Raw genomic sequence first — 56,856 nt, forward strand, 5'->3', positions numbered from 1 at the left:
CACGACGCTGCGCCCGGCTTCGGTCAGGCGGTGGGCCAGTGCGCAGCCGGCGGACCCGGCGCCTACGATGACGTAATCGGCCTGCATATCAGAAAGGTGCCTCGATCTGGGACATGCGGACATAGACGGATTTGAGCTGGGAATAATGCTCGATCGCCGCCTTGGCGTTCTCACGTCCGACCCCCGAGAGTTTCGAGCCGCCAAAAGGCACTTCGACCGGGGCGTCGTTGTAGGAATTGATGAAGCAACTGCCGGCCTGCAACTGGCGGATCACCCGGTGGGCGCGGGTGATGTTGGTGGTGAAGACCCCGGCCGAGAGGCCGAATTCAGTTGCATTGCCACGGGCCACGGCCTCGGCCTCGTCGTCGAATTTCAACACCGAGAGCACCGGACCGAAAATCTCTTCGCGGGCAATGGTCATCTCGTCGGTGACATCGGCAAACAGCGTCGGGGCCACCCAGAAACCGGGGCCCTCCAGGGCGGCGCCGCCAGTGACGAGACGCGCGCCTTCGGCTTTGCCGGCCTCGATGTATCCCAGCACCTTGTCGCGCTGTTCGGCGCTCACCAGCGGGCCGAAATTGACCTCCGGATCCAGCGGGTCGCCGGTCTTCACGCCATGCAGCCGTTCGGCCATGCGGGCAACGAAGGCGTCGTAGATGCCAGCCTGCACGAAAACCCGGGTGCCGTTGGAACAGACCTGGCCCGAGGAATAGAAGTTGGCCAGGATCGCGCCCGAGACCGCATCCTCGAGATCGGCGTCGTCGAAGATCAGCAGCGGCGACTTGCCGCCCAGCTCCATGGTGACATTCTTGATGCCCTCGGCGGCGGCGGCATAGACCTTGCGGCCGGTGGGCACCGAGCCGGTGAGCGAGACCTTGGCGATGCGCGGATCGGCGATCAGTTTCGCGCCCACGTCGCCGCGCCCCTGGATGACGTTGAACAGGCCCGGAGGCGCGCCGGCCTCGACCAGTATCTCGGCCACCTTCAGAGCGCAGAGCGTGGTGGTTTCGGAGGGTTTGAACACCATGGCATTGCCACAGGCCAGCGCCGGCGCGGCCTTCCAGCAGGCGATCTGGGTGGGGTAGTTCCAGGCCCCGATCCCGGCGCAGACGCCCAGCGGCTCGCGCATCGTATAGGCCCAGTCCTCGCCCAGCGGGATATGCTCGCCGGTGAGGCTGGCGGCGAGGCCGCCGAAATATTCCAGCGCATCGGCGCCCGATGTGGCATCGACCAGCGAGGTTTCCTGATAGGGTTTGCCGGTGTCCAGGGTTTCGAGCTGGCTCAGCTCGTGGTTGCGGGCGCGCATGATGTCGGCGGCGCGGCGCAGCACCCGGCCGCGTTCGGTGCCCGAACGCGCGGCCCAGTCCTGCTGGGCATGCAGGGCGGCGGCGATCGCCTGTTCGACGATGCCATCGGTGGCGGCATGGACGCTGGCGATCTGTTCGCCGGTGAAGGGATAGATCACTGCGATCTCGTCGCCCGAGGTGTCTTCGATGTAATAGCCGCCGACGAAATGGCTGGCCTTGGGCTGGGGGGCGGGCAGGGTCATTGCGCGCTTCCTTTCAGTTCCAACTGGATATGTGTCATCGCCAGATCGGCGGCATGACGGTGTTCGGTCTCGCGCGGGGCGAGGCCCTCGCGCAGGTAGAGCCCGTCGATCATCGCCGCGATTCGTTCGGCGGCGGCGGCGGGGTCGGCGACCAGCGGGCGCAGGGCGTGGCGCAGGTTGGCGCGCAGGCGGCGTTGATAGACCGACAGGAGCCGCGCGGCCTCGCCCGAGGACAGCGCCAGCGCATAGAAGTTCATCCAGGCCGAGACCACCTCGCGGCGGAAATGCCCGGGTGCGAATCCGGCCAGAACGATGGCCTCGAGCCGCGCCTGCCGGCCCTGAGCCCCGCGCAGCGCCTCGCGCACGTCGGCGCCATAAACGCTGAGGATATGCCGCATGGTCGACAGGAACAGCTGTTCCTTGCCGCCGAAATAATGATGCGCCAGTGCCGGCGACACGCCGGCGCGGCGCGCGATGGCAGAGACCGTGATGTCGAGCGTGCCTTTGGCGCCGATCTCGGCAATAGTCGCCTGTATCAGCGCTTCACGACGGATCGGCTCCATTCCGACCTTGGGCATGAGATCCTCCGGATTGAAGTCTGGGATTTATATGTTATTGATTGACTGGTCAGTCAACAAAAATCAGGGAGATGAATCACATGAAACTCAGGATCACGGCCTCCGCGCTGGCGATCGGCCTAGCCACGCCTGCCTTTGCCGAATGTGACGAAGTGAACTTTGCAGATGTCGGCTGGACCGACATCACCGCCACCACCGCCGCCACCACCACGGTGCTGGACGCGTTGGGCTATGAGACCGATATCAAGGTGCTGTCGGTGCCGGTCACCTATACCTCGCTGGCCAACGGCGATATCGATATTTTCCTCGGCAACTGGATGCCGACGATGGAAGGTGACATCGCGCCCTACCGCGAAGCCGGCACCGTCGATACCGTGCGCGCCAACCTGGAAGGCGCGAAATACACATTGGCGGTGAACAAGGCCGCGTCCGATCTGGGGATCGCCGATTTCGCCGATATCGCGGCCCACAAAGAGGCGCTCGACGGCGAAATCTATGGCATCGAGCCGGGCAATGACGGCAACCGGCTGATTTTGTCGATGATCGAGGAAAATGCCTTTGGCCTCGAAGGTTTCGAAGTGGTCGAAAGCTCTGAGCAGGGCATGCTGGCCCAGGTCGCCCGGGCCGACCGGCGGGACGAACCGGTGGTCTTCCTCGGCTGGGAACCGCATCCGATGAACGCCAATTACGAGATGTCCTATCTCACCGGCGGCGACGATTACTTTGGTCCCAACCTCGGCGGTGCCACGGTCTTTACCAACACCTCCGCCGGCTATGTCGAGCAATGCCCCAACGTCGGCAAGCTGCTGCAAAACCTCGAGTTCACGCTGGCGATGGAAAACGAGATCATGGCGGCGATCCTCGACGACGGCGAAAGCCCGTCGGATGCGGCCAGGGCCTGGCTCTCGGCAAACATGGGGGTGCTTGATGGCTGGCTCGACGGCGTCACCACCAAGGACGGCGGCGATGCGATGGCCGCGGTAAAGGCCGCGCTGGAGTGAGTTCGGCCGCTGCGGACATGTTCGCCCCTGCCTGCGGGCAGGGGCGCTTGCGCGGCGCGTCAGCCCTCTTCGGGCATCAGCGCGTTGTCCAGATCATTGGCGCGCATCGCCGCCGGGCGGCTGGCCAGCCGCTTGGCGTAATCGGCAAAGCCTGGGCGTTCGGGCAGGGTGCCGAACTGCATCCCCCACTGGATCTGCGCCCCCACGTAGACATCGGCCGCCGTGAACCGCGCGCCGCAGACAAAGGGCCGCCCGTAGGCCAGCATCGCCGCAAGCGCATCGGCCACGGTATCGAGACTGCCATAGCCCGATCGTCCGCGTGCCTGCGGATCGTCGGGCAGGGCAAAGCCGAACGACGTATTGGTGACCGCCTGCTCGCCGGGACCGGCGGCCAGAAAAAGCCAGCGAAAGAAATCGGCGCGCTCGTCGGGCTCGGGCGCCAGCCCGGCCTCGGGAAAGGCAAAGGCGAGATAGGTGCAGATCGCCGCGGCCTCGGTCACCACCTGGCCGTCATGCACGATGGCCGGCACCTTGCCCATGGGATTGAGCGCCAGATACTCCGGCGATTTCATCTCGGGGCCGTAAGCCAGCACCTTGGTCTCGTAGGTCGCGCCGACCTCTTCGAGCATCCAGCGGGCAATCCGGCCGCGCGACATCGGGTTGGTGTAGAACACAAGCGCCATGAACAATCTCCCTCGGGTTTGGAGGAAAGAGTGACAGCAGACACTAAAATCGGCAACCGGGAGGCCCGCGCATGGAGTGGCTGACCGACAACAAGATCCCCGTGGGAAAATCCGCCGCCTGGATCTTTGATCTGATGCAGGACTACGGCGCCTGGTTCTTCGACGCCCTGTCGGATGCCATGGACGCGATGATCGAGGCCATCCTCTGGGTGCTGCAAAGCCCGCATCCGCTGCTGGTCATCGCCGCCTTCGCGGCGCTGACCTACGGGTTGCAACGCAGCTGGAAGGTCACGCTCTTCGTGGTGCTGGGCTTTCTCTTCATCCTCAACCAGGGCTATTGGGAGGAAACCACCGAGAGCCTGACGCTGGTGCTGTCGGCCTGCGTGGTCTGCATGGGGGTGGGTGTGCCGATCGGCATCGCCGTGGCGCACCGGCCCAGGCTCTATGCCTGGATGCGGCCGGTGCTCGACCTGATGCAGACCTTGCCGACCTTCGTCTATCTGATCCCTGCGATCGTGTTCTTCGGCATCGGCATGGTGCCCGGCCTGATTGCCACGGTGATCTTTGTCGTGCCGGCGCCGATCCGGCTCACCCATCTGGGCGTGACCTCGACCCCCGATGCGCTGCTCGAGGCGGCGGATGCATTCGGCGCCACCGGCTGGCAGAAGCTGCTGAAGGTGGAACTGCCCTATGCCTTTCCGCAGATCATGGCCGGTCTGAACCAGACCATCATGCTGTCGCTGTCGATGGTGGTGATCGCCGCGCTGGTGGGCGCCGACGGGCTTGGCGTGCCGGTGGTGCGCGCACTCAACCAGGTGAATACCTCGCTGGGCTTCGAGAGCGGCTTTGTCATCGTCGTCGTTGCCATCATGCTGGACCGGATGCTGAGGGTGGACCGCAAATGACCACACGCAAGAACGCCGTCGAATTCGACAATGTCTCCATCGTCTTCGGCAATCATCCCGAAGAGGCGCTGCCGTTGATGGACAAGGGCCGCGACCGCGCCGAGATCCAGCAGGAAACCAGCCAGGTTCTGGGCGTGCACAACTGCCGCATCGACGTCCGGGAGGGCGAGATCCTCGTGCTCATGGGGCTCTCGGGCTCGGGCAAGTCGACCCTCTTGCGCGCGGTCAACGGGCTCAACCCGGTGGTGCGCGGCCAGGTCCGCCTGCGCTGCGGCGATGAAATGGTGAATGTCACCCACGCCGATGCAAAGAGCCTGCGCGACCTGCGCCTGCGCCATGTCGCCATGGTGTTCCAGCAGTTCGGCCTGCTGCCCTGGCGCACGGTGCGCGACAACGTGGTGCTGGGGCTGGAGCTTGGCGGCATGGACCGCAAGGCGCGCAATGCCCAGGCCGAGGAAGAGCTGGCGCTGGTTGGCCTCGCCGACTGGTCCGACCGCAAGGTCGGCGAGCTCTCGGGTGGCATGCAGCAGCGGGTGGGCCTGGCGCGGGCCTTTGCCACCAAGGCGCCGGTGCTTCTGATGGACGAGCCGTTCTCGGCGCTCGATCCGTTGATCCGCACGCGGTTGCAGGATGAGCTGCTCGACCTGCAACAGCGCCTCGGCCGCACCATCATCTTTGTCAGCCACGATCTCGACGAGGCCTTCAAGATCGGCGACCGCATCGCCATCATGGAGGGCGGGCGGATCGTGCAATGCGGCACCCCGCGCGAGATCTTCTCCAACCCGGCCACCGATTACGTGGCCGATTTCGTGGCGCATATGAACCCGCTCGGCGTGCTCTGCGCCCGCGACATGATGCAGCCCGGCGCGGGCGGGGGACCGGAGGTCGCGCCGGAGACGCCGATCAACGATCTGGTGCAGATGTTCTCGGATCAGGTGGACGAAATCACCGTGACCCGCGACGGCCAGGCGCTGGGCGTGGTGACCCGCGACACCCTGCTGCACCGCCTGGCGCAGACCATGCCGGGGTGATTGACGCGCCGCCGTCCCGGCCTCCGCGCCGGGACCTTTTGCCTTTGACGTCGGGGCCCCGGATCAAGTTCGGGGCGCACCAGCCTCCCTCGGTCTCGGCCCCGCCAAGTCATGCCGAGAGCGCCACCTCCGATGCGGCGACCTTGGGCCATGTGATCAGCAACACCGCCACGCCGGTCACTGCTTGGGCGGCCAGGCTCTCGGCCAGCCGGTCCAGCGTGCAGGTGAACCGGCGCTCGCCGGGTTTCGAGACCTCGACCGCCACCGTCACCTCCGCCGCGCCGGGCAGACCGCGGGCGCGCAGCCCGTCGACGATCCGTGTCGCCTGCCGCACCGCCATGTAAAGCGCCAGCGTGGTGCCCGGCCGGGCGTGGCGGGCGCAGTCGGGCAGGGGATCCTCGTCGCGGCAGGTGCCGGTGGTCAGCACCAGCGTATCCGACACCCCGCGCGTGGTCAGCGACCGGCCGGCGCTTGCCGCTGCGGCGCAGGCGGCGGTGATGCCGGGCACGATCTCCACCGCGATGCCGGCCGCCTCCGCAGCCTCCAGTTCCTCGGTGGCGCGGCCGAAGATGCCGGGATCGCCCGATTTCAGGCGCACCACCCGCTGGCCGCGCTGCGCCGCCGCAACGATCACCGCGTTGATCCGTTCCTGCGGCCAAGCATGGGCGCCGACCACCTTGCCGACAAAGACCCGCTCGGCATCGCGCCGCGCCAGTTCCAGCACTTCGGCATCGACCAGACGGTCATAGAAAATCACATCCGCCTCCTGCAACCGCTGCACCGCGCGCAGGGTCAGCAGGTCGCGGGAGCCAGGGCCGGCGCCGACCAGCGCGATGCTCCCCTCGGGCGCATCGCCGGGCGCGCGTCCCTCGGCAATCGCTGCCTTCAGCGCCTGTGCCGCCGCGCGTTCGGCGCCCCGGGTCCAGGCCGCGCGCGGCGTGTCGGAAAACGCCCAGGCCCAGAAGGCGCGGCGCCGCGCGGGCGCGACGCGTTGCGCCACCGCGCCTCGCATCCGCCCCGCCAGAGCGGCCAGCCCGCCGAGGTTGGGGGCCAGCATCTGTTCCACCTGGGTCTTGATCTGTCGCGCCAGCACCGGGGCGGTGCCCTCGGTGCCGATCGCCACCACCACCGGGTCGCGATCGACCAGCGAGGGCGTCGTCAGGTCGCAGAGATCGGGCCGGTCGACCACATTGACCGGGCAGCCGCCGGCCTTGGCCAGCCCGTGCAGCGCCGCATCGAGCCCCGGGCAGCCGGTGGCGACAAAACCCATGGCCGCGCCTTCAAACAGCGCCGGGGTGATCGCCCCGGCGTGATGCACCGCACGGCCCTCGGCCACCAGCGCCGCCAACTCGGCGTCCAGTTCCGGTGCCGCCAGCACCAGCGTCGCGTCGGTCTTGAGCATCAGCCGCGCCTTCTGCGCCGCCTGTTCGCCGCCGCCGCAGATCACAACCCGGCGGCCGGTGGTGCGGATGAACATGGGAAAGCTTTTCATCTCGGTCTCCTCTCAGGCAGACATCCTCAGGCGGCCCGCGCGCGGTGGCGCCGGGCCCAGAGCGATTGCGCCAATTCTTCCGGCCGGTCATGGCCCAGCGTTTCCAATGCCAGCGCGGCGGTGCCCGTCACCACGGCCCGGGCGAAGGGATCGTCGCGGTCGCCGGCCCAGAGCGCGGCGAGATGCGCGGGGTCGGTGTCGCCGTCATCCAGCCGGCGGGTGTCGTCGGTCAGCGCGGGCGCCACGCCTTGCCAGGCTGCGCCGTCGCGCAGGCCAAAACAGGCGATCTGCTTGCCGGCGTGGCGTTCGAACTCGCCGCCGCCGCCCTTGATCACCGTCTGTCGCGTCAGGCCGAGGTGCTGCGCCGCCTCGGTCTGCAACCCGCGATAAGACGGGTGAAACACCCCCTGAACCGAGGCTGCCGCGCCGCCGGGGTTGAACATCCGGCAGACGGTGTTGACGCAGGAGCGCAGGCCCAGAACGTCGCGCAGCCGGAGCAGCGCAAACAGCCGGGGCGAGAGGGTTTCCAGCGGCAGATAGGCCACGCCCTGGGTGGTGAGGCTCTGCGCGCATTCGGCCGGATCGGCGATCAGGGGAATCCCCGCCGGGCCGAGCGCCTGCCGCACCGCGCCATCGGCGCCGTTATAGCCATGCATCAGCACCCGGTGCCCGGCCCGCGCCACCAGCCGCGCCGAGAGCAGAAACCAGGGAAGCCCGCGCGTCCGGCCTGCGGCATAGGAGGGCCAGTCGAGGTCGGGGCGGGGCAGGGGCGGCAGGGTGGCGCCGGCGGCGCGGGCAAAGCCCGCGATCTCTTCCGGCGTTTCGCCTTTCATCCGCATCAGCATCAGGAGCGCGCCGATCGCTTCCGGCGCCGCGCCACCGCGCAGCATCAGCGCCATTGCTTCCTGCGCCTCTTCCTGCGTCAGCGACCGCGACCGGCCGGGGCCGCGCCCGAGGATGCGGACATAGGGGGCCAGGCTCATTCCGCCGCCTCCGGGGTGGCGCAGCGCGCCAGAAGCTCGGCCAGCTCGGGCCGGCAGGAGCCGCAGTTGGTGCCGGCGCCAAGCGCCGCGCCGATTGCCTCGACGCTCATCAGCCCCTCGGTCTCGATGGCGGTGAGGATGGTGTTGACCCCGACTGAGAAGCAGGAGCAGAGCACCGGCCCGGGGTCGGGCTGATCGGCCGGCGGCGCGCCGGTGATCGCCTGCGGTGCCTCGGCTCCGGGCAGAGTGACGAGATAGTCGCGCAGCACCGCCACCGGCTCCGGGGCGACAAAGAGCGCGGCCAGCAAGCGGCCCTCGTCGTAGAACGCCAGCCGGGCGATGCCGCGCGCGCTGTCGATCACCGATTGCACCTCTGCCTCGGGCAGGCCGAAGAGCCTGCGAGCCTCGGCCTCCCAGTCGGCGACCGGCGTGGTGCCGGCCAGTTCGGCGCGATACCCCGAGGGCGTGCGGGCGCGCGCCCAATAGGCGCAATCGGGGGCGAGATCGCCGGCGGTGACGGCAAAGCCGTACCAGGCCGCCGCCAGTTTGGTGACGGCGCAGACCGCCGCCTTGCTTTCCGGCTGGCCCGAGACCGGATCGACCACCGGCGCCACCAGCGCGTCGATCCGGCCCGAGGGCGCGGTCTCGCCGGTCCAGTGCATCGGTGCAAAGACGTCGCCCTGCTGCACATCTGAGCTGATCCGGGCGCGCAGGATGGCGTTGCCCTGCGGGCTCTGCACCTGCACCAGGTCGCCCGGTTCAAGCGCGAGCGCGGCGGCGTCGCCGGGGTGAATGTCGAGGAAGGGCTCGGCCAGATGCGCCGAGAGCCGCGGCGACAGCGCGGTACGCGTCATCGTGTGCCATTGGTCGCGGATACGGCCGGTGTTGAGCCGGAAGGGATAACGTGGCGCGCGTTTCGCCTCTGGCGCGCGGTGGCGCAGCGGCAGCATCCTGCCCCGGCCGTCGGGGTGAAAGAATTGGCCGTCGGCAAAGAAACGTCCGCCTTCGCGCGCCTCGGTCAGCGGCCAGCGGCGGGGCGCCAGCATGTCGTAATCCGGGTCGTCGAGATCGCGCAGGGCCGAGATGTCGAAATCGCGGCCGAAGTAGCCGGCAATGCCGGAGAGTGCGGCGTATTCACGGAAGATCTCGGCAGGGGCCTGATAGTCGAAGGCGGCGCGAAAGCCCATGCGGCGGCCGACATCGGCCAGGATGTCCCAGTCGGGCCGCGCCTGGCCCGGCGCCGGCAGGACGCTGCGCTGCCGGCTGATGGTGCGGTCGGAATTGGTGACGGTGCCGCTTTTCTCGGCCCAGGCGGCGGCGGGCAGGAGCACATCGGCCAGCCGCGCGGTATCGGTCTCGGCGGTGATGTCGGAGACCACGGTGAAATCGCAGCCGGAAATGGCGTCGCGCACCGCGTCGGCATCGGGCATCGAGACCGCCGGGTTGGTATGGATGATCCAGAGCGCCTTGATCCGGCCGTCGCCCACCGCCTGAAACATGTCGACGGCCTTGAGCCCCTGGGTCTCGGGCATTGCTGGCGCCTGCCAGAATTCGCGCACGGCGGTGCGGTGGCTGGGGTTCTCGATATCGAGGTGGCAGGCCAGCATATTGGCCAGGCCGCCCACTTCCCGCCCACCCATGGCATTGGGCTGGCCGGTGACGGAAAACGGCCCCGCGCCCGGCTTGCCGATGCGCCCGGTTGCCAGATGACAATTGAGAATGGCATTGACCTTGTCGGCCCCGGACGAGGATTGGTTCACCCCCTGGCTGAAGACGGTAACCACCTTGTCATGCCGCATCCAGAGCTGGCAAAAGGCGGCGATCTCGGCCTCGCTCAGCCCGGTGACCGTGGGATCATCGGCATAGGCGGCCTCGAGCGCGGCGTCGAAACCATCGACATTGCGCAGGTAGGCTTTGTCAAAGGCGCCGCCCTCGTAGATCTCGACCAGAAGCCGGTTGAATAGCGCCACGTCGCTGCCAGAGGCGAGCGCCAGGTGCATGTCGGCGCCGTCGCAGCTGGCGGTGCGGCGCGGGTCGACGACGACGATCTTTGTCCCGCGTTTCGCCCGCGCGGCCAGCACCCGCTGATAGAGCACCGGATGGCACCAGGCGAGGTTGGAACCCACCAGAACCACGAGGTCGGCCGCGTCAAGATCCTCGTAGGAGCCGGGCACGGTATCGGTGCCGAAGGCGCGCTTGTGGCCGGCGACGGTCGAGGCCATGCAGAGCCGCGAATTGGTGTCGATATTGGCCGAGCCGATAAAGCCTTTCATCAGCTTGTTGGCGACGTAATAATCCTCGGTCAGCAATTGGCCCGAGACGTAGAAGGCCACCGAATCCGGCCCGTGCCGCGCGATGGTGTCGGAGAACTTTTTGGCGACCAGGTCGAGCGCGCTGTCCCAGCCCACCTCCTGCCCGCTGATGCGCGGGGCGAGCAGGCGACCGGCCCGGTCGAGCGTGTCCCCGAGCGCCGAGCCCTTGGAGCAGAGCCTGCCGCGATTGGCCGGGTGGTCCGGATCCCCCCTGACGTCCAGACCACCCGCGCCGTCCGGGCGCAGGATGACCCCGCATCCCACGCCGCAATAGGGGCAGGTAGACCGTGTTTCACTCACACCCGCCCCGTCCATCACGCCGCACTCCGATGCGCGAGTTTGGTGGTGTCGATCAGGATCCTCCCATCCTCGACCCGCACCGGATAGGTCGCGATGCGGCCCTCGTCGGCGCCCTGCGCCTGACCGGTGTTCAGATCGAACACCCAGTTGTGCAGCGGGCAGGTAACCGACTGGCCGTGCACGATGCCGTGGTTCAGCGGCCCGCCCTTGTGCGGGCAGCGGTCGGAGGTGGCAAAGACCTCGTCCGGCGCGGTGCGAAACAGCGCCACGCAACCGACCTTGGTCTTGATCACCCGGGCGCCGCGCAGCGGGATGTCGTTGATGTCTCCGATGTCGAGCCAGCTCATTCCGCGGCCTCCAGGGTAAGATCGGCAAGGGGTTGATATTGCTCGGACTTGCTCTCGGCCTCTTCGGCCCAGGGGTCCTTGCGATAGATCGTTTGCGATAGCTCGAAGCGCGCGATCAACGCCGCGCGTTCCTCGAGGTCGTCGACTACACGCTCTTTCACCCAGTCGAGACCCACCTTGGCGACCCATTTGTAGGGCCGGTCGAGGTATTTGGCGTTCTCGCGGTAGAGCTGCATGAAGGCGGTGGCGAGGTCGATCGCCTCCTGCTCGGTCCTGGCTTCGGCCAGCCGCTCGGTTTCCTTCACGTCCATGCCGGCGGCCCCGGCGACACCGATCTGATAGCCGCTGTCGACGCAGACCACGCCGATATCCTTGCAGGTCGCCTCGGCGCAGTTGCGCGGGCAGCCCGAGACCGCCAGCTTGACCTTGTGTGGTGTCCAGGAGCCCCAGAGCTTTTTCTCGAGCTGGATGCCCAGCCCGGTGCTGTCCTGCGTGCCGAAGCGGCAGTGATCCTTGCCGACGCAGGTCTTCACCGTGCGCAGGCCCTTGGCATAGGCATGGCCAGAAACCATGCCGGCGGCGTTGAGATCGGCCCAGATCGCGGGCAGGTCCTCGCCCTTGACCCCCAGCAGGTCGATCCGCTGGCCGCCGGTGACATGCACCGTGGGCACCTTGTACTTGTCCGCCGCATCGGCGATGGCGCGCAGCTCGTCCGGCGTGGTCATGCCGCCGAACATCCGCGGTACCACCGAGAAGGTGCCGTCTTTCTGGATGTTGGCGTGCTTGCGCTCGTTGATGAACCGGCTCTGCGGGTCGTCCTGATATTCCAGCGGCCAGTCGGCCAGCAGGTAATAGTTCACCGCCGGGCGGCAGACATGGCAACCGTTGGGCGTGGACCAGCCCAGCTCCTGCCAGACCGCGGCCTGGCTTTTCAGCTCTTGGCTCTTGATCAGCCGGCGCACGTCCTCGTGGCTGAGATCCGTGCAGCCGCAGATCGCTTGCGACGCCGGCATCTGGAAATCGTCGCCCAGCGTGACTTGCAACACCTGTTCCACCAGCCCGGTGCAGGTGCCGCAGGAGGCGCTGGCCTTGGTGGTGGCCTTGATTGCGCCGAGGTCTGTGGCCCCGCCTTCGATGGCAGATACGATGGTGCCCTTGCAGATGCCGTTGCAGCCACAGATTTCCGCATCAAGCGGCAATGCTGCAACGGCTGACAGAGGGTCCGCGGCGGCACCTCCCTGATAGGAGGGGCCAAAGATCAGCGTGTCGCGCATCTCTTCGATGTCCGTGCCGTCCTTGATCAGCCCGAAGAACCAGTTGCCGTCGGCGGTATCGCCATACATCACCGCGCCGATCAGCCTGTTGTCCTCGATCACCAGCCGCTTGTAGACGCCGCGCGCCGGATCGCGGAACACGATGTCCTCGCGACCTTCGCCCTCGGCGAAATCGCCGGCGGAGAACAGATCGCAGCCGGTGACCTTGAGCTTGGTCGACAGCTCCTTCGGGACGAAAGCGCCGTCTTCGCCCAGAAGCGCGGCTGCGACGACCTTGGCCTGATCGTAGAGCGGCGCGACAAGGCCGAAAAGCTGGCCGTCGAACTCCACGCATTCGCCCACGGCATAGACATCGGGGTCCGAGGTCTGCATCTGCGCGGAAACCTCGATGCCACGCCCCACGGTGAGGCCCGCATCATTGGCCAGCCGTGTTTCCGGGCGGATGCCCACGGCCATGACCACCAGATCGGCAGGCAGGGTTTCGCCGCTGTCGAGCAGAACCGCTTCGGCCTTGTCCTCGCCCAGAATGGCCTTGGTCGAGGCCTGGGTCTTGACGGTAATGCCGCGCCCCTCCAGATCCTTGCGCAGCAGATAGCCCGCGGCTTCGTCGAGTTGCCGCTCCATCAGGTGGCCCATCAGGTGCAGCACGGTCACATCCATGCCGCGCTGGGCGAGGCCGGCGGCCGCTTCCAGACCCAGCAGACCGCCGCCGATCACCACGGCGCTGCCGCCCTTGGAGGAGGCCTCGATCATCGCGTTGGTGTCATCGAGATCGCGGTAGGAGATCACCCCGGGCAGGTCCTTGCCGGGCACCGGAATGATGAAGGGCGCTGAGCCGGTGCCGATCAGCAGCTTGTCATAGGCGACCTCGCCGTTTTCGCCGATCACCACCTTGCGGGCGCGGTCGATGCCGACAACGCTTTCGCCGAACCGGCAGGTGACCTTGTTGCCATTGTACCAATCGTCGTCATGGGTGACGATCTCGGCATAGCTCTTTTCCCCCGACAACACCGGTGACAGCATGATGCGGTTGTAGTTGCCGCGTGCCTCTGCGTTGAACAGGGTGACTTCATAGGCGTCGGGGGCTTGTTCGAACAGATGCTCCAGCACCCGTCCCGAAGCCATGCCGGCGCCGATAACGACCAGTTTCTGCATGTCGTTTCCTTTCACGAATACCAGGCGACGATGTGTGACACCTCGCCCTTGGAATGGATCGGCAGGGCCACGAAATTCTCGTAGCCGGCGGCAATTCCGGCGACGCCTTGGTCGACCACCGGCAGGCCGGAGCCCAGCACCCGGCCGATCAGCCCCTGCCAGGCAGCGGCGCGGCGCGGCTCTTCCGCCTCGGCGGCCCAGAGCCGGCCCTCGCGGGCGCAGATGCCGTCGATCAGCACCGCCGCACCGTCCTTGCCGACGCGAGCCGCGCGGGCGTCCCAGATCTCGAAACGCCGGGCGATCGGCGTGCCCCGCGCCGACAGCAGCGTCAGCACGAAGGTCTCGCCGCTCGGCACCGGCACCGGCAGGCCGAGACCGGTGGTCAGCCCGGCCTGTCCGGCGCTTTCCGAGCGGACGAAGCCATAGCTCGAGCCCAGGTCGCGCATCAGGATCGGCGTATTGGCTGCCCAGACCGCCCCGGGCAGACCCTGGCCGCGCGGGAAATGCGTGTGTTTCGAGACAAATTCGAAATGTTTGGCGGCGCCGTAATAGCCGTCTTCGAGCATCAGCAGGTTGTCTTTCGACTGCCAGACCTCAAGCGCGCCGATCCTGTCCTCGCCGTCGCCGCAGAGCACCACGAGCACCGCCTTCAGCGCCTTGCCGTCAAACAGCGGCACCGCCACGGCGCTGGTCAGACCGGCCGCCCTGGCGGCATCGGCGCGTTTGAAGCTGGCCGGGTCCAATGTCTTGAAGACCACCGGGCGTTCCTCGGCCCAGGCCATGCCCGGCAGGCCTTCGCCCTTGGCAAAGCTGGTCTGGCCAGAAGCCGCCTTGAACTCGGTCAGATCGCCGTAGTTGCCGCCCGCCAGTTTCAGCACGCCCTCTTCGGGCACCCAGTATTCGGTGACCTCGATGAAGGTGCGCACCTCGGTGTCGGTCATCGCTTCCATCATGCGGCTTCCTTCTCATCGGGCTTGGCGGCCGGGGTGGCGGCCTTCGGCTTGGCGCCATGCTCGTATTCTTCGAGAAAGCTCAGCACCTGCTCGCGGTAGAGGTAGTAATCGGGATGTTCGAGCAGCGCCTTGCGGGTGCGCGGACGGGGCAGGTCGACGTTGACGATGCGGCCGATGGTGGCCTGGGGGCCGTTGGTCATCATCACCACGCGGTCGGCCAGCAGGATCGCCTCGTCCACGTCATGAGTGACGCAGATCGCGGTGACCTTGGTGCGCGACCACACTTCCATCAGCACCTCCTGCAATTCCCATCGCGTCAGGCTGTCGAGCATCCCGAAGGGCTCGTCGAGCAGAAGCAGTTTGGGCGAAAGCGCGAAGGCCCGGGCGATGCCGACACGTTGTTTCATGCCGTTCGACATGTCGGCGGCCGAGCGGTCCATGGCATCGGCCAGCCCCACCCGTTCAAGGTAGTACTCCACGACGTCCTGACGCTCGGCCTGGCTGGCCTTGGGATAGACCTTGTCGACGCCGATGGCGCAGTTTTCGCGTGCCGTCAACCAGGGAAAGAGGTTGGGCGACTGAAACACCACCGCGCGCTCCGGATCGGCGCCCTGAACGTGGTAGCCGTCAAGCCGGATTGCGCCCTTGGAGATGTCGTTGAGACCGGCGGCCATGGTCAGCACGGTGGACTTGCCGCAGCCGGAATGGCCGATCAGCGAGATGAATTCGCCCCGGTTCACCTTGAGGTCGAAATCCTCGACCACGGTAAGCGGGCCTTTCGGCGTCGGGTAGATCTTGTGCAGCTGCGAGAAGTCGAGGAAGCGCTCTTCGATCATGCCTTCCTGCGCCTGTTGCACCGCCTTCGGAACCGAGTGGATCGGCGTCACGTCGGGCAGGATGCGCGAGCCTTCGACCTTGGCTTCGATGCCCACATCCATCAGGTAGTTGGTGACCTTGGCGCGCAGGGCCTTGAACCCGTCGTGGTGGTTCATCTCGCCCCGGTCGCGCGGGCGGGGGATATCGACCGCGAATTCCTCGCCCAGCGAGCCATCGGGGTTGAGCGCGATGATCCGGTCGGCCAGCATGATCGCCTCGTCGACGTCATTTGTGATCAGCACGCAGGTCTTCTTGTCGGCCTCCCAGATCGCCTCGATCTCATCTGCCAGATTGGCGCGGGTCAGCGCGTCGAGCGCCGAGAGCGGCTCGTCCAGGAGCAGCACCTCGGGGTTCATCGCCAGCGCACGCGCCACGTTGACCCGCTGGCGCATGCCGCCCGAAAGCTCGGCCGGGCGGCGGTGGGTGGCGTGGCTGAGGCCCACCATCTTGACGTAATGCGCGACCTTTTCGGCCTTTTCCGCCTTGGGCATGCCGGGGAAGATGGTATCGACCGCCAGGCCGACGTTGCCCGCCACCGTCAGCCAGGGCATCAGCGAATAGCTCTGGAAGATCACGCCGCGTTCCGGCCCCGGCCCGGTGATCGGCTGGCCCTTGAAGGTGACCTTGCCGCGGGTCGGCTGTTCCAGCCCGGCCATCAGGTTGATCAGTGTCGTCTTGCCGGTGCCGGAGAAGCCCAGCAGCACGAGGAACTCGCCCTCCTGCACCTCGAGGTCGATGTTCTTCAACACCGAGGTGGCGGCAGTGCCTTCGCCGAAGCTCTTGGAGACATTGTCGAATTTCAGGATGCTCATCTGCTTGTCCTTTCTGTGCGACCCCGGAGGTCCGGGGCGCATGTCACCGGTTGTTCGAGAAGGTGAAGAGCGATTGCAGGGCGAACATCACGCGGTCGAGCAGGAAGCCGATCACGCCGATGGTCAGCACCGCGACCATGATTTTGGCGAGCGACGAGGAGCTGCCGTTCTGGAACTCGTCCCAGACGAACTTGCCGAGACCGGGGTTCTGCGCCAGCATCTCGGCGGCGATCAGCACCATCCAGCCGACGCCGAGCGACAGGCGCAGACCGGTGAAGATCAGCGGCAGGGCCGAGGGCAGGACCAGCTTGGTGATCTTGGTATAGGTGTTCATTTTCAACACCTTGGAGACGTTCACCAGATCCTTGTCGATGCTGGCCACACCCAGCGCGGTGTTGATCAGTGTCGGCCAGAGCGAACAGAGCGTCACGGTGATCGCCGAGATCAGGAACGATTTGGAGAACATGCCGTCGTTGGTGGCATAGACCGCCGAGACGATCATGGTGACGATCGGCAGCCAGGCCAGCGGCGAGACCGGCTTGAAGATCTGCACCAACGGGTTGATCGCGGCGTTGGCGGTGGGTGAGAGACCGGCGGCGATGCCCAGCGGCACGGCGACGGCGGTGGCGATCAGGAAACCGAAGAACACGGTCTGGATCGAGGTCCAGATCTGCTGGTAGTAGGACGGCGCACCGGTATAGGCGATGTCCTTGACCTCGTCAGCGCGGCCGGCCTCGACCAGCTTTTCGTTGCGCGCGGCAACCATGGTTTCGAACTTCTCGCGCTTGACGGCCTTGGCGGCGGCGTCCTCGTGCAGGTTGACCGCCTCTTCCCAGACCGCGGCCGGGCCGGGGACGGCGCCCAGCGACGTCTGCACCTTGGGCGCCAGCGTGGCCCAGAGCATCAGGAAGGCGATGATGGCGATCAGCGGCACGGCCAGCAGGCGCCAGATTTCCTTGACCTGCGCTTTCGGATTGTCCCCTGCCGCGGCCTTGAGCACCGGGGTGGCCCAGGAGAGGCCGAGCACCTGGAACCATTTGTCGGCGGCGTTGATGCGAGTGAAGAGTTTCGCGCGGCGGGCTTCGCGGGCCTCGGCGGCGGAGAATTCGGGGTCGACGGTGGTCATGGCGGGGTCCTCGGGAGATTGGGGGGAGGCCCCGGATCAAGTCCGGGGCGCGTGTCGCGGGATCATCGCGCCCCGGGCTTGACCCGGGGCCTCTGCCTGGATTGAGCTCAGCCCTTCACTTCGGTGCCGACAACGGTCTGCTCGCCTTTCAGCCCGATCGGCAGGCTGTCGAGGTAGGCGTTGGGGGCCTTGCCGTCATAGGCGATGCCGTCGATGATATCCTCGGCAGGGGTCGGCGCCTTGTAGCCGTCGCTGTCCCAGGGGAAATCGGCCGCATCGGCAAGACCTTCATCGACCAGCAGCCGCGCGGCCTCGAGATAGATGTCCGGCTTGTAGACCGACCTGGCAACCTCGTCGTACCAGCTGTCCGATTTCGGCTCGGCAATCTGGCCCCACCGGCGCATCTGGGTCAGATACCAGACCGCATCCGAATAGAAGGGGTAGGTGGCGTTGTAGCGGAAGAAAACGTTGAAGTCGGGGACGTCGCGCTTGTCGCCCTTTTCGTATTCGAAGGTGCCGGTCATCGAGGCGGCGATCACCTCGGCATCGGCGCCGACATATTCCGGACGGCTCAGCATTTCGACCGCTTCCATACGGTTGGCGTTGTCGTTTTCATCCAGCCATTGCGCGGCGCGGATCAGCGCCTTGGTGACGGCCAGCGTGGTGTTGGGGTAGTCCTCGGCAAACTCGGCGGTGATGCCGAAGACCTTCTCGGGATTGTTCTTCCACAGCTCGTAATCGGTGATCACCGGCACGCCGATGCCCTTGAACACCGCCTGCTGGTTCCACGGCTCGCCCACGCTGTAGCCATAGATCGTGCCGGCTTCGAGCGTGGCGGGCATCTGCGGCGGCGGGGTGACCGAGAGCAGCACATCGGCGCCGATCTGGCCCGAGATGTTTTCCTGGCTGTAATAGCCCGGATGCAGCCCGCCGGCCGCCAGCCAGTAGCGGATTTCGTAATTGTGGGTCGAGACCGGGAAAACCATGCCCATGTTGAAGGGCTTGCCATCGTTCTTGTAGCTCTCGACCACCGGGGCCAGCGCTTCTGCGCTGATCGGGTGGATCGGCTTGCCCTCGGCATCGGCGGGGATGTTGGGCTTCATCTGCTCCCAGATCTCGTTCGACACGGTGATGCCGTTGCCGTTCAGGTCCATCGAGAAGGGGGTGATGATATGCGCCTCGGTGCCGAAACCGATGGTCGCCGCCAGCGGCTGGCCGGCCAGCATATGCGCGCCATCGAGCTGGCCGCCGATCACGCCGTCGAGCAGAACCTTCCAGTTGGCCTGGGCTTCCAGCGTCACGAACAGGCCCTCGTCGAGGAAATAGCCCTGTTCATAGGCCACGGCGAGCGGCGCCATGTCGGTGAGCTTGATGAAGCCGAAGGTCAGTTCGTCTTTTTCAAGATCCAGCATCTGCGCGAAACCGGGAGTGACCAATGCGGTAGAGGCGGCAAGGCCGAAAATGAGGGTCTTCATGAGGTTCTGTCCTTTACTGAGGCCCGGGAAGAGAGGGATCGGGCAAAGAAAAAAGCCGCTGACGCACTTCGCCGGGGGCGAAGGGTCGAGCGGCTTTGCTCATCGGGTCCCGGACGTTCGGGAGAATTCCTGCAACGGACGCCATTGCCCGTCGATGCAAGCTTTATGCCAAATCAGCCTGCGGTGGCGCAAAGGAAAGGCGGCGGGAGGGCGGTGATTTTCTGCATTGCAGCGAGATCATCGCTGCAACTGCACAATAATTGGGCGTCAGGCCAGGTCGGGGTCAAAAATGCGGCCATCGAAGAACCGGTCGCGTCCGAGAATCAGCTGGCCGACGTCGGCCGGCACGGCGGTGGGTTCGGTCACGCCGCCCTCGATCCGCGACGAGGCGGTGGGCAGGCTGGCCGACAGCCCCGAGAGCGCGGCGCGGTGCAGATCGGTGCGAAACACCCGCGCGGCGGCGGATTTGGCGGCGGTCCGGTCGAGCCCGGTGCGCGCCGCCAGTTGCAGCCCGATCCATTCCGCCTGGCTGCGCCAGGGAAAGGTCGCGGCGGAGCGATGGAAGGTAAGGAAGTCGGGCACGCTGCGTTCCTCGCCGCGCCCCGAGAGCACGAGACGCCCGGACAGCGCCCGGTCGAGGATGTCGGCGGGCAGGTCGAGATAGCCGGGCCGTGCCAGGATCTCGGCGGCGAGGCTGGTCGAGGCCGGATCGCCCAGCCAGCGGCCGGCGCGCCAGACCGCGCGGATCAGCCGACCGCGCAGCATGGCCTCGGCCTCGGCCCAGTCGGCTCGCATGGCCAGCACCTTCTCCGGCGCAAAGGCCCAGATCGCCGAACCGGGCAGCAGCAGTTCGCCCATGCCGTCCTCGACCGCCTGAGAGCCCCAGGGTTCGCCGACGCAGAAGGCGTCGATCTCGCCGGCGCGGATCGCATCGCCCATCAGCGGCGGCGGTACGGTGCGCACAGAAACCGATTGCGGCGCCGGCAAGCCCAGCGCCGAGAGCCAGTAATAGACCAGCTCGGCATGCATCGAGAACGGGAAGGGCACGCCGATACGCAGGCCGGCCCCCGACGCGGCGATCAGCGCCAGTCCGGCGGCGCGGGCATCGTTGAAGGCAAAGTCATGGCCGGCGTCGCGCAGCCGGTCGGCCAATGCCCGGCTGATCCCGATGACATTGCCATTGACTGAGAGCACCGAGACCGCAGACAGCGGCGCGCCGGCACCGCCCAGGCCCAGCGCCGTGGCGATGGGAACGGGCGAGAGCATATGCGCCGCCTCGACCTTGCCAAAGCTCAGCATGTCGCGCAGCGACGACCAGGAGGGCGCACGGCGCAGATCGAGGGTGATGCCCTCTTCGGCGGCAAAGCCCATTTCCTGCGCCAGGACCAGCGGCGCCGCATCGACCAGCGGGATGAACCCGACCGAAAGCGTGGTTGCGCTCATCCCAGAAGCCCCGCTGCGGTCACCAGCGCCTGCGCCACATCGGCCACGCGCTTGCCCTGATCCATCGCGGCCTTGCGCAGGATGGCATAGGCCTCGTCCTCGCTGACGCCGCGAGCCTTCATCAGCATGCCCTTGGCGCGGTCGATCACCTTGCGTTCCTCGAGCGCGCGTTTGGTCTCGGCCAGCTCGGTGCGCATGCGCTGGAACATGCGGAACCGGGTGATGGCGGCGTCGAGCACCGGTTTGACGCGGCCGGGCTGCATGCCGTCGACCACATAGGCCGAGACGCCGGCCTCGATCGCCGCGGTCGAGAGGCCCTCGGCCGACCGGTCGACGAACATCGCCACCGCCCGATCCTGCGGCCCCGAGGCCAGCGCCAGTTCCTCGAGCATGTCGCGCGAGGGGTTCTCGATGTCGATCAGCACCACGTCGGGCTGGCGCGCCTGGATCTGCCGGGCGAGACTGGTGGGCTCGGCAATCACCTGGATGTCGAAATCGCCGGCGGCGCGCAGGCTGTCGACGATGAGCAGCGCGCGGTCGCGGTCGGGTTCGACGATGATGATCGAGAGTGGGCGGGACATGAGCGCAAATGGGGGGGCTGGTGGAGGTTTGTAAATGGGTGGCGCGGTATGCGAGGGGCGGCGGCCTGGCGTGTGCACAATTATTAATCAGAATGCCGGTTCTGTCTTCCCCGCGCGCAACAAGGCCGCAGGCCGCCGCGCGATCGCCGGCCCCCCGGGGGGCGGCGATTTGGCCCGCGCATCCCTGTTGATCGGAGGTACTACGGATTTGGCTGCCATAAGGCGCCGTGAGCAAGACTGTTGCATCGCCATCCCGCGGCTCGGCGATCGCATGGCGTGGGCATCGGTGCCCGCCTACCGCCCCACCGCCATCACCAGCAGCCCCGAGATGATCAGCGCCATTCCCAGCACGCGGGTCAGGCTCAGCGTCTCCCCCAGGACCAGCACCCCCGACGCGGCCACCATGACAAAGCTCATCGCCACGAAAGGATAGGCCAGCGACAGGTCGATCCGCCGGAGCGCAAAGAGCCAAAGAACGGTGCCCACCCCGTAGAACGCCAGCCCGCCCAGCACCCACGGCGAGAGCAGCAGCGACAGGCTCTTTTGCACCAGTCCGGCGGTCTCGGCAAAGCTCACCCGGCCGACGCCGGTCTTGAAACAGGTCTGGCCCAGTGCCGAAAGCGCGACGCTGGCGAAGATCAGGGCAAATCCCGCCGGGCTCATCGGATGACCCCGGAAAATTCGAGGTAGCGCGCGGCAAAGAAGACCGCGAGCACCGCAATCAGCGTGATCTGGCTGATCCGGTCGGTCAGGGCAAAGACCACCGGATCGTCGCCCACCTTGCCCCGGATTGCCCACATCCAGCTGCGGTAGATCCAGAACATCATCAGCGGCACCGCCAGCCAGAGAATGTCGCGGCCGCCATAGGTCTCTCTCGCGGTCGGGCTGTTGATGTATTGCGCCAGGGTCAGCAGGCTGACCGCCGCATTGGCGATGCCGAAGATCTGGATGCTGGCCAGCTCCGCGCCCCAGTAATTGCGATGCGGCAGCTTGGCGTCCTCGGTCACGGCATCAAGCTCGATGAACCGTTTCATGTAGGCCAGGCTGACAAAGAAAAAGAGCGAAAAGGACAACAGCCAGGGGCTCAGAATGATCCCGCCTGCCGCCGCCCCGGCGAGGATGCGCACGGTATAAAGCAGTGACAGCACGATCACGTCGATCGTCGAGAACCGCTTGAGCGCGAAAGAGTAGGCGGTGGTCAGGCCGAGATAGAGAAGAAGCACCAGGCCGAAGGGCAGGCCCACTGCGCCGAACCCCAGCGCAAGCGCGGCGACCAGCAGCGCCAGCGCCGCGCCGACCCCCTGGGCCGGGCGCAGCAGCCCGGCGGCAAAGGGCCGGAGCCGCTTGCGGACGTGGCGCCGGTCGGCCGGAATGTCGAGCAGATCGTTGATCAGATAGACCCCCGAGGCCATCAGCGACATGGCGGCAAAGGCCAGCCCGGCCAGCAGCAGCGCGCCGGGTTCGGTGTAGAGATGGGCAAAGAACAGCGGCAGAAAGACCAGTACGTTCTTGGCCCATTGATGCGGCCGCATCGCCGCCCACAGGCCACGCCAGACCGGTGGCGCCGGATCGGTGGTCAGCGACAGGCGCGGGCCCGCTGCCTGCATCTCGGCCCGGGCGGCGGCGTCGGGGCGGACGAAGCCGGCCTTCTGCGCCGCGCGCCAGATGGGGATGTCGGCGGCGCCGTCGCCCAGATATTCGAACGGACCGGCGCTGTCGCCGCGGATCGCCGCAAGCTTGGCCGCGCCCTTGAGGTTGTGGCCCGGCTCCGAGGCCAGCACCGCGTCGAACAGGCCGAGGTGCACCGCAATGGCCTCGGCCGCCTGGCGGTCGGCGGCGGTGGCCAAGACGATGCGGCGGCCCTGGGCGCGGGCGCTGCGCAGGTAGTCGAGCACCGTGTCGTCATAGGGCAGGAGCGCCGGGTGAAAGCCGTCGCGGTTCCAGACCGCATGCTTGATGCCGCTGACGCCATGCCGGTGCCAGGCGGCGAGGATCGGCCGCCAGTTGCCGGGCCGGGCCAGGGCGGCAACCAGCAGTTCCTGCGCCACGTCGGTGTGCACCAGCGTGCCGTCAAGATCGACATAGAGCGGCAGGGTCGCCGCCTGATGATGCGTCACATCCTCGGCCAAATATCCGTCCAAATTCCGCAACAATCCCGCTCCGTCGCCATTTTCCTCCGCCTGCGCAAGACAATGGTGCGCAAATGTGCGGATTTTCTGGCGCGCCGCGGGTTTGACTGTAAAAAGTTAAGATATGTCTGGCAAAAGTGATTTTGTGACACGCCTCTCGGTGGGTCTGGGCCTGTTTCTTCTGGCGTTCGCCTTGCGTGCCCTGGGCGCGGATTACGGCTATTTCCACGGCGATGAGCGGATCAATGATGCCGCCAAGGTGCTGGCCGGGCAGATCGTGCCGGGGCAGCATTTCTATCCGCCGCTGATCACCTATCTCAACGGGCTGGCCTTTGGCGGGCTGTTCGCGCTGGGGCTGCCGCTCGGCTGGTGGGGGTCGCCGGGCGAATTCCGGGCGCAGTATTTTTCCGATCCGACGGTCTTCTACCTCACCGCCCGCTATCTGACGGCGGTGATCGGCGCGCTGATCGCGCCCTTGTTCTTTGCCATCGGGCGGCGGGTCGGGCTCGGGCTCTGGCCGGCTCTGACCGTGGGACTGCTCGGGGTCTTCTTTCCGCTCGGGGTCTTCATGTCGCATATCGCCAAGGGCGACGTGGCGCTGGCCACGGCCACCGTCGCGGTCTTCTGGGCGCTGATCGCACGGCTTCAGGCGGCGCGGCCGGGGCGCTGGGACATCTGGCTCGGGGTGCTGGCGGTGCTGGTGGTGAGCTTCAAGCAATCGGGGGTCTTCGTGCTGCTGCCGCTGGCGCTCGGCCTGGCGGCGCTCCTGATCCGGGCCGAGGGCGTGGGTGCGATGGCGCGGAGCATGGGCCGGGCGCTGCTGACGGTTGTGCTGCTCTGGCCGGTGCTGAACATCGGCATCCTGCTGGATTTCGGGAATTTTCTCGCTTTTCAGAAAATCCAGACGGTGATGTCGCTGCGCACCGGGGGCGGCATCTGGCCGGGGCTGACCACGCTGGGGCTGCGGTCGCTGGGCCTGGTCTGGGGGATGACGCCGGTCTTTGCGGCCATGGCGCTGCTGACGCCCCCGGTGCTGATGCTGCCGGCCTGTGCGTTGCGGCAGAAACCGGCGTTGCTGCTGATCTGGGCCGCGCTGGCGATCGGCACGCTCACGCTGGCCCTGCTGGCCGGGCCGCGCCAGCCCGAGCACCTCTGGATTGCCAGCTTCGCTGGCTTCACCCTGCTTGGCGGCCTCGCGCTGGCCGGGCTGATCGGCGCGCCGGGCCGTGCCGGGCAGGCGGCGGCGGGCGCGCTGGCGCTGGGCGCGGGGCTGTCGCTGCTGGGCGCGGTGATCGCGGTGAGCGAGGCGCTGGCGCCGCCGATGTGGCAGGAGACCGACGCCTATATCGCCGAGCACCTGGCGGACGAGAAGATCATGACCATGGCGGTGACCCATCTGCCGCAGCGCCAGGCGGCGCAGCAGATGGAGATCGCCCGTTGGCAACGGCTGGCCGAAAAATACGACACGCCGCTGCCGGAGATGGCCGAGGAACGGCGGATCACCGAAGATGCGCGGGGGGCGGTGTTCTACATCGCCATGCCGACGGTGCTCTACGGCCTGGAAGGTGTGGACGAGGACGATCCGGACTTCCAGGCGCAGCCCCACGCCTGGCCGCCGCAGCGCGCGGAATGGCAGCTTGACCACTGGCGCGATCAGGGGTTCGACATCTTCGTGGTGAAAGATCCGGAGTTCATGCGGTCGCAGGTCGACTCGGCGCTGATGCGGGGGTTTTTCAGCGACCTGCATGCGCGTTGCGCCGTGGTGGCGACGTTTGAACCCAACAAGCCGCTTTTCCTCGAGCGGGAGATTGCGATTTATCGGTGTGGGCCGGGGTGAGGGGCGCCTGAATTTCGCTGTGCCTGCGCACATCGACCGGCTGGGGGGCCAGCCCCCCAGACCCCCCGAGGGTATTTTGGGCAAGAGGAAGGAGGAGCGGGGCGGTTTTGCCGGGGCTCAGCGGAGGCGCTGGGCTTTTTGCAGCGGGCCGAGGCTGTCGAGATAGTCCGAACGGTAGCCGTCCTCGTAGATCGGAAAGCGCGCCGGGCTGTCGCGAAAGCTCTTGAGGGGCTGGCCCATGTTGAGGATGCCGCGCTCGCGCTGGCGGCGGGCTTCGGCGAAATCCACTTCCAGCGGAATCATCTCTTCCTGCACGTTGCCGTCATGCAGCAGCCGCCCGGCCGGGTCGATGACCTGGGAATAGCCGTTGCCGCCGGCCAGCAGCCCGTTGATGTGAAAGACATACATCTGGAACATCGCGGCCGAGGCGCGGGCGCAGGCCAGATCGGCGTGGCGGTCGACAAAGGCGGCGTTGACCGGGTTGATCAGCACTTCGGCGCCCATCGAGGCCAGGGTGCGGGTCAGTTCCGGGAACCAGATGTCATAGCAGATCGACAGGCCGATGCGGCCGACACCGGGCACGTCGAACACACAGGGCGCGGTGCCGGCGGTGACCCCCTCTTCGTAGGGGGTGAAAGGGAACATCTTGTCATAGCGCGCGACCTCTTCGCCCGCCGGATTGAACACCGGGGCGGCATTGTAGATGCGGCCATTGCGCCGTTCGAAGTAGCTGCCGGGCTGGAGCCAGATCCGGTGCTGGCGCGCCATGTCGGCAAAGGCCTGGTCGAAGTCGCCGCCGGCGGCCTGGGCGCTGGGCAGGGCCGGGCCATGCGCGGCCAGCTCGGAAAAACACACCATCTCGACCCAGGGGTAGAGATGCATGAGCAGCGCCAGCCGCTTGCGCATCTCGGCGATGTTGTTCTGGGTGGTCACATGCATCTGGATGCCTGCGATTGCGAATTTACTCATCACGCCGTCCTTTGAAGGTCTGTCAGGAAGGTCGGCGCGGCAAGCAGCCGGCTGCCGAGATCGGAAAATTCCACGTCGAGCGTGGCGGGCGCAAAGGCCGGCATCTGCCAGTCCTGGCCGGTGCCGCAGCCCCAGAACAGCCGCGCGGTGCCCTGCACGGGCCGGTAGACGATGGAAAACACCGTGCCATAGCCCGCGCGGTACTTGGCCGAAAAGAACGGCGGCGTGAGAAAGCTGGATTGCAGCGTCGCCTCGTCGGGCGGATTTCGGGCGAACATGAGGCCGAGGCTCTGCGCCCGTTCGAGCGTCGCCGAGATCCGGCCGTGGCGGGGCCATTCTACGCCCAGCTGGTGATTGGTGGCCCAGGGCGTGAACTGCACCATCGGAGGGCGGTCGGGGCTGAGAAACACGGTGGCCGCCTGGCCCCGGCGATCGGTCAGGGTGACATTGTAGGACATGTGGCAGGGCACCGCGCGCAGCGCGTCGAGCCCGTCCTGCACATCGGTGCAGGTCTCGAGCACATAGCGGATCAGCAACGGAATGCCGAAGCCGCGGCCGGTGCCGACGCGGCCGCCGAAGCTGAGCGAGACGGCAAGCCCGTCCTGGTTCATCCCGTCCGAGAGGCCGGCCAGCCCCTCGACCATGCCCATCACCACCTTGCCGCGCCAGTTCGAGCGCAGCAGCGTGGCCTCGCTCAGCGCAGGGTCGAGATCGTAGTTGCGCATCAGGAACGGCCCGCGGGCATCCTGCGAAGCGGCCTGGGTGCAGCTCACCAGATAGCGCGGCGGGCACCAGAAGGTCAGGAATTCGCGCAGCACCGGATCATCGGGCAGGGTGGCCGACAGCCGGTCGATCAGCTTGGTCATCTCGGGCATGTGGCGGCGCAGGGCGCGCTCGGCCTCGCGGGTGGTCTCGGCGGTGGTGCCGCCGCGCGCCAGATACCAGTCGCGCCAGCCCGGCCAATGGGCGTGCAGCAGGCTTTCCCAGGTCTCGGCCGGCCGCTCCTCGGACAGGGCGGCGAAACGGCGGTGCAGGGCATAGACCGGTCTGGCCTGCGATGGATGGAGGGGGGCGAAAGGGGACATGCGGCGGATTTCCTGTCGGTATTTTCTACACTATGGGTCATGGTGTTGCAGTTTCAAGGGCAATATGCTACACCATGGTCCATGGTGGCGAAAATGCCCCAACGTGACTGTTCGAAAAACGGACAAGAGTCCGCCTGACGTGGAGACATCCCGAATGCCGAAGAAACCCGCTGTGACGCCGCGCGGCTATCGCACCTCGACTGCCGCTCTGGCGGTGTCGGACGTGCCCGCCGCGCTGGCTTTCTACCAGACTGCCTTTGACGCGACCGTTCAGGCTCGCGACACAGAGGACGCCCCCTGCTTTGCCGTCGTCAAGATCGGCACATCGATGCTGTTTGTCACCGCCGGCTGGCCGGGGCATGGCCATCAGCCGACACCGGGCGCGGCCTCGGTTGCGCAGCATATGTATGTCGCCGATGTCGACGCCGCCTTTGCCACGGCCATCGATGCCGGGGCGCAGGCGCTGGCCGCGCCGTCGCTGGCCTATTGGGGCGAGCGCTGTGCCACGATCTGCGATCCCTTCGGCCATGTCTGGACGCTGGCGACCCGGATCGAGGCGCTCGGCCCCGACGAGATCGCCGCGCGGGCAAAGGCGCTGCGCGACACGGCCGAGACCGCCCCGGCGCCGGTCGAAGTTGCGGATGTTGTCGGCTGACAAAGGCTTCGCGTTGCCAATCCGGTGATCCGCACCGTATCACGGGGTGGAAGCCTCAGCAGACAAGATCGCGACAGACATGCAGGAAACACCGGCGCCGACCTTCACGATCCGGCAGAACGATCTTGCCGATCTGGCGTCGCAAAAGCGGATCGGCGACTATCCCGTTGCCGTTCGCTCTGCCCGCGAGGTGCTGGGCGGCGGTTTTGCCGATCAGTCGAAGCATCCCAACACCTGGACCGTCTATTTCCTGGTGGATGATCAATGGGCGCTGGTGGAAAGCGCCCGGGGCCTGCGCCGCGAATGGGCCAGTCTCGACCGGCTGGAGAAATGGCTGCGCGGCATGGGCTTTCGGTTTTTCTACGTGCGCAACGATATCGACCCGGTCGAGATGGAATGGGATGGCCCGCTGGGCGGCCCGGCAATGAAATGAGCCGTCTCAGCCGCACCGAACTGCCCCGGCGCGCGGCGCGGCGCAGACGGGCCAATCGGCTGAGACATTGGCTGACTCCCGCGCCGTGGCGATTTTTCGGGCGGCTGCAAGAGACGGCGAGGCTGTGGATAAAAACACAAGGCTTGCGAATCCTGCTAGAGCTGGAGGACGCTTGGGTAATCAAAAAAGGGAATCACATGCCACCCGCCAAAAAACGCACCCGCAGGAAGAAACTCACCGGTCTCAGCGAGATCTTCAATTACCTTCGCAAGAACACGAAGCCGATCTATATCGTCACCCCGACGCCTTACTCTCTCCTGGGCCTCGATCAATGGGTCGGCGGGCTCGAGTTCATCAATTATTTCGACATTTTCGATGGCAGCCATCCCCGCGCCTTCGTGCCCACCAAGATCATGCATGACGAGTTCCAGTCGATGGAGGACGTGGGCAATTACCTGGTCAGCCATCCGCAGTTCGTCGCCAAGGCCAAGGCCAACCCCGGCGGCAAGGCGATCTTCGTGATGTTCAACGAGACCACCGAACAGCTTTGCGCCGATGCGGGGATTGAGGTCGCCCTGGCGCCTGCCGCGCTGCGCGAGCGGCTCGATAGCAAGATCGTCACCACCCAGCTTGGCAACGAGGCCGGGGTCGATAGCGCGCCGAACATCATGGGCGAGGCCGACAGCTACGAGGCGCTGATGGACCTGGCCAAGAAGGGCAAGCTGGGCTCGGACCTAGTGGTGCAGACGCCCTATGGCGACAGCGGCCGGACCACCTTCTTCATCAAGTCGCGCAAGGACTGGGACAAGTATTCCGCCAAGATCATCGACCAGAAGCTCAAGGTGATGAAGCGACTCAACCACCTGCCCGGAGCGATCGAGGGCTGCGCCACGCGGCTTGGCACCTTCGTCGGCCCGGTGATGACCGACATCACCGGTTTTGCCGAGGTCACGCCTTACAAGGGTGGCTGGTGCGGCAATGACGCCTCGCCGGCGCTCCTGCCCGAAGGCGTGCCGGACAAGGTGCGCGAGATGGCGCGCAAGTTCGGCGACCGGCTCTACAAGGAGGGCTACAAGGGCGTCTTCTGCCTCGACTTCCTGCTCGATACCGACACCAACGAGGTTTACCTGGGCGAGCTGAACCCGCGAGTTTCCGGTGTCACCCCGCCGACCAACCTGATCACCTCGACCTATGGCGGCTGCCCGCTGTTCCTGTTCCACCTGCTGGAATATCTCGACGTCGATTACGAGGTCGATGTCGAAGCGGTGCAATCGCGCTGGAACGACTACGACAACTGGACCCAGCTGGTGCTCAAGCAGACCGAGGACAAGGTCGAGCTGATCACCAAGGCGCCGCAGTCGGGCATCTGGAAGCTGACCGACGACGGCAGTGCGGAATTCGTCCGCCCGGCGCTCAACGTCCAGTCGCTGGGCGATGAGAACGAGGCCTTTTATCTGCGGGTCTATTCGGCGGGTGATTACTGCTATCACGGCGCCGATCTGGGCTGTGTTCTGGCGCGCGGCCGGATGCAGACCGACCGGCGCAATCTGACCCGGCGGGCCAAGCTCTGGAATTCGGGCATCAAGGCGCAGTTCGAGTCGATCCCGCTGCCGGCGGTGGAGCCGATCGCCATTCCCGACAACATTTCGGACGGCAAGTGGTTCTGACGCGGGCGTGCGCGTCGAAGGAATGACCATGCGGCCGCCCGGGGCATCCGAGCGGCCGCATGTGCGAATGGCGCGCTGAAACGGCGCCGGCCGGGTCAGGCGAACTCTGGGTCGCGGCTCTGAAGCTCCTCCGCCATGTCGACGAACTTCTTCTCGGGCGGCGACAGTTTTTCGTTCGGCGCATGCACCAGGTAGACATCGGCGCCAATCGGCTCGTTTGCGATATCAAGCCGCCACAGCAGGCCGCGCCGGATGTCCTCTTCCGCCGACAGCAGCGGCAGGATGCCAATCCCGAGCCCGGCGACGAGCATCCGCCGCACCTCTTCGAGATTGGTGCTCAGCCCGTTGATTCGGTTGCTCAGGTGCAGCCCCTCACGCAAGATCGACACCGGCTCGAGATCCGGGCCGTCGGTGGCGCAGGCGAAGGAAATCAGCGGCTCGCGCTGAAGCTCCTCGAGCGGAACCGAGCTTGCGCCGAAAAGCGGATGGGTCTGGCCGCAGAACAGGCCAAACTCGCGGCGGAACAGCCGGATCGAGGGCAGGTTGACCAGCGGGTCGACCAGCAGGCAGAAGCCGATGGTCGCCTTGTCCTGCTGGATCGCGCGCACAATGGCCTGGCTGTTTCTCACCTCGCTCTGAAAGGCCACCGACGGGTAGCGCTGGTGATAGAGCCGCATCAGCTCGTCGAGCAGCGGTGACACCAGGTCCGAGATGATTTGATAACGGACCTGGCCGCGCTCTTGCTCGTCGATGTCGTTCACCAGCGACGATATGCGCTCGGCGCTCTGAAAGATGTCGCGGCATTCCTGATAGATCCGGTCGCCCCGCGCCGTCAGGTTGAAATGACGGCTGTCGCGGATGACCAGTTGGCAATCGAGTTGGGTTTCGAGTTTCTGGAGTGCGCTGCTCACCGAGGGTTGGCTGAGCCCCAGGCTCTTGGCCGCTTTGGTGATGCTCTGTTCCTTGGCGATGACGTAGAACATGCGCAGCAGGTTCCAGTTCAGGTCGGAGTGCAGGCGGGAGGTCATGTGCGTTGCTCTGTCGATGCGGTGATCTTCGAAAGACTGCCTAATACCGTGCAATGTACCCGTGTAGCGTGTGCAAAATCCTATGGAGGTATCCCAGTATCCTACAAGATGATGCGTCAAGTACCGTATATGCTAACTTTTTGGGCTCTTTAGTCAAGGAGTGTGACAAATAAAACCGTGACGCTGGGTCCGCTGTCGCGGCGTTCCGCAAAGTAACAGGGGTGGCGGAGTCCGAGCCTTTTTGGGCGGCGGCGGCGAGATTCTTGAGATGGCATCGGCAAAAGGGTTTCGGAATTCCGGCTCGCGGCGGAGGCCATGGGTGCGCCTCAAGAAAAGGGGGGGCGGGGAGGCGCTGCTCTGGTCCGGGCCAGGACCGCCCTGACCCCTGCGCGGGGGCACAGCCGCTGCATCTTGGCGATGGTTTCTCTTCACCAGGCCGCCAAAAGGTTTGACAGGTCCCGATCTGACTCCTAACCTACTACATGGTAGATAACGGAGGAGATATCATGCCAGCCCTTAAAACCATTGCGCTCGTCGCGGCCGCAGGCGCCTTTGCCGCACCGCTTGCCGCCCAGGATTACAGCTGGAAGCCCGACCGTCCGATCAACATCATCGTGCCGTGGTCGGCCGGCGGTTCGACCGATCAGGTGACCCGCGTGGTTGCGCCAATTCTGGAAGAGGCCCTCGGCACCGAGGTCGTGGTGGTCAACCAGCCGGGTGCGTCGGGATCGACTGGCACCAAGGCCGCGCTGGATGCGCCGCGCGACGGCTATACCTGGACCGCCAATGCCATCGCCAACAATGCGACCTATGCGGTGACCGGGCTGATCGAGGATACGTCGATCGAGGATTATCACATCTATCTGCACGTCGCCAACGTGCCGGTTGTCAGCGTCAACGCCGATGCGCCGTATCAGGATTTCCCGGCGCTGCTCGAGGCGATGAAGACCGGTTCGGTCACGGTTGGCACCGCGGGGGTGAACTCCTCGGGCGGCATGGCGCTGGCGGCGATCAAGGAAAGCGCCGAGGGCGATCTGTCGGGCGCGCGCATGATCACCTATGACGGTGGCAACCCGGCGGTGATCGCCGCGGCGAGCGGCGAGGTCGAGGTGACCACCCAGCTGGCGGTGGAACAGACCGAGATGATCCGCGCCGGCCGGCTGCGGGCGCTGACCGTGTTGTCGGATACCGCGCTGAACGTCGAAGGGATCGACCCGGTGCCGCCGATCACCGATTTCATCCCGGATTTCCACGTCGCGGCCGATTACTTCGGCGTTTTCATCCCGATGGGTGCCCCGCAAGAGGTCTATGATACCGTCGATCAGGTCTGGCAGGACCATGTGATGAACAGCGAGGCGCTCAAGACCTATGCCACCGACCGCGGCGCCGTCTTTGCGCCGAGCTACGGCGAGGCGGCGCTCGACAAGGCGATGCCGGTGGTGATCGCCGAGGCCTGCGCCCGGGTGACCCGCGGCGAAGCGGTCGTCAGCCCGTCGGAAATCGGCATCGATTGCCCGGCTGAATAAGGGCACACTCCGGGTGGGGCCAGATGCTCCGCCCGGACTGCCAATTGCCCGGCACAACGACAGGTGATTTCATGACTATGGCTATGGCCGACCGCCTCACGGCAGGTCTTCTCTTTCTGCTCGGGCTGGCGCTGCTGGTCGGCGGTTACACGATGGACCGGCTGGAGATCCGACAGATCCACCCGGCCTCGATCCCCGGGCTGGTGCCGATCATCCTCGGCCTGCTGCTGGCGCTCTGCGCGGCGCTGCTGTTCCTGTCGTCCTTCAAGACCGACGACCAGCGCCGGGCGCTTGTCCTCGCCGACGGTTCCTGGGCGCGGTTGGGGCTGACGGCGGCAATCTGCACGCTCTACGCGCTCGGGCTGGTGGGCTGGCTGCCGTATTTCTGGGCCACCTTCGTCTTTGCCACCTGTTTCGCGCTGCTGTTTTCCTTTCCCCCGGCCGGCGCGCGTCGGGCCCAGGTGATTGCGGTACTCGCGGCGCTGGCGCTGGGCGCCGGGGTGGCGCTGGGATCGTCGCTGCTGTTCGAGAAACTCTTTCTGGTGCGGCTGCCATGAGCGGGCTGGGCGATCTGATCACCGGGCTTGGCACGCTGGCCACACCCGAGATGCTGTTTCACGCCGCCTGGGCGACGCTGCTGGGCATTGTCGTGGGCTCGTTGCCAGGGCTGACGGCGACCATGGGCGTGGCGCTGATGACCACGCTGACCTATTCGCTGGAATCGACCACCGCGATCCTGGTGCTGGTCTGCATGTATGTCGGGGCGATCTACGGCGGCTCGCGCAGCGCCATCCTGCTCAACATCCCCGGCACCCCGGCCAGCGCGGCCACCTCGCTTGACGGCTATCCGCTGGCCAAGGCGGGGCGGGCCGGCTACGCCATGGGGCTGGCGACGGCGGGCTCGGCGCTGGGCACGTTGGCGGGTGTCGTGATGCTGGTGCTGGTGGCGCCGCCGCTGGCCGAGGCCGCGCTCAATTTCGGCAGCTTCGAGTTCTTCTGGCTGGCGGTCTTCGGCATTCTGATCTCGGGTCAGCTCACCGCCGACACCTCGCCCTTGAAAGGCTATATCGCCGGGCTTCTTGGGCTGGCGGTGGCAATGATCGGGTCGGAGGGCATTCACGCCCATGTGCGCTTCAACATGGGGCTTCAGGATCTCAACGCCGGGATCGCGCTGATCCCCGCCATGGTCGGCGCCTTCGGCTTTGCCGAGGTGCTGACGGCGATGTGGAACCGCGCCGGCGAGCTGGCGGTGAAGAAGGACAAGAGCGACCGGACGATCCCCGATCTGGTCGATCTCTGGCGCTACAAGCTGACCATCGCACGATCGGGGCTGATCGGCACGCTGGTCGGCATCATCCCCGGCGTGGGCGAGGATATCGGCGCCTGGGCCAGCTATGCGGCCGCGCGCAAGACCTCGAAGGAAAAGGAAAAGTTCGGCCACGGCAGCCATGAGGGGCTGATCGCGGCAGAGACCGGCAATTCCGCTGTGGTGCCCGGTTCGCTGATCCCGGCGATCACCCTGGCGGTGCCCGGTTCGGCCTCCTCGGCGGTGCTGATCGCCGCGCTCTTCATCCACGGCATCCGGCCGGGGCCCCTGATCATGATCGAACAGCCGGATTTCATCGGGCTGATCAGCGCCATGGTGGTGATCGCCACGCTCTTCATGGCCTTCTACGGGCTGACGCTGACCAAGGCCTTCGTGCAGGTGCTCAAGGTGCCTTATGCCTATCTGATGCCGGTGGTCTTCGTGCTTTGCGTGATCGGCACCTTCGCGCTGAGCCAGCGGATCTTCGACATCTGGATCATGGTGTTCTTCGGCCTCGTGGGCTTTGTCCTGCGGCAGATGAAATACCCGATGGCGCCGCTGGTGCTGGGGATCATCCTCGGCGATCTGCTCGACAAGAGCCTGCGCCGCGGGCTGACGCTGAGCGATGGCGAGCTGGCGCCGTTCTTCACGCGGCCGGTCTCGGCCGGGTTCGTGGCGCTGATCCTGCTGTCGATCGCGATGAACGTGCCGGTGGTGCGGCGGCTGGCGCTGGCGCCGGTGCGCTGGATCGGAGCGCGGCTCGATGCTTGACTACACGCTCTGCAATGAGCTGCTGGCCGAAGAGGGCAAGTCGCTGGCCGAACAGGCCCGGATCGCGGCGGATCTGGGCTATGTCGGGCTGGAGCTGGCACCGGCGACCCTGGGGACGGCACCGCACCGGCTGAGCGCCTCCGAGGTGGCCGGCATCCGGCAGACCGTCGAGGATGCCGGGCTGCGCGTCACCGGGCTGCATTGGCTCCTGAGCGGCTACCCCGAGCTGTCGATCACCGATCCGGCGCGGCAGCGCAGGGCGCGCGACGTCCTGTTGCGGCTGGTCGATCTCTGCGCCGATCTGGGCGGCGCGGTGCTGATCCACGGCTCTCCGAAACAACGGCTCCGGCCCGGGGGCATGGGGGATGCGGCGCTGACCGCCCATCTGGCCGCGTTCTTTGCGCCGGTCGCCGCGCAGGCCGCAGCGCGCGGCGTGACCTATTGCATCGAGCCGCTGTCGCGGGCCGAGGACAACACGGTCAACACCGTGGCAGACGGTGTTGCGCTGGCCGAGGCGATCGCCAGTCCGGGGTTTCGCACCATGATCGACATGAGCGCTGCCGGGCAGACCGAGCCGCCGGTGGCCGAGCTGATCCGGCGCTGGGTGCCGGGCGGGATGATTGGCCACATCCACGCCAATGACACCAACCGCGGCGCGCCGGGCATGGGCGACGACCCGCATTTCGAGATCATCAAGGCCCTGCGCGCGGTGGGCTGGGACAAGCCCGTCGGCGTCGAGCCGTTCCGCTGCCTGATCGACGCCCGCGTCACCGCCGCCACCGGGATCGCCACCCTCAAAGCCTATGAAAGGGCCGCCGCATGACCCGCATCGAACTCCTCTCTGCCTCTGTCGCGGAGCGCCCGGTGGTGATGCGGCTGCCGTTTCAATTCGGCAGTACCGAGGTGCGCGAGACCGCCGAAGCGCATTGCCGGGTCGAAATCATGGTCGATGGCTGGCGCGCCGCGGGGCGCGCGGCGCAGCTGATGGTGCCGCGCTGGTTCAACAAAGCTCCCACGCTGAGCAATGCCGACACCATCGACGAGCTGCGCCGGGTGGTGGCCACGGCCGTGCAGGCGGCCCCGGGCCAGGCGGGAACGGCGTTGGAGGTTACCCGGGCGCTGCGCGCGCGGCTTTCGCAAGACTTGCCCGAGGTGCCCAGGCTGGCGCGGGGCTTTGGCCCCTCGCTGGTGGAAATGGCGATGATCGATGCCCTCTGCCGGGGGCTGGAACTGCCGTTCTGGCAGGCGGCGCAGGCCGATGTCTTTGGCCTCGCGGCGGGCTGTCCCGCGGATCAGGCGCCCGAGGATGTCACGAGATCTCTGGCGCGGATCGGTCCGCCCGAGCGGCTGGTGCTGCGCCATACGGTGGGCTTCGACGCGCCCCTGTGGCGGGCGGACGTGGGGCCCGAAGCGCCCGACGATGGTTTGCCGGTCTCGCTCGAGGAGGTGATCGACCGGACCGGGATCGCCGCTTTCAAGATCAAGCTCAAGGGCGATCCCGAGGCCGATCACAGGCGGTTGCGCGGCATCGCGGCGCTGATCGACCGGGGGGGCGATTACGCGGTGACGCTGGACGCCAACGAGCAATATTCGCCCGAGTATTTCGACCGTCTGCTGCGCGGGCTGGCGGGGGACAAGGCGCTCGCCCGGCTTTATCCGGCGATCCGTTTTGTCGAACAGCCCTTCGCCCGGGAAATCGCGCTGGACACCCCGGTCTCGGCGCCGCTGCCGCTGATCATCGACGAAAGCGACGACAGCGAAGGGGCCTTTGCCCGCGCGCTGGCGCTGGGTTGGTCCGGCACTTCGATCAAGAGCTGCAAGGGCGTGTTGCGTGCGCTTCTCAACAAGGTGCGGGCCGAAGTGGCGGGCGCGCATCTCTCGGGCGAGGATCTGACCTGCCAGCCGGGGATCTGCTGGCTTCAGGACGCGGCGATGATGGCGGCCTGCGGTGTCCGCGACGTCGAGCGCAACGGCCACCATTTCGCCGGCGGCTTGCAGGGCGCACCGGCGGCAGAGCGCGCGGAACTGCTGGCGGCGCATGGCGATGTGCTGGCGGAAATCGACGGGCGCGCGGTGCTTCGGATTGCCGGTGGCGCGGTTGAGATCGGGTCTCTGGCACGGCCGGGACTGGGCTGATAGGATGTGCGTCTGACCAGAAGTGACGAGGATGAATGGCCAAGCAAGTGACCCCGATCCGCAAGGACCGCAAGCGCAACCCGGAGGTGACCCGCGCCGCCATTCTCAACGCCGCTCTTCAGGAATTCAGCGAGGTCGGCCATTCCGGCGCCAGAGTTGACCGCATCGCTGCCCGGGCCGGTGTCAGCAAGCCGATGATCTACGATTACTTCGGCGACAAAGATGCGGTCTATGCCGCGGCCCTGCGCGAGGCCTATGTGCAGATCCGCCAGGGCGAGATGACGCTCAACCTGGATACGCTGGCGCCGGAAGAGGCGATCCGCGCGCTGGTGAAGTTCACCATGAACCACTTCTGGAGCAACCCGTGGTTCATCCGCATGCTCAACACCGAAAATCTGATGGGCGGGGCGACGATCCGTGACCTCGACGACGCCACCGATATTCAGTCGGTGCTGTTGCAGCGGGTCGAGGAGATCCTGCGGCGCGGTCATGACGACGGGCTGTTCCGTGCCAGCATCACCCCGGTCGAGCTTTATATCTTCATCGCCTCGGTCTGCTGGTTCCCGATCTCCAACATGCACACGTTGTCGGTGGTTTTTCAGGCGCCGATCGGCGAGGCCTGGTTGAAGGACCACGCAGAAAAGGCCGCCGGCATGATCATCGGCTACCTCAAGTCCGCCGAACCCGCCGCCCCGTAATGCGCGGCGCCAGCCTGTTGTAATCTCACCCTGTTTCCCGAATGCGCCGTGCTTCGGCTGGTCCCGCCAATCGCTGGATCGGCGGGGTGGCGGCATGCCGGCGCTTGACACATTTGGCATAACCTACTAATTAGTAACTTACGAGCTACCAACCGGTAGGCAAAGGGAATCACTGCCGCGCGCCTGGCATCGGACAAGTGCGGCGGCGGGGTGGAGGACATCGGGTCAGAGGGTGGCCCGGCGGGATTTCAAGCAAGGGAAGAGACCATGGCACAACAACGCATCGGCATCATCATGCATGGTGTTACCGGACGGATGGGGATGAACCAGCACCTGATCCGCTCGGTTCTGGCGATCCGCGATCAGGGCGGCATGCTGCTGAAAGACGGTGATCGTCTGGTGCCCGACGTGATCATCGTCGGCCGCAACGAAAAGAAGATCGCCGAACTGGCCGCCAAACACGGCGTCGAACGTTACACCACCGATCTCGATGCCGCGCTGGCCAACCCCGATGACACCATCTTCTTTGACGCCGCCAGCACCCAGATGCGCCCCGGTCTGCTGCGCAAGGCGATCGACGCGGGCAAGCATGTCTATTCGGAAAAGCCGGTCTCGGAAGGGCTGGACGAGGCCATTGCGATTGCCAAACATGCCAAGGCCAAGGGCGTCAAGAACGGCATCGTGCATGACAAGCTCGATCTGCCCGGTCTCGTCAAGCTCAAGCGCCTGCGCGACAGCGGCTTTTTCGGCAAGATCCTCAGCGTGCGCGGTGAGTTCGGCTATTGGGTCTTCGAAGGGGACTGGATGGCGGCGCAGCGCCCGTCGTGGAACTACCGCAAGCAGGACGGTGGCGGCATGGTCTCGGACATGCTCTGCCACTGGCGCTATGTGCTCGACAACGTGGTCGCCCCGGTCAAGGCGGTGTCCTGCAACGCCGTGACCCATATCCCCGAGCGCTGGGACGAAAACGGTGACCCCTACAACGCCACCGCCGATGACGCCGCCTATGCCACCTTCGAACTCGAGGGCGACATCATCGCCCATATCAACAGCTCCTGGTGTACCCGTGTGCGCCGTGACGATCTGGTGACCTTCCACATCGACGGCACCCATGGCAGCGCGGTGGCCGGGCTGCACACCTGTTACAGCCAAGCGCGGGTGAACACGCCGAAACCGGTCTGGAACCCGGACCAGAAGCAGACGATGAACTTCTTCGAGGATTGGGTGGAGGTGCCCGACAACACGGTGTTCGACAACGGCTTCAAGGTGCAATGGGAACAATTCCTGCGCCATGTGGTCGAGGATGGCCCGTGGTCCTACACGCTGGAAGAGGGCGCCAAGGGCGTGCAGCTGGCGGAACTGGGCTACGAAAGTTCGGAAAAGCGCTGCTGGCTCGACGTGCCGGCGCTCGACATCTGAGGGGGCTGACATGGCACAATTGATCCTTCCCACCCCCGGCGGCGGCACCGCCCCGCTCGAGATCACCGCCGGCCCGACCCCGGTGCCGGGCGGCACCTGGACCCGTACCGCCTATGCGGCGGCCCATGTGGTGGCCGATCCGCTGGCCGAGGTCGACCCGGGTGAAGGCGTTGCCGTCGATTGGGACCGGACGCTGGCCTTCCGCCAGCACCTCTGGTCGCTGGGCCTTGGCGTGGCCGAGGCGATGGACACCGCGCAGCGCGGCATGGGGCTCGACTGGCCCACCTCGCTGGAGCTGATCGGGCGCAGCATGGACGCCGCGCCCGAAGGCGCGCTGATCGCCAGCGGCGCAGGGACCGACCATCTGGCACCGGGCCCTGATGTCAGCATCGACGACGTGATCGCGGCCTACGAGATGCAATGCGAAGCGGTCGAAGCCACCGGCTCTCGTGTCATCCTGATGGCCAGCCGTGCGCTGGTGCAGGCCGCGAAGGGCCCGGAGGACTACGCCCGGGTTTATGGCCGCGTGCTCGCGGGCCTCAAACAGCCGGCGATCCTGCACTGGCTGGGCGAGATGTTCGACCCGGCGCTGGCGGGCTACTGGGGCGACGCCGACCACATGCAGGCGATGGAAACCTGCCTTTCGGTCATCGCCGACAACGCCGACAAGATCGACGGCATCAAGGTCTCGCTGCTCTCGGCCGAGAAGGAGATCGCGATGCGCCGCCGACTGCCCGAAGGCGTGGTGATGTATACCGGCGACGACTTCAATTACCCCGAGCTGATCAAGGGCGACGATCAAGGGTTTTCCCATGCGCTGCTGGGCATCTTCGACCCGATTGCCGGGGCCGCCTGCCGGGCGCTGAGCGCGCTCGCCGAGGGCGATGACGCAGCCTATCATGCCGCCTTCGATCCCACGGTGCCGCTCAGCCGGCACATCTTCAAGGCGCCGACGCGGTTCTACAAGACCGGGGTGGTCTTCATGGCCTATCTGATGGGGCATCAGGATCATTTCACCATGGTTGGCGGCCAGGAAAGCGCGCGTTCCACCCTGCATCTGGCCGAGGCGATCCGGCTGGCCAATGCGGCACAGCTCTTTACCGACCCCGAGGACGTGGTGCGCCGCGCTACGCCGGTGTTTCAGGCACGGGGGGGTTCGGCATGAGAACGCTTTCCGCATCCGACCTGTCGCTGAACACCGCGACCGTCAGCAAGCAATGGAGCCTCGAGGAATGTATCGAAGGCTGCAAACGCCACGGCATCGGCGGCATCTCTCCCTGGCGGGACAAGTTGCAGGACTGCGGCGTCGACCGGGCCGCTAGGCTGATCCGCGACGCCGGGCTGGGCGTTTCGGGGCTGTGCCGGGGCGGCTGGTACACCGCCGAGGGCGCGTTGACGCAGGCTGTCATCGACGACAACAAGCGCGCCGTCGATGAGGCCGCCGCCATTGGCGCCGAATGCCTGGTGATGGTGGTGGGCGGGCTGCCGGAGGGGTCGAAAGACCTTGTCGGCGCGCGCGAGATCGTCACCGAGGGGCTGGCGAAGACGCTGGATTATGCCCGGACGCAGGGCGTCAAGATCGGCATCGAGCCGCTGCACCCGATGTATGCCGCCGACCGCGCCTGCGTGAACACCACTGGCCAGGCGCTCGATATCTGCGACCAGCTGGGCGATGGGATCGGCGTGGCGCTGGATGTCTATCACATCTGGTGGGACCCGGAGATCGCGGCGCAGATCGAGCGTGCCGGCAAGGAACGTCTGCTCGCGTTCCATGTCTGCGACTGGATGAGCCCGACGCAGGACATGCTGACCGATCGCGGCATGATGGGCGAAGGGGTGATCGACATCCCGGCCTTTCGCCGCATGGTCGAGGAGCAGGGCTTCGACGGGCTCGTCGAGGTCGAGATCTTTTCGGCCGCAAACTGGTGGACAAAGCCCGGCGACGATGTGCTGAAAGCGATGGTTGGCGCGTTGCCGGCGATCTGACGGCACGCCCAACAGAAACGCCCTCCCTGCCGATCGGGGCAGAGAGGGCGACAGTGCGGGGCAGGGGAGTTAGCGGGTGCGGCCCTTGCCCCACATGTCGATATCGGCGCCAAGCGCCTGTTTGAGCGGCTCCGAGGCACCGTCGAGCGCTTGCAACACCGAAGCCTCCAGCTCCACATCCAGAAGCTTCTTGAGCCCGCGGCTCTGTTCGCCGTTGCGCGTGCCGACGATCACGCCGCCCACGGCAGGGCGCGATTTCAGCCAGCCGATGGCCAGTTCTTCCATGCTCAGCCCGGTCTCTTCCGTCAGCGTCCAGAGCGCATCGAGCAGCTCCTGGCCGGCCGCTTCGGCGCCCTCTTCCTTGTGCACCACCTCGGCCCATTTGCGATGATCGAACATCCGGGTGCGGGCGCGGTTGACCGGGAAGTCCTGCAACGAGCGGTACTTGCCCGCCAGCAGCCCCTGCATCAGCGAGGAATAACACATGATCGGCACGCCGGCCGTTTCGCATTTGGGCTGCACCTCGAATTCGATGGCGCGGTAGAACAGGTGATAGGGCAACTGGTTGACCGAGATCTCCCCCAGCGCCAGCGCCTCGTCGAGATCGGCGCTGCCGAAGTTCGACACGCCGTAATGGCCGATCTTGCCCGCGTCCTTCAGCGATTTGAGCGCGCCGAGGGTCTCGGCCAGGGGCACGTCGCGGTTGGGCCAGTGCAACATGTAGATGTCGATGTGATCGGTGCCCAGGTTCTTGAGGCTGCGCTCGCAGGCGGTGATCACGTCGTCGGGCGCGGCGTTCTGTTCCGCGACCTTGGAGGAGATCACGATTTCCGAGCGCTGCGCGCCAAGCGCGCGGTTCAGGAGCTGCTCGGAATAGCCGGCGCCATAGGCCTCGGCGGTGTCGAAGAAGTTGATGCCGACATCGAAGGCGGCGCGCAGCGCCTCGATCGAGTCGGTCTCCTCCTGCGCGCCGAATGCGCCGGCGCCGCCCATGCAGCCATAAACGATGGGGCTGGTTTTCAGGCCGGTGTTTCCGAAAGTCTGGTTCACAGTAGATACCTCAGGTTGAAGTTTTGGGTTACACGCCGATCAGGCTCGGCAGGGTGAGGGATATCGCCGGCACGAAGGTGATCAGCATCAGCGCCACGAAGATCGCGATGTAGAACGGCCAGATCGTGCGCACCGCCTTTTCCATCGGCAGCCCGCCGACGGCACAGCCGACGAACAGGCAGGAGCCCACCGGCGGGGTGCAGAGCCCGAGGCCGAGGTTGACGAGCAGGATCATGCCGAACTGGTAGGGGTCGACGCCCAAGCTGTTGGCCACCGGCAGAAAGATCGGCGTGCAGATCAGGATCAGCGCCGCCATGTCCATGATCATGCCGAGCATCAGCAGCACCGCGTTGATCATCAGCAGGATCAGGATCGGGTTGTCGGTCAGCCCGGTCAGAAGCTCGATGGTCAGGCTCGGCACCCGGTAGAAGGTGAGCATATAGGCAAAGGCCGCGGCACAGGCGATCAGGATCATCACCATCGAGGTGGTCTTGACCGACGAGGACACCGCGATCTTGAAGTTCGCCCAGGTGATGTTGCGATAGACCAGCAGCGTCACCAGGAAGGCATAGATCGCGCCGAAGGCCCCGCTTTCGGTGACGGTGAAGACGCCCGAAAGCACGCCGCCGACAATGATCACCGCCGTCAGCAGTCCGGGGATGGCGCTGAAGAAGGTGAAGGCCAGCGCCTGCCAGCCCGGAAAGCGCTCGGCCCGGTAGCCGCGCTTGACCGCGACGACATAGGCCGCGGCGGCGAGGCAGAGGCACATCAGCACCCCGGGCACGACGCCGGCGAGAAAGAGCTTGGAGATCGAGATGCCGCCGCCCGCGGCGATGGCAAAGATGATCATGTTGTGCGACGGCGGGATGATGATCCCGGCGATCGAGGAGGTCACGGTGACATTGACGGCGTAATCGGCGTCATAGCCCTTGTCCTTCATCACCGGCACCAGGATCGAGCCCAGCGCCGAGATATCGGCGATGGCCGAGCCCGAGATGCCGCCGAAGAGCATCGAGGAAAAGACATTGACGATGCCGAGCCCGCCGCGCACCGCGCCAACGGCGGCCGAGGCGAAGCGGACCAGCCGCATGGCGATGCCGCCGTGAAACATCAGCTCGCCGGCAAAGATGAAGAACGGGATGGCCATCAGCGAAAAGACGTTGATGCCGGAAATGATCCGCTGAAAGCCCACCATCAGCGGCAGGCCTTCGTACCAGAAGGCGGCGATGGCCGAGATGCCGAGCGCGAAGGCCACCGGAGTGCCGATGACGACGCAGAAGGCAAACAGCCCGAGAAGCAGCATGAGTCCCATTGGGTTTGCCCTTATTCGATGTGGTCGATGCGTGTGTCGCGGCCCAGGAAGACACGCGTCAGATGGCCGAGAGAGAAAACGAGGATCAATCCGCCGGCGACGGTCAGCGGCAGCGAGCGATAGCCTTCGCTGATCTGGATCAGCGGGATCAGCGAATTCCATTTGAACTGGGTGAGCAGCGCCCCGTACCAGAGCATCAGCGCTCCGAAGACCGCCATGAAAAGATCCGAGAAGATCACGAAGAGGGTGCGGACGCGCGCCGGCACCAGGGTGCGGAAGGCCACGACCGAAAGATGGGTGTTCTCGCGCACGCCGACGGCGGCACCGAGAAAGGCGATCAGCATCACCAGCAAAAGCGCATATTGCTCGACCCAGGTTGGGGTGTCGTTGAGCACGTAGCGGCCAAAGACCAGCCAGCCGAAGATGACGGTCATGACAACCAGCGCCACGCCGGCGATGACGCGGCAGATCCAGACGATCGCGTCGAAGACACGTTCAAGCGCGCGCAGGCCCTGGGGCAGTTCGGGGGTATCGTTCATTGTATTCTCCCGAAAAGCGCCCGGGACCGCAGGGGACCGGGCGCTTCCGAATGGGTGTCGGTCAGGCGTTATTCGGTCGACTGGGCAATCTCGACGAGCTTGCGCATGTCGGGGTTGGCGGCCAGGTAATCGTCATAGACCGCAACCATCGCGTCCTGGAACGGGGTCTTGTCGGCGATCTCGTTGACCATGACGCCGGCGGCCTCAACATCCTTGCGCGCCTGTTCCGATTGCACCGCCCAGAGCTCACGCTGATAGAGGCCGGCCTCTTCCGCCGCGGCCCGCACCGCATCCTGAAGCTCGGGCGAGAGCGCCTCGAACTTCGAGGTGTTGACGCAGATGCATTCCGGGATGATCAGGTGCTCGGAAAGCGAGTAATTGGTCGTCACCTCGTAATGCGCCACGTTCTTGAACGAAGGGAAGTTGTTTTCCGCACCGTCGACAACGCCGGTTTTCAGCGATTGATAGACCTCGCCAAAGGCCATCGGCGAGGGGTTGCCGCCCATGGCCGAGATCATCGCGGTGTAAAGATCGTTGTTCATCACCCGGATCTTCAGACCGGCGACATCGTCGGGTGTGTTGATCGGTTTCTGGGTGTAGAACGACCGCGCGCCGGCATCGACCCAGGCCAGCGGCAGCAGGCCGGCCTGGCCCATGGCATCCGAGACCATGTCGCCGGCCTCGCCTTCGAGCACGCGGAACATGTGCGGCACGCTCTTGAAGATGAAGGGCAGCGAGACGAGGTTGGCCTCTTTCACCATCGGGCCGATCGGGCCGAGGTTGAAATTGCCCACTTCGATGGCGCCAAGGCGCACCTGCTCGAGCGCGTCGGGCTGGCTGCCCAGAACGCCGCCGTGGAACACCTCGATGGTGACTTCGCCGTCGGTCTTCTCTTCCACCAACTCGGCAAAACGGTCCATCGCGGCGGTGTTGGGGTGGCCTTCGCTGTGGATGTTCCAGGCGCGCCAGGTTTCGGCCGTGGCAGCGGTGCCGAGCAGGGCGACGGCCGCAGCCGCACCGATGAGCGTGGTGGTGAATTTCTGGTACATGGTGTCCTCCCTTGGATGTCGTAACCAGTTGAATGGATTGGCCTGTGACGCATGTCCGGCAACAGGCATCGCCCGGGGCCGGGATCAGACCTGCGATCTGCTGCGGCGCGCAGGCGGCGGACCCTGCTGGAAACCGGTGATCGGTTTGCCGGGTCGCTCCGGTCTCGCGGGCCGCGGTCCTCCCTTTGTCACATCCGTTGGTTTCCGCCGAGCCGGCGCCCGTTCTCTCCCGGGGCGCGCGGCCGGCGTGTTCTTCTGGCTCCTAAAGAGTACTAGTATCCCAGTTAAGTCAAGAGAAAAGTTTTCATGCGTCGGAACGAGCCTGAGGCGCGGCCCGGCGGCACCGGACATTGCCCGCCCCGGACCCCGATCCGGGGCGGGCAATGTCGAGGCTGCCGACCAACGGCCCCGCGTCGGGCTTCAGATGTCCAGCGTATGGGTTTTTTCCCACTGCGAGAAATGCGACACGAAGGAATTCCACTCCTCGCGCTTCAGCTTGAGAAAGGCGGCCGAGAATTCCTCCCCCATCATCGACTTCAGGTCCTTGTCCTTGTCATAGCCGCGCAGGGCATCGAGCATGTTGAGCGGCAGTTTCGGCGCGCCGCGAACCTTGTGGCCCTCGGCATACATGTCAATGTCGTACCGCTTGCCGGGATCGGCCTGAGTCCGCAGGCCGCTGAGGCCGGCGGCAATGATCACCGCCTGCAACAGATAGGGATTCGCAGCCCCGTCAGGCAGCCGCAGCTCGAAGCGGCCGGGCCCGGGGACGCGCACCATATGGGTGCGGTTGTTGCCGGTCCAGGTCACCGTGTTGGGCGCCCAGGTCGCGCCCGACATGGTGCGCGGCGCGTTGATGCGCTTGTAGCTGTTGACCGTCGGATTGGTGATCGCGGCCAGGGCGCTGGCGTGTTTCATGATGCCGCCGAGGAAGTGCTTGCCCTGTTCCGACAGGCCCAGCTCGGCGGTCGGGCTGTCGCCTTTCTCGCCGGCAAAGACATTGGTCCTGGAGTGCTCGCCCGGCGCGTCCCAGACCGAAATATGCGCGTGACAGCCGTTGCCGGTCAGCCCCTCGACGGGCTTGGGCATGAAAGTGGCGCGGAAGCCGTGTTTCTCGGCCACCGACTTGGTCATGAACTTGAAGAAGGAATGCTTGTCGGCGGTCTTCAGGACGTCATCGAACTCCCAGTTCATCTCGAACTGGCCGTTGGCGTCCTCGTGGTCGTTCTGGTAGGGGCCCCAGCCCATTTCCAGCATGTAATCGCAGATTTCGCGCACCACGTCATAGCGCCGCATCACCGCCTGCTGGTCATAACAGGGCTTGTCGGCGGTGTCGTATTCGTCGCTGATCTGGGCGCCGTCCGGGGTCAGCAGGAAGAACTCGGCCTCGATGCCGGTCTTGACGTGCAGGCCCGCGTCGGCGGCCTCGGCAATCAGCCGGCGCAGCACGTTGCGCGGCGCCTGGGCCACGTCCTGGCCTTCCATCACGCAGTTGGCAGCGACCCAGGCGACCTCGGGTTTCCACGGAAGCTGGATCACCGATGCGGGGTCCGGCACCGCCAGCATGTCGGGGTGGGCCGGCGTCATGTCGAGATGGGTGGCAAAGCCGGCGAAGCCTGCGCCATCCTGCTGCATATCGGCAATCGCCGCGGCGGGCACCAGCTTTGCCCGCTGGCCGCCGAACAGATCGGTGAAGGAAATCATGAAATACTTGATGTCGCGTGCGGCTGCAAAGGCGGCAAGGTCGGTCCGGGCGTCGGGCGCCACTTGATCTCTGGGCATGTGGTCGTGTTCCTCTCTGTCGGTATGTGGCGCGGGGGGCTCCCCCTGCATCCTCTTGCGCAACGGCGCGGCCCTGTCGGGAGCCGCGCCGTCGTATGTCAGAACCCCGCCTTGCCGGGCCACCAATCGGTGCCGGCCAGTGGCACCCTGGCCATGGCCGCCGCCTCCATGGTCAGCGCGCAGAGGTCTTCCGGTTCCAGGTTGTGCAGGTGGTTGTGGCCGCAGGCCCGGGCGATGGTCTGGGCCTCCAGGGTCAGTACCTTGAGATAGTTCTTCAGCCGCCGGCCGCCCTCGATCGGATCAAACCGCGCCATCAGCTCGGGGTCCTGGGTGGTGATGCCGGCCGGGTCGCGGCCTTCGTGCCAGTCGTCATAGGCGCCGGTGGTGGTGCCCATCTTCTGGTATTCGGCCTCCCATTTCGGGTCGTTGTCGCCAAGAGCCACCAGCGCGGCGGTGCCGATGGCCACCGCATCGGCCCCCAGCGCAATGGCCTTGGCCACATCGGCGCCGGTGCGGATGCCGCCCGAAACCACCAGCTGCACCTCGCGGTGCAGCCCCTGATCCTGAAGCGCCTGAACGGCCGGGCGGATGCAGGCCAGCGTCGGCAGGCCGACATGTTCGATAAACACGTCCTGGGTCGCGGCAGTGCCGCCCTGCATGCCGTCGAGCACGACCACATCGGCACCTGCCTTGATCGCCAGGGTGGTGTCATAATAGGGCCGCGTGCCGCCGATCTTGACGTAGATCGGCACCTTCCAGCCGGTAATCTCGCGGATCTCGAGGATCTTGATCTCCAGGTCATCCGGCCCGGTCCAATCCGGGTGTCGGCAGGCCGAACGCTGGTCGATGCCCGTGGGCAGGTTGCGCATGCCGGCCACGCGGTCGGAGATCTTCTGACCGAGCAGCATGCCGCCGCCACCGGGCTTGGCGCCCTGACCCACGACGATCTCGATGGCGTCGGCCCGGCGCAGGTCGCGCGGGTTCATGCCGTAGCGCGAAGGCAGGTACTGATAGACAAGCTTGCTGGAATGGCCGCGCTCTTCCTCGGTCATGCCGCCGTCGCCGGTGGTGGTCGAGGTGCCGGCGGCGCTGGCGCCACGGCCCAGCGCTTCCTTGGCGGGGCCGGAGAGCGCGCCGAAACTCATGCCGGCGATGGTCACCGGAATGTCCAGCTCAATGGGGGTCTTGGCATAGCGGGTGCCCAGCGTCACCCTGGTTTCGCAGGTCTCGCGGTAGCCTTCGAGCGGGTAGCGCGAGATCGAGGCTCCGAGGAACAGCAGGTCGTCGAAATGCGGCACCCGCCGCTTCGCGCCGCCGCCGCGGATGTCGTAGATGCCGGTATGCGCGGCGCGGCGGATCTCGGCGTTGACCGAATTCGAGAAGGTCGCCGACTGGATCGGCTCGGTCCGCGGGAGGGTGTCGATTGTCTGATCTTTCATGTCCATCTCCTCAATACGCGGACGCGTTGTCGACGTCGAAATTGTAGAGCTTGCGGGCCGAGCCATAGCGTTTGAACTCTTCCGGTTTGGCGTCGGCTCCGGCGCGTTCCAGCAGGTCGGCCAGGATTTCGAGATGCTCGGGGCGCATCTCCTTCTCGATGCAATCGGCGCCGAGGCTCTTGACGCTGCCGCGCACGAAGAGCCGCGCCTCATAGAGTGAATCCCCCAGCGCGTCACCGGCATCCCCCAGCACCACGAGATTGCCGGATTGCGCCATGAAGGCCGACATGTGGCCGATGTTGCCATGCACCACGATGTCGATCCCTTTCATCGAGATACCGCAGCGCGAGCTTGCATTGCCCTTGATCACCAAAAGCCCGCCGTGGCCGGTGGCCCCGGCGTACTGGCTGGCGTCGCCCTCGACGATGACCGTGCCCGACATCATGTTCTCGGCCACGCCCGGCCCGGCCGAGCCGTGGACGTGCACCTTGGCCTGGCTGTTCATCCCGGCGCAGTAATAGCCGGTGGAGCCCTTCACGGTCACCTCGATGGGCGCGTCAAGGCCGACGGCAATGGCGTGGCTGCCCTTGGCGTTCACGACTTCCCAGTTGGCCTGGCTGAGGGTCTCGGCCTGCGCGTGCAGCGCCGTGTTCAGGGCGCGGAGGTCTTGCGCTTCCAAATCGAATGTCTGCATCTCAGTGGTTCCAGAAATAAACGGTTGCGGGTTCAGGCTCCCAGACGCGGGCGGTCTCGATCCCCGGCAGGTTGACCAGCGCGCGGTATTCGCTGCCGAAGGCGACATATTGATCGGTCTCGGCCATCACGGCGGGTTTGCAGGCGATCGGGTCGCGCACCACGCCAAAGCCGTCCTTGGTGCCGACGACAAAGGTGAAGAAGCCGTCGAGAGCCTCCAGGCTGCTTTTCAGCGCCTCGCCCAGGCTCGATCCGGTTTGCATCTTCCAGGTCAGGTAGGCGGCGCCCACTTCGGTGTCATTCTCGGTCTCGATATGGATGCCTTCGCGGCGCAGCTTGCGGCGCAGGGCGTTGTGATTCGACAACGAGCCATTGTGAACCAGGCATTGGTCGAGGCCGGTGGAGAACGGATGCGCGCCGAGCGTGGTGACGGCGGATTCGGTGGCCATGCGGGTGTGGCCGATGCCATGGCTGCCGCTCATCTGCGAGACGGCAAACCGGGCAGCCACGTCGCGGGGCAGGCCGACTTCCTTGTAGATCTCCATCGCCGCGCCGGTGCTCATGACCCGCACGCCCTGCCGCAGCTCCGGCAGCGCCTGGCGCGCCGCGGCCACCTTGTCGGCCGGCAGGGTCAGCACGATATGGCTGTCTTTGACCGCGCCGCTCACCGCGGCGTCGATGACGCTGCCCAGTTCCTCGGCCAGGGTTGCGAAATCCGTCTGCGGGTCGTCGGATTGCACCGTCAGCTTGGCGCTGCCGGCCGCCTCGCCGCCATAGATCGCGATGCCGGCACTGTCCGGGCCCCGATCGGTCATGGTGACAAGCATGTCGGTCAGAAGCGCGCCGAGCCGAGGCTCGAGCGACCTGTCCTTGAGAAATAATCCAACGATTCCGCACATGGCGCAGACCCTCTCCTGTGGTTGACTCGAAGCCTATCGGGTAGAGCCGGGCGCATCAACTTTCAAGAAACAATTTTTCCTGTAAAGAATATCGGGCCATGCACACACCGAGCCAGATGCCGCCGAATTCGGCGGTCTGCCTGCTTTGCGGGCAATCCGGGATCAGGAACTGTGGTGCCGGGCGGGCGGCCGCGGCTAGTTGGCCTGTGGATACGAAATGATCGACAGGTAGCGGATCGGCAGGCGCACCAGCACCTCCGGCCCATGCGGCGCATCTGCGTCAAAGAACAGCGTATCGCCCGGTTCCAGCCGGAAGACCTCGGTGCCGTGGCGATAATCGACCGCGCCTTCGAGCATGTAGATCGTCTCGATCCCCTCGTGCTGGAAGGTGGGGAAGACGTCAGAGGTTTCGGACAGGGTGATCAGATAGGGTTCGACCATCACGCCGCTGGAATTCGAACCGATGTGACCGAGCAGGTTGTACTGATGGCCGGCCCGGGTGCCGTCGCGCTCCATCTCGACACCGTGCCCGGCCTTGGTGTGCACCGCCGAGCGCTTTTCTTCGAACCGGCGCAGGAAGGCGGTCAGCGGCACGCTCAGCACATGCGACAGCGTTTGCAAGGTGTTGAGCGAGGGAGAGGTGTTGCCGTTCTCGATCTTGGACAACATGCCGATCGACAGGCCGGAGGCCTTGGCCAGATCGGCCACCGTCATGTTCTGCTGTTTGCGGAAGGCGCGGACCTCGCGGCCGATGGCGACCTCGAGAACCTTTTCGCGGTCTTCGCCGACCCGATGCGGATCCTGTGACAGGGCCTTGGCGTTCATTGCGGCGTCCGGTTTTTGCTGTATCATCGCACCTTCCTAATTTTCACCACCGGAAAATTCCAGCGCCGGAAAGCCACTTGACCCGCGACAAGTTTCCTATCAGGAATATTGCAATGACCAGAGGTGAAAGTACAACCACTTTGGGGTTTCTGATCTTCCCCGGGTTTCCAATGTCCTGCCTGACCTCGGCGATAGAGCCCCTGCGCGCGGCCAACGAGATCTCGGGGCAGGCGGCCTTTGACTGGAAGCTGATCGGCGAAACCGGCGCGCGGGTGGAATCCAGCGCGCATATCTGGTTCGATCCGGATCGGGCGCTGACCGACGACCTGGAGCTCGACTATCTCTTTCTGCTCTCCGGCCCTTTGGCCCGGTTCGAGACGCCGCGGCCGTCAAACGGCCGGCTGCGCAGCCTGAGCCGTCACGGCGTTCGTGTCGGCGGGGTCAGCGGCGGGGTCTTTCCGCTGGCGCGCTCCGGGCTTCTGGCGGGGCACCGATGCAGCGTGCACTGGTGTTATGCCGCGGCCTTCGCGGCCGAATTTCCCGATCACCCGGTCGAGGACGACGTCATCATCATCGACCGCGACCGGCTGACGGTGTCCGGGGCGGCCGCCGTCTTTGACCTGATGCTGGGCCTGATCGATGCCAGGCTGGGCGAGGAGGTGACCACCGAAGTGGCCTGCTGGTTCCAGCATCCGCTGATGCGCGGGCAGGGGGTGCGGCAGAAGGTGCCGACCCTGCGCCGCGAAAGCACTTCGGACATGTTGCCGCCCTCGGTCGCCGAGGCGATCCGCATCTTTGGCGATCACATCGAGGATCCGGTGAACGTGGACGACGTGGCGCAGCTGGTGGGGCTGTCGCCGCGCCAGCTGGAACGCAACTTCAAGACCGCCACCGGCCAGAGCCCGTCGCGCTATTACCGCAACCTGCGAATGAACGCCGCGCGCCAGCTGGTGCTGTATTCCAACGACAGCATGGCGCGCATTGCCGCGGCGGTGGGCTATGGCGCCACCGCGCCGCTGGTGCGGCAGTACCGCCGGGCCTTTGGCGCGACGCCGCAGCAGGACCGGCAGAAGATCAACCTGTTCCGGGTGGAACGGAACCGGCCGATCCCGTCCTGAACCCGTCCGGTCCTCGCGTCGGGGCCTCGTCTCCCCCACTGGCCGTGAGGCCCCGGCGCAGGGCCGGGGCGCGGGGCGGCGATGTCAGAGCGCGCTGTACGCAGCCTCGATCAGCCCGTGATGCAGGCTCTGGGCCGACGAGCGTGGCCCGATCACGCTGAAATGCCCGTCGGCCCGGCGGATCAGGAAACAGCTTTGGTGCGCGATTGCGGTGCGGGTTGCGGCCGGGCTGTCCATCCGCCGCGTGTCGGCGTTGCACATGAGCTCCAGCACCTGGTGACAGCCAGCGCCCTCCAGGTCGAAGCGCACCCAGCCATCGGTCTGTTCGGTGACCGAACCGGCGTCCCCCATGGCCGCCTTGATCCGCGCGGCAAGGTCTTCGTGGCTGCCGTGCGGCGCCTCGAGCATCCATTGTTCCGGGCCGATCCAGAAGGCCGTGACCGGCCCGTCCCCGGCACAGGCTCCGACCCCCGGCAGGGCCGCGCCCAGAAGGGCCTGCGCCGCTGCGGCGACCTCGTCCTCGCGGCCCAGTCTTGACGCCAGCGAGGCCAGCGCCCAGTCCGGGCATTCCGAAATGCGCAAGCCCTCGAAATCGCGGACCTCGGCGGTGGTGCCGCCAAGCGCGGTCGTTGCGGTCAAGTCATGCACGGAGACGGTCTCCCTCTGGATCGACGAAATGGGCCGAGACCACCTCGACCTCGATGTTCTGCCCAGTCAACGGGCTGACCAGACGCAGGCGCTCGCCCATGCGTTCTGACCCGGATTTCAGATAGCCGATGCCGATATGGCTGTTCAGGATCGGCGAATAGCAGGCCGATGTGACATAGCCCTGGTCATGCTTTGCATCGAGGGGGCCCTCGCGGTTCATCAGGTGCCCGCCGGCGGTGACCTTCTCCTCGGGCAGCTTCGGCAGAAAGCCCACCAGCGCCAGCGCATCCGGCGTGTTCAGCCCCGCGCGTTCCGACAGGGTCGAACCAATGGCGTCCTTCTTCTTCGACACCATCCGCCCCATGCGGAGGTTGAGCGCGGTGGTGGTGCCGTTCAACTCATTGCCCGCCGCATGGCCCTTTTCGATCCGCATGACGCCCAAGGCTTCCGTGCCGTAAGGGGTCACGTCGAATTCCTCGCCTGCCGCCATCAGCCTGCGGATCAGCGCGTCGCCATAACGCGTCGGCACCGCGATCTCATAGGCCAGTTCGCCGGAGAAGGAGATGCGAAACAGCCGCGCCCGCAGCCCGCCGCAGATCGTGACCGCCCCGCAGGCCATGAAGGGAAAAGCCTCGTTCGAGATATCGAACCCGGGGTCGACGATCTTTTGCAGCAGTTTTCGGGCGTTGGGCCCGGCCACGGCATATTGCGCCCAGGCCTCGGTGGTCGAGATCAGTTGCACGTCCATGTCCGGGAACAGGCACTGGCGGACGAATTCCAAGTGGCGATAGACCGGCACGGCATTGGCCGTCGTGGTGGTCATCACGAAGTGATCCTCGGCCAGCCGCGCAGTGGTGCCGTCGTCCATGACGATGCCATCCTCGCGCAGCATCAGCCCATAGCGGGTCTTGCCGACCGCCAGCTTGGCAAAGCCATTGGCATAGACCTTGTTGAGGAAGGCCGCCGCGTCGGTGCCCTGCACGTCGATCTTGCCCAGCGTGGTCACATCACAGACCCCGACCGAGCCGCGCACCGCCCGCACCTCGCGGTCGACGCTCTGGCGCCAGTGGGTCTCGCCGGGACGCGGAAACCACTGTGCGCGCAGCCAGTTGCCGGCTTCGACGAAAACGGCGCCCTGTTCGCGGGCCCAGATGTGGCTGGGCGTCTCACGCACCGGGTGGAAATGCGCCCCGCGCGCCCGGCCGCCCAGCGTGCCCATGGCGACGGGTGTGTAGGGCGGGCGAAAGATGGTGGTGCCGACGCCGGGGATCGATTTGCCGGCCAGCTCGGCCATGATCGCCAGCCCGCCCATGTTCGAGGTCTTGCCCTGATCGGTGGCCATGCCTAGCGTGGTGTAGCGCTTGAGGTGCTCGACCGAACGGAAGTTCTCCTGATGCGCCAGTTTCACGTCCTTGACGGTGACGTCGTTCTGCTGATCCAGCCAGGCGCGGCCGCGGCCTTCGGTGACATGCCAGAAGGGCTGGATGTTGACCGGCGCATCTTCGGCGCGGGGCAGGCGGGCCTTGTCGGGTTTGATCCCGAGATCGCCGAGAATTGCGGCGGCCTGTTCGGCCCCCGAGCGGAGCGCGGCATGGGTGGAAAAGGCCCCAGCCGCCGCCCCGGCCACGCTTTGGCCCTGCGGCAGATCCGTGCCGGGAACGAAGGCAGAGATGGCGGGGTTCCAGGCCGGGCGGCCGCGCTGATGGCAGGTCAGATGCACGTTGGGGTTCCAGCCGCCCGAGACACCGAGCGCGCCGCATTCGATGATGCGTTCGGAGCCGTCGGCCTGACGCAGCTTGACAAAGCTGAGGCCGAGCCGGCCGGAGGTGTCGATCACCTGCGCGCCGGCCAGCAGCTCGCAATCGGCGATACGCGGGGCGTCGGGGCGAACGTCGATCACGGCGGCGACCCTCACGCCCTTGGCCATCAGATCGCGGGCGGTGCGGTGGCCGTCGTCGTTGTTGGTGAAGACCGCGACCTTTTGCGCCGGCGTCGCCGCCCAGCGATTGGCATAGGCGCGCATGGCCCCGGCCAACAGGATGCCGGGGCGGTCGTTGTTGGCAAAGGCGATCGGCCGCTCGATGGCCCCGGCGCAGAGCAGGGCGCGCCTGGTGTAGACGCGCCAGAGGATCTGGCGCGACTTGCCGGGCGCAGGCGTCGGCAGATGGTCCGAGACCCGCTCGACCGCGCCGTAGATGCCATGATCGAAACCGCCGATCACCGTGGTGCGCGGCATGAGCCGGACGTTGTTCATGCCGTGCAGCTCGGCCACGGCGGCGGCGGCCCATTCGGCCCCGGCGGTGTCATCGATGGCAAAGGTCTCGGCATTGAGCCGCCCGCCCATGGCAAAATCTTCGTCGGCCAGGATCACCCGCGCACCGGAGCGGCCTGCCGTCAGGGCCGCCGACAACCCCGCCGGGCCCGCGCCCACGATCAGAAGATCGCAATGCAGGTAGCCTTTGTCGTAGGAATCCGGGTCTTCCTCCAGCGACAGGGAGCCCAGCCCGGCGGCCTTGCGGATGATCGGCTCGTAAAGCTTTTCCCAGAAGGCGGCGGGCCACATGAAGGTCTTGTAGTAGAACCCGGCGGTCAGGAAGTTCGAGAACCGGTCGTTGACTGCCATGGCGTCAAAGGTGAGCGAGGGCCAGCGGTTCTGGCTTCTGGCCTCGAGCCCGTCGAAGAGTTCGGCGGTGGTGGCGCGGGTGTTGGGCTCCTGCCGCGCGCCGGAGCGCAGTTCGACCAGCGCATTGGGCTCTTCGCTGCCCGAGGTCAGCACCCCGCGCGGGCGGTGATACTTGAACGACCGGCCCATCAGCCGCACGCCGTTGGCCATCAGCGCCGAGGCCAGCGTGTCGCCGGGGTGGCCCGTGAAACGCTTGCCGTCGAACGTGAAGTCGAGGTTCTGGCTGCGGTCGATCTGGCCGCCCGGAAGTCGGTTTTTCTGGCTCATTTGCTGCGCCCCCGGCTGCGGGCCACGTCGCGGGCCAGTTCGACCGATGTGATCTGATGGGTCAGCGTATTGCGCGTCACCACCAGCCAGCTGCGGTCGCCCACCTCGTGGAACCACAGCTCGCGATGTTCGCCCGCCGGGTTGTCGCGCAGGTAGAGGTAGTCGTGGAATTGATCCACGGCATCCTCGGCCTGCCAGTCGGGGCGGTCGATTAGCGACGCATCGCCGAGATAGGTGAACTCCTGCGCGTCACGCGGGCCGAGGAGGGGATGGTCGATCATCATCTGTCAGATCCTTTGTGCGCATCTCGAACCGCAAAGCCGGTTCTCACGTTTTCCGGGAAACGCATGGTCAATGCAGGTTGGGTTGCGCGCCCACGCCCTTTTCGTCGATCATCCGCCCGCGGCGGAACCGGTCGAGGCGATAGGCGGTGGCGGTTTCATGCGGGGTGTCGGTGGCCAGCAGATGCGCATAGCACATGCCCGAGGCCGGCGTCGCCTTGAAGCCGCCGTAACACCAGCCGCCATTGAAATAGAGCCCGTCGATATGGGTGCGGTCGATGATCGGCGAGCCGTCCATCGACATGTCCATGACGCCGCCCCACATCCGCAGGAGCCGCGCCCGGCCCAGCGCCGGGATCAGCGCCATGCCGCTTTCACAGACGTCCTCGACCGTGGGCAGATTGCCGCGCTGGGCATAGGAATTGTAGCCGTCGATATCGCCGCCAAAGACCAGCCCGCCCTTGTCGGACTGGCTGCAATAGAAATGCCCCGCGCCAAAAGTGATCACCCCCGGCAGCACCGGTTTCAGCCCCTCGGAGACAAAGGCCTGCAAGACGTGGCTCTCGATCGGCAGGCGTATGTCGGCCAGTGCCATGACACGGCTCGACGATCCGGCAACGCAGGAGGCCACTTTCCCGGCGCCGATATAGCCGCGCGAAGTCTCGACGCCCCTGATGGCGCCGGCCTCGATGCGCAAGCCGGTGACCTCGCAGTTCTGGAGGATGTCGACGCCATGGCTGTCGGCGCCGCGCGCGTAGCCCCAGGCAACCGCGTCGTGGCGCACGGTGCCGCCACGATGCTGGGCCAGCCCGCCCTTGATCGGGAAACGCGCATTCTCGAAATCGAGAAACGGATAGCGCGCGCGGATCTGATCGACGTCCAGAAGCTCGGCATCGGCGCCGTTCAGGATCATGGCGTTGCCCCGGCGGACAAAGGCGTCGCGCTGGCCGTCGCTGTGATAGAGATTGAGAATGCCGCGCTGGCTGACCATCGCGTTGTAGTTCAGCTCCTGCTCCAGCCCCTCCCAGAGCTTGAGCGAATATTCGTAAAACGGCTCATTGCCATCCAGAAGGTAGTTCGACCGGATGATCGTGGTGTTCCGCCCGACGTTGCCGCCGCCGATCCAGCCTTTCTCCAGCACCGCAATGCGTTTCTTGCCGAAATGTTTGGCCAGGTAATAGGCGGTTGCCAGCCCGTGTCCGCCGCCGCCGATGATCACGTAGTCATAGCTTTTCTGCGGCTCGGGATCGCGCCACGCCGGGCCCCAGCCCCTGTGGCCGGTCAGGGCTTCCTTGATGACACGCAGACCAGAGTACTTCATCGCGACCTCGCTCATTTGCGACACCAAGATGCCTGCATCCGCCTGTGTTTGCGAGGTCGGGATCGGACGGGTCGCTGTTCAAACCCGACATCGGCGACAGTCGCCGCGCGGGGATACGGCTCAGACCCGAAGCAGGCGGCAAGACCGCTGCGCGCAGGCGCGCCGCACATCGGCAGGCAATTGCGCGCCGGTGACGATCACGTCGTAATCCCACAGATGCGCGTGCCGGCAGGCCAGGTCCAGCCCGGCCTTTTCGGTGTCGGCGACCAGAATCGTGGTGTTGGCACAGCCGGCAATCGCCTTGCGGGCCGAGATCTCGTCGGAATTGTAATCCATCACCGCGCCGTAGGGCGACAGGCCGCCGCAGCTGAACACCGCGTAATCCACCCGGAAATTGGCAAAGAACGCATGCGCGGCAATGCCGATCATGTC

51 protein-coding genes (2 of these 51 running past the window's edge) are annotated in these 56,856 nt (G+C 66.1%); 17 read left to right on the forward strand and 34 right to left on the reverse strand.

Annotated features, from left to right (window positions below):
• The 3 genes in view from betA to betI are tightly spaced (at most 1 nt apart) and all read right to left on the reverse strand, a layout consistent with a single transcriptional unit that may run on beyond the window.
• Nucleotides 1–87: the beginning of a choline dehydrogenase gene (gene betA / locus BMW90_RS02225; RefSeq protein WP_074834629.1), read on the reverse strand. It extends 1,572 nt beyond the left edge of the window; the window shows 87 of its 1,659 coding nt (coding positions 1–87); the start codon lies at nt 85–87; the stop codon falls past the left edge of the window.
• 1 nt (nt 88) lies between these two features.
• Nucleotides 89–1,549 carry a betaine-aldehyde dehydrogenase gene (gene betB / locus BMW90_RS02230; RefSeq protein WP_074834630.1) on the reverse strand — a complete coding sequence of 487 codons (1,461 nt, stop codon included), beginning with the start codon at nt 1,547–1,549 and terminating at the stop codon, nt 89–91.
• Complete coding sequence (betI, locus tag BMW90_RS02235) at nt 1,546–2,127, reverse strand: transcriptional regulator BetI (RefSeq protein ID WP_048530313.1); 582 nt, start codon at nt 2,125–2,127, stop codon at nt 1,546–1,548. Before betI ends, betB begins: the two co-directional genes overlap by 4 nt.
• 80 nt (nt 2,128–2,207) lie before the next feature.
• Here betI and BMW90_RS02240 point away from each other — a divergent pair, with 80 nt between their 5' ends.
• The gene (locus tag BMW90_RS02240) at nt 2,208–3,128 is read left to right on the forward strand and encodes a choline ABC transporter substrate-binding protein (protein ID WP_048530315.1); all 921 of its coding nucleotides are present in this window, start codon (nt 2,208–2,210) and stop codon (nt 3,126–3,128) included.
• 59 nt (nt 3,129–3,187) lie between these two features.
• Here BMW90_RS02240 and BMW90_RS02245 read toward each other — a convergent pair whose 3' ends face one another.
• Nucleotides 3,188–3,811, reverse strand: coding sequence for a glutathione S-transferase family protein (locus BMW90_RS02245; RefSeq protein ID WP_074834632.1), 624 nt, complete (start codon nt 3,809–3,811; stop codon nt 3,188–3,190).
• 71 nt (nt 3,812–3,882) lie between these two features.
• Between BMW90_RS02245 and choW the strand changes: the two genes are divergently transcribed.
• Together choW and choV are read left to right on the forward strand one after the other, a co-directional pair.
• Nucleotides 3,883–4,716: a choline ABC transporter permease subunit gene (choW, locus tag BMW90_RS02250; protein WP_048530318.1), complete on the forward strand. Its 834-nt coding sequence runs from the start codon at nt 3,883–3,885 to the stop codon at nt 4,714–4,716.
• Nucleotides 4,713–5,747, forward strand: coding sequence for a choline ABC transporter ATP-binding protein (gene choV / locus BMW90_RS02255; protein WP_048530320.1), 1,035 nt, complete (start codon nt 4,713–4,715; stop codon nt 5,745–5,747). The genes choW and choV overlap by 4 nt, the downstream gene beginning before the upstream one ends.
• A 109-nt stretch (nt 5,748–5,856) precedes the next feature.
• On the opposite strand, the gene cysG is transcribed toward choV, so the two are convergent.
• The 13 genes from cysG to BMW90_RS02320 form a co-directional block, all read right to left on the reverse strand.
• Complete coding sequence (gene cysG / locus BMW90_RS02260; RefSeq protein WP_074834633.1) at nt 5,857–7,239, reverse strand: siroheme synthase CysG; 1,383 nt, start codon at nt 7,237–7,239, stop codon at nt 5,857–5,859.
• A gap of 26 nt (nt 7,240–7,265) precedes the next feature.
• On the reverse strand, nt 7,266–8,222 hold the full coding sequence (locus tag BMW90_RS02265) for a glycosyl transferase family protein (protein WP_074834635.1): 957 nt from the start codon (nt 8,220–8,222) through the stop codon (nt 7,266–7,268).
• Nucleotides 8,219–10,849: a nitrate reductase gene (locus BMW90_RS02270; protein WP_074834637.1), complete on the reverse strand. Its 2,631-nt coding sequence runs from the start codon at nt 10,847–10,849 to the stop codon at nt 8,219–8,221. The genes BMW90_RS02265 and BMW90_RS02270 overlap by 4 nt, the downstream gene beginning before the upstream one ends.
• Complete coding sequence (gene nirD / locus BMW90_RS02275; protein ID WP_074834638.1) at nt 10,849–11,181, reverse strand: nitrite reductase small subunit NirD; 333 nt, start codon at nt 11,179–11,181, stop codon at nt 10,849–10,851. Before nirD ends, BMW90_RS02270 begins: the two co-directional genes overlap by 1 nt.
• Nucleotides 11,178–13,610: a nitrite reductase large subunit NirB gene (nirB, locus tag BMW90_RS02280; protein ID WP_074834640.1), complete on the reverse strand. Its 2,433-nt coding sequence runs from the start codon at nt 13,608–13,610 to the stop codon at nt 11,178–11,180. Before nirB ends, nirD begins: the two co-directional genes overlap by 4 nt.
• 11 nt (nt 13,611–13,621) lie before the next feature.
• Nucleotides 13,622–14,563, reverse strand: coding sequence for a GAF domain-containing protein (locus tag BMW90_RS02285; RefSeq protein WP_244526413.1), 942 nt, complete (start codon nt 14,561–14,563; stop codon nt 13,622–13,624).
• Nucleotides 14,560–16,251, reverse strand: a complete 1,692-nt coding sequence (locus tag BMW90_RS02290; protein ID WP_074834642.1) for an ABC transporter ATP-binding protein — start codon at nt 16,249–16,251, stop codon at nt 14,560–14,562. The genes BMW90_RS02285 and BMW90_RS02290 overlap by 4 nt, the downstream gene beginning before the upstream one ends.
• Before the next feature lie 43 nt (nt 16,252–16,294).
• Nucleotides 16,295–17,377, reverse strand: coding sequence for an ABC transporter permease (locus tag BMW90_RS02295; protein WP_048530334.1), 1,083 nt, complete (start codon nt 17,375–17,377; stop codon nt 16,295–16,297).
• A 107-nt stretch (nt 17,378–17,484) separates the two neighbouring features.
• A complete protein-coding gene (locus tag BMW90_RS02300; protein WP_074834644.1) occupies nt 17,485–18,852 on the reverse strand; it encodes a CmpA/NrtA family ABC transporter substrate-binding protein in 1,368 nt (455 codons plus the stop codon).
• Nucleotides 18,853–19,119: 267 nt separating this feature from the next.
• Nucleotides 19,120–20,295 (reverse strand): CmpA/NrtA family ABC transporter substrate-binding protein, encoded by a 1,176-nt coding sequence (locus tag BMW90_RS02305; protein ID WP_074834645.1) that lies wholly within the window; start codon nt 20,293–20,295, stop codon nt 19,120–19,122.
• Entirely contained in the window at nt 20,292–20,876 is a 585-nt protein-coding gene (locus BMW90_RS02310) for an ANTAR domain-containing response regulator (protein WP_048530340.1), read from the reverse strand. The genes BMW90_RS02305 and BMW90_RS02310 overlap by 4 nt, the downstream gene beginning before the upstream one ends.
• A 294-nt stretch (nt 20,877–21,170) precedes the next feature.
• The gene (locus BMW90_RS02315; protein ID WP_048530342.1) at nt 21,171–21,539 is read right to left on the reverse strand and encodes a DMT family transporter; all 369 of its coding nucleotides are present in this window, start codon (nt 21,537–21,539) and stop codon (nt 21,171–21,173) included.
• A complete protein-coding gene (locus BMW90_RS02320) occupies nt 21,536–23,026 on the reverse strand; it encodes a UbiA family prenyltransferase (RefSeq protein WP_170850498.1) in 1,491 nt (496 codons plus the stop codon). The genes BMW90_RS02315 and BMW90_RS02320 overlap by 4 nt, the downstream gene beginning before the upstream one ends.
• A gap of 124 nt (nt 23,027–23,150) precedes the next feature.
• Here BMW90_RS02320 and BMW90_RS02325 point away from each other — a divergent pair, with 124 nt between their 5' ends.
• Nucleotides 23,151–24,842 carry a glycosyltransferase family protein gene (locus BMW90_RS02325; protein WP_139211169.1) on the forward strand — a complete coding sequence of 564 codons (1,692 nt, stop codon included), beginning with the start codon at nt 23,151–23,153 and terminating at the stop codon, nt 24,840–24,842.
• A gap of 117 nt (nt 24,843–24,959) precedes the next feature.
• Here BMW90_RS02325 and BMW90_RS02330 read toward each other — a convergent pair whose 3' ends face one another.
• Nucleotides 24,960–25,811 carry a carbon-nitrogen hydrolase family protein gene (locus BMW90_RS02330; RefSeq protein ID WP_074834649.1) on the reverse strand — a complete coding sequence of 284 codons (852 nt, stop codon included), beginning with the start codon at nt 25,809–25,811 and terminating at the stop codon, nt 24,960–24,962.
• Entirely contained in the window at nt 25,811–26,896 is a 1,086-nt protein-coding gene (locus BMW90_RS02335) for a C45 family autoproteolytic acyltransferase/hydrolase (protein ID WP_083415919.1), read from the reverse strand. The genes BMW90_RS02330 and BMW90_RS02335 overlap by 1 nt, the downstream gene beginning before the upstream one ends.
• A 154-nt stretch (nt 26,897–27,050) precedes the next feature.
• On the opposite strand from BMW90_RS02335, the gene BMW90_RS02340 reads away from it, so the two are divergent.
• The 3 genes from BMW90_RS02340 (at nt 27,051) to BMW90_RS02350 (ending at nt 29,651) form a co-directional block, all read left to right on the forward strand.
• Complete coding sequence (locus tag BMW90_RS02340; protein ID WP_074834650.1) at nt 27,051–27,551, forward strand: VOC family protein; 501 nt, start codon at nt 27,051–27,053, stop codon at nt 27,549–27,551.
• Between the two features lie 79 nt (nt 27,552–27,630).
• Complete coding sequence (locus BMW90_RS02345) at nt 27,631–27,984, forward strand: hypothetical protein (protein ID WP_048530352.1); 354 nt, start codon at nt 27,631–27,633, stop codon at nt 27,982–27,984.
• A 197-nt stretch (nt 27,985–28,181) separates the two neighbouring features.
• Nucleotides 28,182–29,651 carry a biotin carboxylase gene (locus BMW90_RS02350; RefSeq protein ID WP_048530353.1) on the forward strand — a complete coding sequence of 490 codons (1,470 nt, stop codon included), beginning with the start codon at nt 28,182–28,184 and terminating at the stop codon, nt 29,649–29,651.
• Nucleotides 29,652–29,746: 95 nt separating this feature from the next.
• Here BMW90_RS02350 and BMW90_RS02355 read toward each other — a convergent pair whose 3' ends face one another.
• Nucleotides 29,747–30,679: a LysR family transcriptional regulator gene (locus BMW90_RS02355; RefSeq protein WP_074834652.1), complete on the reverse strand. Its 933-nt coding sequence runs from the start codon at nt 30,677–30,679 to the stop codon at nt 29,747–29,749.
• A gap of 506 nt (nt 30,680–31,185) precedes the next feature.
• Between BMW90_RS02355 and BMW90_RS02360 the strand changes: the two genes are divergently transcribed.
• The 9 genes from BMW90_RS02360 (at nt 31,186) to BMW90_RS02400 (ending at nt 40,521) form a co-directional block, all read left to right on the forward strand.
• Entirely contained in the window at nt 31,186–32,205 is a 1,020-nt protein-coding gene (locus BMW90_RS02360) for a tripartite tricarboxylate transporter substrate binding protein (RefSeq protein ID WP_074834653.1), read from the forward strand.
• Nucleotides 32,206–32,276: 71 nt separating this feature from the next.
• Entirely contained in the window at nt 32,277–32,762 is a 486-nt protein-coding gene (locus BMW90_RS02365; protein ID WP_170850499.1) for a tripartite tricarboxylate transporter TctB family protein, read from the forward strand.
• Nucleotides 32,759–34,282, forward strand: a complete 1,524-nt coding sequence (locus BMW90_RS02370; RefSeq protein ID WP_048530356.1) for a tripartite tricarboxylate transporter permease — start codon at nt 32,759–32,761, stop codon at nt 34,280–34,282. The genes BMW90_RS02365 and BMW90_RS02370 overlap by 4 nt, the downstream gene beginning before the upstream one ends.
• Nucleotides 34,275–35,105, forward strand: coding sequence for a sugar phosphate isomerase/epimerase family protein (locus BMW90_RS02375; RefSeq protein WP_074834657.1), 831 nt, complete (start codon nt 34,275–34,277; stop codon nt 35,103–35,105). The genes BMW90_RS02370 and BMW90_RS02375 overlap by 8 nt, the downstream gene beginning before the upstream one ends.
• Entirely contained in the window at nt 35,102–36,418 is a 1,317-nt protein-coding gene (locus BMW90_RS02380) for an enolase C-terminal domain-like protein (RefSeq protein ID WP_074834658.1), read from the forward strand. Before BMW90_RS02375 ends, BMW90_RS02380 begins: the two co-directional genes overlap by 4 nt.
• 35 nt (nt 36,419–36,453) lie before the next feature.
• Nucleotides 36,454–37,116 carry a TetR/AcrR family transcriptional regulator gene (locus BMW90_RS02385; RefSeq protein WP_074834660.1) on the forward strand — a complete coding sequence of 221 codons (663 nt, stop codon included), beginning with the start codon at nt 36,454–36,456 and terminating at the stop codon, nt 37,114–37,116.
• Nucleotides 37,117–37,383: 267 nt separating this feature from the next.
• Nucleotides 37,384–38,535: a Gfo/Idh/MocA family protein gene (locus BMW90_RS02390; protein WP_074834662.1), complete on the forward strand. Its 1,152-nt coding sequence runs from the start codon at nt 37,384–37,386 to the stop codon at nt 38,533–38,535.
• A gap of 10 nt (nt 38,536–38,545) precedes the next feature.
• Nucleotides 38,546–39,700: a dihydrodipicolinate synthase family protein gene (locus BMW90_RS02395; protein WP_074834664.1), complete on the forward strand. Its 1,155-nt coding sequence runs from the start codon at nt 38,546–38,548 to the stop codon at nt 39,698–39,700.
• Nucleotides 39,697–40,521 (forward strand): sugar phosphate isomerase/epimerase family protein, encoded by an 825-nt coding sequence (locus BMW90_RS02400; protein WP_074834665.1) that lies wholly within the window; start codon nt 39,697–39,699, stop codon nt 40,519–40,521. Before BMW90_RS02395 ends, BMW90_RS02400 begins: the two co-directional genes overlap by 4 nt.
• A gap of 69 nt (nt 40,522–40,590) precedes the next feature.
• Here BMW90_RS02400 and BMW90_RS02405 read toward each other — a convergent pair whose 3' ends face one another.
• From BMW90_RS02405 to BMW90_RS02445, 9 genes are all read right to left on the reverse strand, one after another.
• Nucleotides 40,591–41,571: an aldo/keto reductase gene (locus tag BMW90_RS02405; RefSeq protein WP_074834667.1), complete on the reverse strand. Its 981-nt coding sequence runs from the start codon at nt 41,569–41,571 to the stop codon at nt 40,591–40,593.
• A gap of 28 nt (nt 41,572–41,599) precedes the next feature.
• Nucleotides 41,600–42,883, reverse strand: a complete 1,284-nt coding sequence (locus BMW90_RS02410; protein ID WP_048530372.1) for a TRAP transporter large permease — start codon at nt 42,881–42,883, stop codon at nt 41,600–41,602.
• Nucleotides 42,884–42,894: 11 nt separating this feature from the next.
• On the reverse strand, nt 42,895–43,422 hold the full coding sequence (locus tag BMW90_RS02415; RefSeq protein WP_048530374.1) for a TRAP transporter small permease: 528 nt from the start codon (nt 43,420–43,422) through the stop codon (nt 42,895–42,897).
• Between the two features lie 68 nt (nt 43,423–43,490).
• A complete protein-coding gene (locus BMW90_RS02420; RefSeq protein ID WP_048530375.1) occupies nt 43,491–44,471 on the reverse strand; it encodes a TRAP transporter substrate-binding protein in 981 nt (326 codons plus the stop codon).
• 420 nt (nt 44,472–44,891) lie between these two features.
• Nucleotides 44,892–46,250, reverse strand: coding sequence for a type III glutamate--ammonia ligase (gene glnT / locus BMW90_RS02425; protein WP_074834668.1), 1,359 nt, complete (start codon nt 46,248–46,250; stop codon nt 44,892–44,894).
• A 98-nt stretch (nt 46,251–46,348) separates the two neighbouring features.
• A complete protein-coding gene (locus tag BMW90_RS02430) occupies nt 46,349–47,689 on the reverse strand; it encodes an FMN-binding glutamate synthase family protein (RefSeq protein ID WP_074834670.1) in 1,341 nt (446 codons plus the stop codon).
• A 10-nt stretch (nt 47,690–47,699) separates the two neighbouring features.
• Entirely contained in the window at nt 47,700–48,383 is a 684-nt protein-coding gene (locus tag BMW90_RS02435) for a GltB/FmdC/FwdC-like GXGXG domain-containing protein (protein ID WP_074834671.1), read from the reverse strand.
• A 1-nt stretch (nt 48,384) separates the two neighbouring features.
• Nucleotides 48,385–49,281, reverse strand: a complete 897-nt coding sequence (locus BMW90_RS02440; RefSeq protein ID WP_074834673.1) for a class II glutamine amidotransferase — start codon at nt 49,279–49,281, stop codon at nt 48,385–48,387.
• 195 nt (nt 49,282–49,476) lie between these two features.
• Nucleotides 49,477–50,133, reverse strand: a complete 657-nt coding sequence (locus tag BMW90_RS02445) for a helix-turn-helix domain-containing protein (RefSeq protein WP_244526414.1) — start codon at nt 50,131–50,133, stop codon at nt 49,477–49,479.
• Nucleotides 50,134–50,219: 86 nt separating this feature from the next.
• Between BMW90_RS02445 and BMW90_RS02450 the strand changes: the two genes are divergently transcribed.
• A complete protein-coding gene (locus BMW90_RS02450) occupies nt 50,220–51,224 on the forward strand; it encodes a GlxA family transcriptional regulator (protein WP_074834677.1) in 1,005 nt (334 codons plus the stop codon).
• Between the two features lie 84 nt (nt 51,225–51,308).
• Here the strand turns inward: BMW90_RS02450 and BMW90_RS02455 are convergent, their stop codons facing one another.
• The 5 genes from BMW90_RS02455 to BMW90_RS02475 form a co-directional block, all read right to left on the reverse strand.
• The gene (locus BMW90_RS02455; protein ID WP_074834679.1) at nt 51,309–51,872 is read right to left on the reverse strand and encodes a sarcosine oxidase subunit gamma; all 564 of its coding nucleotides are present in this window, start codon (nt 51,870–51,872) and stop codon (nt 51,309–51,311) included.
• Nucleotides 51,865–54,822 carry a sarcosine oxidase subunit alpha family protein gene (locus tag BMW90_RS02460; protein WP_074834681.1) on the reverse strand — a complete coding sequence of 986 codons (2,958 nt, stop codon included), beginning with the start codon at nt 54,820–54,822 and terminating at the stop codon, nt 51,865–51,867. Before BMW90_RS02460 ends, BMW90_RS02455 begins: the two co-directional genes overlap by 8 nt.
• The gene (locus tag BMW90_RS02465) at nt 54,819–55,106 is read right to left on the reverse strand and encodes a sarcosine oxidase subunit delta (protein ID WP_074834682.1); all 288 of its coding nucleotides are present in this window, start codon (nt 55,104–55,106) and stop codon (nt 54,819–54,821) included. Before BMW90_RS02465 ends, BMW90_RS02460 begins: the two co-directional genes overlap by 4 nt.
• Nucleotides 55,107–55,173: 67 nt before the next feature.
• Complete coding sequence (locus BMW90_RS02470; RefSeq protein WP_074834868.1) at nt 55,174–56,424, reverse strand: sarcosine oxidase subunit beta family protein; 1,251 nt, start codon at nt 56,422–56,424, stop codon at nt 55,174–55,176.
• A 120-nt stretch (nt 56,425–56,544) separates the two neighbouring features.
• On the reverse strand, nt 56,545–56,856 hold the 3' end of the coding sequence (locus BMW90_RS02475) for a DeoR/GlpR family DNA-binding transcription regulator (protein ID WP_074834683.1). It continues 456 nt past the right edge of the window; the window shows 312 of its 768 coding nt (coding positions 457–768); its start codon lies off the right edge, out of view; the stop codon is at nt 56,545–56,547.

Source organism: Marinovum algicola (assembly GCF_900109145.1).
Classification (GTDB): domain Bacteria; phylum Pseudomonadota; class Alphaproteobacteria; order Rhodobacterales; family Rhodobacteraceae; genus Marinovum; species Marinovum algicola.

Bases quoted from the DNA above. Each gene is read 5' to 3' on its own strand.
- betB (WP_074834630.1), bottom strand. From the start codon at position 1,549: ATGACCCTGCCCGCCCCCCAGCCCAAGGCCAGCCATTTCGTCGGCGGC.
- betI (WP_048530313.1), bottom strand. From the start codon at position 2,127: ATGCCCAAGGTCGGAATGGAGCCGATCCGTCGTGAAGCGCTGATACAG.
- BMW90_RS02240 (WP_048530315.1), top strand. From the start codon at position 2,208: ATGAAACTCAGGATCACGGCCTCCGCGCTGGCGATCGGCCTAGCCACG.
- BMW90_RS02245 (WP_074834632.1), bottom strand. From the start codon at position 3,811: ATGGCGCTTGTGTTCTACACCAACCCGATGTCGCGCGGCCGGATTGCC.
- choW (WP_048530318.1), top strand. From the start codon at position 3,883: ATGGAGTGGCTGACCGACAACAAGATCCCCGTGGGAAAATCCGCCGCC.
- choV (WP_048530320.1), top strand. From the start codon at position 4,713: ATGACCACACGCAAGAACGCCGTCGAATTCGACAATGTCTCCATCGTC.
- cysG (WP_074834633.1), bottom strand. From the start codon at position 7,239: ATGAAAAGCTTTCCCATGTTCATCCGCACCACCGGCCGCCGGGTTGTG.
- BMW90_RS02265 (WP_074834635.1), bottom strand. From the start codon at position 8,222: ATGAGCCTGGCCCCCTATGTCCGCATCCTCGGGCGCGGCCCCGGCCGG.
- BMW90_RS02270 (WP_074834637.1), bottom strand. From the start codon at position 10,849: ATGGACGGGGCGGGTGTGAGTGAAACACGGTCTACCTGCCCCTATTGC.
- nirD (WP_074834638.1), bottom strand. From the start codon at position 11,181: ATGAGCTGGCTCGACATCGGAGACATCAACGACATCCCGCTGCGCGGC.
- nirB (WP_074834640.1), bottom strand. From the start codon at position 13,610: ATGCAGAAACTGGTCGTTATCGGCGCCGGCATGGCTTCGGGACGGGTG.
- BMW90_RS02285 (WP_244526413.1), bottom strand. From the start codon at position 14,563: ATGATGGAAGCGATGACCGACACCGAGGTGCGCACCTTCATCGAGGTC.
- BMW90_RS02290 (WP_074834642.1), bottom strand. From the start codon at position 16,251: ATGAGCATCCTGAAATTCGACAATGTCTCCAAGAGCTTCGGCGAAGGC.
- BMW90_RS02295 (WP_048530334.1), bottom strand. From the start codon at position 17,377: ATGACCACCGTCGACCCCGAATTCTCCGCCGCCGAGGCCCGCGAAGCC.
- BMW90_RS02300 (WP_074834644.1), bottom strand. From the start codon at position 18,852: ATGAAGACCCTCATTTTCGGCCTTGCCGCCTCTACCGCATTGGTCACT.
- BMW90_RS02305 (WP_074834645.1), bottom strand. From the start codon at position 20,295: ATGAGCGCAACCACGCTTTCGGTCGGGTTCATCCCGCTGGTCGATGCG.
- BMW90_RS02310 (WP_048530340.1), bottom strand. From the start codon at position 20,876: ATGTCCCGCCCACTCTCGATCATCATCGTCGAACCCGACCGCGACCGC.
- BMW90_RS02315 (WP_048530342.1), bottom strand. From the start codon at position 21,539: ATGAGCCCGGCGGGATTTGCCCTGATCTTCGCCAGCGTCGCGCTTTCG.
- BMW90_RS02330 (WP_074834649.1), bottom strand. From the start codon at position 25,811: ATGAGTAAATTCGCAATCGCAGGCATCCAGATGCATGTGACCACCCAG.
- BMW90_RS02335 (WP_083415919.1), bottom strand. From the start codon at position 26,896: ATGTCCCCTTTCGCCCCCCTCCATCCATCGCAGGCCAGACCGGTCTAT.
- BMW90_RS02340 (WP_074834650.1), top strand. From the start codon at position 27,051: ATGCCGAAGAAACCCGCTGTGACGCCGCGCGGCTATCGCACCTCGACT.
- BMW90_RS02345 (WP_048530352.1), top strand. From the start codon at position 27,631: ATGCAGGAAACACCGGCGCCGACCTTCACGATCCGGCAGAACGATCTT.
- BMW90_RS02350 (WP_048530353.1), top strand. From the start codon at position 28,182: ATGCCACCCGCCAAAAAACGCACCCGCAGGAAGAAACTCACCGGTCTC.
- BMW90_RS02355 (WP_074834652.1), bottom strand. From the start codon at position 30,679: ATGACCTCCCGCCTGCACTCCGACCTGAACTGGAACCTGCTGCGCATG.
- BMW90_RS02360 (WP_074834653.1), top strand. From the start codon at position 31,186: ATGCCAGCCCTTAAAACCATTGCGCTCGTCGCGGCCGCAGGCGCCTTT.
- BMW90_RS02365 (WP_170850499.1), top strand. From the start codon at position 32,277: ATGACTATGGCTATGGCCGACCGCCTCACGGCAGGTCTTCTCTTTCTG.
- BMW90_RS02370 (WP_048530356.1), top strand. From the start codon at position 32,759: ATGAGCGGGCTGGGCGATCTGATCACCGGGCTTGGCACGCTGGCCACA.
- BMW90_RS02375 (WP_074834657.1), top strand. From the start codon at position 34,275: ATGCTTGACTACACGCTCTGCAATGAGCTGCTGGCCGAAGAGGGCAAG.
- BMW90_RS02380 (WP_074834658.1), top strand. From the start codon at position 35,102: ATGACCCGCATCGAACTCCTCTCTGCCTCTGTCGCGGAGCGCCCGGTG.
- BMW90_RS02385 (WP_074834660.1), top strand. From the start codon at position 36,454: ATGGCCAAGCAAGTGACCCCGATCCGCAAGGACCGCAAGCGCAACCCG.
- BMW90_RS02390 (WP_074834662.1), top strand. From the start codon at position 37,384: ATGGCACAACAACGCATCGGCATCATCATGCATGGTGTTACCGGACGG.
- BMW90_RS02395 (WP_074834664.1), top strand. From the start codon at position 38,546: ATGGCACAATTGATCCTTCCCACCCCCGGCGGCGGCACCGCCCCGCTC.
- BMW90_RS02400 (WP_074834665.1), top strand. From the start codon at position 39,697: ATGAGAACGCTTTCCGCATCCGACCTGTCGCTGAACACCGCGACCGTC.
- BMW90_RS02410 (WP_048530372.1), bottom strand. From the start codon at position 42,883: ATGGGACTCATGCTGCTTCTCGGGCTGTTTGCCTTCTGCGTCGTCATC.
- BMW90_RS02415 (WP_048530374.1), bottom strand. From the start codon at position 43,422: ATGAACGATACCCCCGAACTGCCCCAGGGCCTGCGCGCGCTTGAACGT.
- BMW90_RS02420 (WP_048530375.1), bottom strand. From the start codon at position 44,471: ATGTACCAGAAATTCACCACCACGCTCATCGGTGCGGCTGCGGCCGTC.
- glnT (WP_074834668.1), bottom strand. From the start codon at position 46,250: ATGCCCAGAGATCAAGTGGCGCCCGACGCCCGGACCGACCTTGCCGCC.
- BMW90_RS02430 (WP_074834670.1), bottom strand. From the start codon at position 47,689: ATGAAAGATCAGACAATCGACACCCTCCCGCGGACCGAGCCGATCCAG.
- BMW90_RS02435 (WP_074834671.1), bottom strand. From the start codon at position 48,383: ATGCAGACATTCGATTTGGAAGCGCAAGACCTCCGCGCCCTGAACACG.
- BMW90_RS02440 (WP_074834673.1), bottom strand. From the start codon at position 49,281: ATGTGCGGAATCGTTGGATTATTTCTCAAGGACAGGTCGCTCGAGCCT.
- BMW90_RS02445 (WP_244526414.1), bottom strand. From the start codon at position 50,133: ATGATACAGCAAAAACCGGACGCCGCAATGAACGCCAAGGCCCTGTCA.
- BMW90_RS02450 (WP_074834677.1), top strand. From the start codon at position 50,220: ATGACCAGAGGTGAAAGTACAACCACTTTGGGGTTTCTGATCTTCCCC.
- BMW90_RS02460 (WP_074834681.1), bottom strand. From the start codon at position 54,822: ATGAGCCAGAAAAACCGACTTCCGGGCGGCCAGATCGACCGCAGCCAG.
- BMW90_RS02465 (WP_074834682.1), bottom strand. From the start codon at position 55,106: ATGATGATCGACCATCCCCTCCTCGGCCCGCGTGACGCGCAGGAGTTC.
- BMW90_RS02470 (WP_074834868.1), bottom strand. From the start codon at position 56,424: ATGAAGTACTCTGGTCTGCGTGTCATCAAGGAAGCCCTGACCGGCCAC.